44 protein-coding genes are annotated in these 40,574 nt (G+C 68.4%); 18 read left to right on the forward strand and 26 right to left on the reverse strand.

The window, feature by feature from the left end; all coding sequences use genetic code 11:
• The first annotated feature begins 176 nt into the window (after positions 1 to 176).
• The 3 genes from FHR04_RS17900 to FHR04_RS17910 are packed head-to-tail and all read left to right on the forward strand — an operon-like array spanning position 177 to position 1,353.
• Entirely contained in the window at positions 177 to 566 is a 390-nt protein-coding gene (locus FHR04_RS17900; RefSeq protein WP_139404586.1) for a DUF3208 domain-containing protein, read from the forward strand.
• On the forward strand, positions 563 to 769 hold the full coding sequence (locus FHR04_RS17905) for a hypothetical protein (RefSeq protein ID WP_039683580.1): 207 nt from the start codon (positions 563 to 565) through the stop codon (positions 767 to 769). The genes FHR04_RS17900 and FHR04_RS17905 overlap by 4 nt, the downstream gene beginning before the upstream one ends.
• The gene (locus FHR04_RS17910) at positions 766 to 1,353 is read left to right on the forward strand and encodes a DJ-1/PfpI family protein (RefSeq protein WP_249039202.1); all 588 of its coding nucleotides are present in this window, start codon (positions 766 to 768) and stop codon (positions 1,351 to 1,353) included. Before FHR04_RS17905 ends, FHR04_RS17910 begins: the two co-directional genes overlap by 4 nt.
• A 39-nt stretch (positions 1,354 to 1,392) precedes the next feature.
• Here the strand turns inward: FHR04_RS17910 and FHR04_RS17915 are convergent, their stop codons facing one another.
• Both FHR04_RS17915 and FHR04_RS17920 read right to left on the reverse strand, forming a co-directional pair.
• Positions 1,393 to 2,238, reverse strand: coding sequence for a PIG-L deacetylase family protein (locus FHR04_RS17915; protein WP_139404587.1), 846 nt, complete (start codon positions 2,236 to 2,238; stop codon positions 1,393 to 1,395).
• Positions 2,239 to 2,700: 462 nt separating this feature from the next.
• On the reverse strand, positions 2,701 to 2,934 hold the full coding sequence (locus FHR04_RS17920; RefSeq protein WP_380089225.1) for a hypothetical protein: 234 nt from the start codon (positions 2,932 to 2,934) through the stop codon (positions 2,701 to 2,703).
• A gap of 51 nt (positions 2,935 to 2,985) precedes the next feature.
• On the opposite strand from FHR04_RS17920, the gene FHR04_RS17925 reads away from it, so the two are divergent.
• The 3 genes from FHR04_RS17925 to FHR04_RS17935 are packed head-to-tail and all read left to right on the forward strand — an operon-like array spanning position 2,986 to position 4,373.
• Positions 2,986 to 3,609, forward strand: coding sequence for a ParA family protein (locus tag FHR04_RS17925; protein ID WP_139404588.1), 624 nt, complete (start codon positions 2,986 to 2,988; stop codon positions 3,607 to 3,609).
• Positions 3,610 to 3,619: 10 nt separating this feature from the next.
• Complete coding sequence (locus FHR04_RS17930) at positions 3,620 to 3,859, forward strand: hypothetical protein (RefSeq protein WP_039683589.1); 240 nt, start codon at positions 3,620 to 3,622, stop codon at positions 3,857 to 3,859.
• A complete protein-coding gene (locus FHR04_RS17935) occupies positions 3,846 to 4,373 on the forward strand; it encodes a hypothetical protein (protein WP_052195320.1) in 528 nt (175 codons plus the stop codon). Before FHR04_RS17930 ends, FHR04_RS17935 begins: the two co-directional genes overlap by 14 nt.
• Positions 4,374 to 4,439: 66 nt before the next feature.
• On the opposite strand, the gene FHR04_RS17940 is transcribed toward FHR04_RS17935, so the two are convergent.
• Together FHR04_RS17940 and FHR04_RS17945 are read right to left on the reverse strand one after the other, a co-directional pair.
• Positions 4,440 to 5,387: an aldo/keto reductase family protein gene (locus FHR04_RS17940; RefSeq protein ID WP_039683591.1), complete on the reverse strand. Its 948-nt coding sequence runs from the start codon at positions 5,385 to 5,387 to the stop codon at positions 4,440 to 4,442.
• A gap of 87 nt (positions 5,388 to 5,474) precedes the next feature.
• Positions 5,475 to 6,461, reverse strand: a complete 987-nt coding sequence (locus FHR04_RS17945) for a threonine ammonia-lyase (protein ID WP_139404589.1) — start codon at positions 6,459 to 6,461, stop codon at positions 5,475 to 5,477.
• Between the two features lie 36 nt (positions 6,462 to 6,497).
• Between FHR04_RS17945 and FHR04_RS17950 the strand changes: the two genes are divergently transcribed.
• The 3 genes from FHR04_RS17950 (at position 6,498) to FHR04_RS17960 (ending at position 8,648) form a co-directional block, all read left to right on the forward strand.
• A complete protein-coding gene (locus FHR04_RS17950) occupies positions 6,498 to 7,397 on the forward strand; it encodes an MBL fold metallo-hydrolase (RefSeq protein WP_139404590.1) in 900 nt (299 codons plus the stop codon).
• A 46-nt stretch (positions 7,398 to 7,443) separates the two neighbouring features.
• Positions 7,444 to 8,085 carry a Dps family protein gene (locus tag FHR04_RS17955; RefSeq protein ID WP_039683597.1) on the forward strand — a complete coding sequence of 214 codons (642 nt, stop codon included), beginning with the start codon at positions 7,444 to 7,446 and terminating at the stop codon, positions 8,083 to 8,085.
• Positions 8,086 to 8,156: 71 nt separating this feature from the next.
• Positions 8,157 to 8,648, forward strand: coding sequence for a DUF4385 domain-containing protein (locus FHR04_RS17960; protein ID WP_170214014.1), 492 nt, complete (start codon positions 8,157 to 8,159; stop codon positions 8,646 to 8,648).
• A 24-nt stretch (positions 8,649 to 8,672) separates the two neighbouring features.
• Here the strand turns inward: FHR04_RS17960 and mnmE are convergent, their stop codons facing one another.
• Both mnmE and FHR04_RS17970 read right to left on the reverse strand, forming a co-directional pair.
• Positions 8,673 to 9,995 carry a tRNA uridine-5-carboxymethylaminomethyl(34) synthesis GTPase MnmE gene (mnmE, locus tag FHR04_RS17965; protein WP_139404591.1) on the reverse strand — a complete coding sequence of 441 codons (1,323 nt, stop codon included), beginning with the start codon at positions 9,993 to 9,995 and terminating at the stop codon, positions 8,673 to 8,675.
• 57 nt (positions 9,996 to 10,052) lie between these two features.
• Entirely contained in the window at positions 10,053 to 10,622 is a 570-nt protein-coding gene (locus FHR04_RS17970) for a DUF4258 domain-containing protein (protein WP_139404618.1), read from the reverse strand.
• A gap of 398 nt (positions 10,623 to 11,020) precedes the next feature.
• On the opposite strand from FHR04_RS17970, the gene FHR04_RS17975 reads away from it, so the two are divergent.
• A complete protein-coding gene (locus FHR04_RS17975; RefSeq protein ID WP_139404592.1) occupies positions 11,021 to 11,881 on the forward strand; it encodes a GNAT family N-acetyltransferase in 861 nt (286 codons plus the stop codon).
• Positions 11,882 to 12,311: 430 nt separating this feature from the next.
• Here FHR04_RS17975 and FHR04_RS17980 read toward each other — a convergent pair whose 3' ends face one another.
• The 10 genes from FHR04_RS17980 to gmk form a co-directional block, all read right to left on the reverse strand.
• Positions 12,312 to 13,898, reverse strand: coding sequence for a GMC family oxidoreductase (locus FHR04_RS17980; RefSeq protein WP_139404593.1), 1,587 nt, complete (start codon positions 13,896 to 13,898; stop codon positions 12,312 to 12,314).
• 35 nt (positions 13,899 to 13,933) lie between these two features.
• The gene (locus tag FHR04_RS17985; RefSeq protein ID WP_249039203.1) at positions 13,934 to 14,548 is read right to left on the reverse strand and encodes an HD domain-containing protein; all 615 of its coding nucleotides are present in this window, start codon (positions 14,546 to 14,548) and stop codon (positions 13,934 to 13,936) included.
• Complete coding sequence (locus FHR04_RS17990; protein WP_139404594.1) at positions 14,533 to 15,666, reverse strand: cysteine desulfurase family protein; 1,134 nt, start codon at positions 15,664 to 15,666, stop codon at positions 14,533 to 14,535. The genes FHR04_RS17985 and FHR04_RS17990 overlap by 16 nt, the downstream gene beginning before the upstream one ends.
• Positions 15,667 to 15,672: 6 nt before the next feature.
• Positions 15,673 to 17,388 (reverse strand): PASTA domain-containing protein, encoded by a 1,716-nt coding sequence (locus FHR04_RS17995; protein WP_249039204.1) that lies wholly within the window; start codon positions 17,386 to 17,388, stop codon positions 15,673 to 15,675.
• A 121-nt stretch (positions 17,389 to 17,509) separates the two neighbouring features.
• Entirely contained in the window at positions 17,510 to 18,148 is a 639-nt protein-coding gene (locus FHR04_RS18000; protein ID WP_139404595.1) for a CoA transferase subunit B, read from the reverse strand.
• A gap of 2 nt (positions 18,149 to 18,150) precedes the next feature.
• Positions 18,151 to 18,885 carry a CoA transferase subunit A gene (locus FHR04_RS18005; RefSeq protein ID WP_139404596.1) on the reverse strand — a complete coding sequence of 245 codons (735 nt, stop codon included), beginning with the start codon at positions 18,883 to 18,885 and terminating at the stop codon, positions 18,151 to 18,153.
• Between the two features lie 108 nt (positions 18,886 to 18,993).
• Positions 18,994 to 19,677: a PspA/IM30 family protein gene (locus FHR04_RS18010; RefSeq protein ID WP_039683615.1), complete on the reverse strand. Its 684-nt coding sequence runs from the start codon at positions 19,675 to 19,677 to the stop codon at positions 18,994 to 18,996.
• A 199-nt stretch (positions 19,678 to 19,876) separates the two neighbouring features.
• A complete protein-coding gene (locus FHR04_RS18015) occupies positions 19,877 to 20,695 on the reverse strand; it encodes a hypothetical protein (RefSeq protein ID WP_081995006.1) in 819 nt (272 codons plus the stop codon).
• A gap of 84 nt (positions 20,696 to 20,779) precedes the next feature.
• Complete coding sequence (locus FHR04_RS18020) at positions 20,780 to 21,298, reverse strand: macro domain-containing protein (RefSeq protein ID WP_139404597.1); 519 nt, start codon at positions 21,296 to 21,298, stop codon at positions 20,780 to 20,782.
• A 9-nt stretch (positions 21,299 to 21,307) separates the two neighbouring features.
• Entirely contained in the window at positions 21,308 to 22,021 is a 714-nt protein-coding gene (gene gmk, locus FHR04_RS18025) for a guanylate kinase (protein ID WP_139404598.1), read from the reverse strand.
• Between the two features lie 147 nt (positions 22,022 to 22,168).
• Between gmk and FHR04_RS18030 the strand changes: the two genes are divergently transcribed.
• Positions 22,169 to 23,089, forward strand: a complete 921-nt coding sequence (locus FHR04_RS18030; RefSeq protein WP_139404599.1) for an alpha/beta fold hydrolase — start codon at positions 22,169 to 22,171, stop codon at positions 23,087 to 23,089.
• On the opposite strand, the gene FHR04_RS18035 is transcribed toward FHR04_RS18030, so the two are convergent.
• From FHR04_RS18035 to FHR04_RS18060, 6 genes are read right to left on the reverse strand one after another with little or no spacing between them, the layout of a single operon-like run.
• On the reverse strand, positions 23,073 to 24,935 hold the full coding sequence (locus FHR04_RS18035; RefSeq protein ID WP_139404600.1) for an ABC transporter ATP-binding protein: 1,863 nt from the start codon (positions 24,933 to 24,935) through the stop codon (positions 23,073 to 23,075). The genes FHR04_RS18030 and FHR04_RS18035 overlap by 17 nt on opposite strands.
• A 40-nt stretch (positions 24,936 to 24,975) precedes the next feature.
• On the reverse strand, positions 24,976 to 25,425 hold the full coding sequence (locus FHR04_RS18040; protein WP_249039205.1) for a hypothetical protein: 450 nt from the start codon (positions 25,423 to 25,425) through the stop codon (positions 24,976 to 24,978).
• A complete protein-coding gene (locus tag FHR04_RS18045) occupies positions 25,412 to 25,789 on the reverse strand; it encodes an ArsR/SmtB family transcription factor (protein ID WP_139404601.1) in 378 nt (125 codons plus the stop codon). Before FHR04_RS18045 ends, FHR04_RS18040 begins: the two co-directional genes overlap by 14 nt.
• A 35-nt stretch (positions 25,790 to 25,824) precedes the next feature.
• Positions 25,825 to 26,571: a ZIP family metal transporter gene (locus FHR04_RS18050; protein ID WP_139404602.1), complete on the reverse strand. Its 747-nt coding sequence runs from the start codon at positions 26,569 to 26,571 to the stop codon at positions 25,825 to 25,827.
• Complete coding sequence (locus tag FHR04_RS18055) at positions 26,568 to 26,819, reverse strand: glutaredoxin family protein (protein WP_139404603.1); 252 nt, start codon at positions 26,817 to 26,819, stop codon at positions 26,568 to 26,570. Before FHR04_RS18055 ends, FHR04_RS18050 begins: the two co-directional genes overlap by 4 nt.
• Position 26,820: 1 nt before the next feature.
• Positions 26,821 to 29,076, reverse strand: coding sequence for a heavy metal translocating P-type ATPase (locus FHR04_RS18060; protein ID WP_139404604.1), 2,256 nt, complete (start codon positions 29,074 to 29,076; stop codon positions 26,821 to 26,823).
• 88 nt (positions 29,077 to 29,164) lie between these two features.
• Between FHR04_RS18060 and FHR04_RS18065 the strand changes: the two genes are divergently transcribed.
• The 6 genes from FHR04_RS18065 (at position 29,165) to pepF (ending at position 33,956) form a co-directional block, all read left to right on the forward strand.
• Positions 29,165 to 29,872, forward strand: coding sequence for a hypothetical protein (locus FHR04_RS18065; protein ID WP_139404605.1), 708 nt, complete (start codon positions 29,165 to 29,167; stop codon positions 29,870 to 29,872).
• Positions 29,873 to 29,965: 93 nt separating this feature from the next.
• Positions 29,966 to 30,493, forward strand: a complete 528-nt coding sequence (locus tag FHR04_RS18070; RefSeq protein WP_139404606.1) for a LeuD/DmdB family oxidoreductase small subunit — start codon at positions 29,966 to 29,968, stop codon at positions 30,491 to 30,493.
• A gap of 22 nt (positions 30,494 to 30,515) precedes the next feature.
• Positions 30,516 to 30,872, forward strand: coding sequence for a hypothetical protein (locus tag FHR04_RS18075; protein ID WP_139404607.1), 357 nt, complete (start codon positions 30,516 to 30,518; stop codon positions 30,870 to 30,872).
• 49 nt (positions 30,873 to 30,921) lie between these two features.
• A complete protein-coding gene (gene lysW / locus FHR04_RS18080) occupies positions 30,922 to 31,095 on the forward strand; it encodes a lysine biosynthesis protein LysW (RefSeq protein WP_139404608.1) in 174 nt (57 codons plus the stop codon).
• A 78-nt stretch (positions 31,096 to 31,173) separates the two neighbouring features.
• Positions 31,174 to 32,064 carry a lysine biosynthesis protein LysX gene (lysX, locus tag FHR04_RS18085; RefSeq protein WP_139404609.1) on the forward strand — a complete coding sequence of 297 codons (891 nt, stop codon included), beginning with the start codon at positions 31,174 to 31,176 and terminating at the stop codon, positions 32,062 to 32,064.
• Positions 32,065 to 32,129: 65 nt separating this feature from the next.
• On the forward strand, positions 32,130 to 33,956 hold the full coding sequence (gene pepF, locus FHR04_RS18090; RefSeq protein WP_139404610.1) for an oligoendopeptidase F: 1,827 nt from the start codon (positions 32,130 to 32,132) through the stop codon (positions 33,954 to 33,956).
• Here pepF and FHR04_RS18095 read toward each other — a convergent pair.
• The 4 genes from FHR04_RS18095 to gap all read right to left on the reverse strand — a co-directional run bounded on the left by FHR04_RS18095 (position 33,946) and on the right by gap (position 38,358).
• A complete protein-coding gene (locus FHR04_RS18095) occupies positions 33,946 to 35,145 on the reverse strand; it encodes an extracellular solute-binding protein (protein ID WP_139404611.1) in 1,200 nt (399 codons plus the stop codon). The two genes, pepF and FHR04_RS18095, sit on opposite strands and share 11 nt — an antisense overlap.
• Positions 35,146 to 35,289: 144 nt before the next feature.
• The gene (gene tpiA / locus FHR04_RS18100) at positions 35,290 to 36,024 is read right to left on the reverse strand and encodes a triose-phosphate isomerase (RefSeq protein WP_139404612.1); all 735 of its coding nucleotides are present in this window, start codon (positions 36,022 to 36,024) and stop codon (positions 35,290 to 35,292) included.
• Positions 36,025 to 36,128: 104 nt separating this feature from the next.
• Positions 36,129 to 37,298: a phosphoglycerate kinase gene (locus tag FHR04_RS18105; RefSeq protein WP_139404613.1), complete on the reverse strand. Its 1,170-nt coding sequence runs from the start codon at positions 37,296 to 37,298 to the stop codon at positions 36,129 to 36,131.
• Positions 37,299 to 37,362: 64 nt separating this feature from the next.
• A complete protein-coding gene (gap, locus tag FHR04_RS18110) occupies positions 37,363 to 38,358 on the reverse strand; it encodes a type I glyceraldehyde-3-phosphate dehydrogenase (RefSeq protein ID WP_139404622.1) in 996 nt (331 codons plus the stop codon).
• Positions 38,359 to 38,843: 485 nt separating this feature from the next.
• Between gap and FHR04_RS18115 the strand changes: the two genes are divergently transcribed.
• A complete protein-coding gene (locus FHR04_RS18115; protein WP_039683644.1) occupies positions 38,844 to 40,256 on the forward strand; it encodes an aspartate kinase in 1,413 nt (470 codons plus the stop codon).
• Positions 40,257 to 40,574: the final 318 nt, after the last annotated feature.

Below are 40,574 nucleotides of genomic sequence, written 5' to 3' on the forward strand. Positions count from 1 at the left end.
ATGGCGCGGAACAGCTGTGCCATGCGCTGCGGTGGAACCTGCCCGAGTTACCTGAGTTGGTCAGGCTACTGAGCACGCCGTTTCACGCATCAGGAGCGGCTTGAAGCTAAGATGTCCGGTACAGAGGCCTGCGCCATAAGCCCCCGCTCGCGCGCCGAGCAGGTATGCTGTGGGGCGTGAGTCCCACCGAACCGCAGGCCGGAGGCCGCGCCGCTATCCGTCTGCTGCAAGGCTACATCTGGCACGCCCAGGACGCCGACATCGATCTGGAGCATTTCCTGCCGCGTGAGCTGGACCTGCCCACGCCCCCCGGCCTGGCCGAGCAGGAAAGCGCCCATGTGCTGTGGGACACGGTCAATCCGCCGTTTGCCTTTTTCGAGAACGGCGAACCCACCGCCTCCCAGGTCTTCTACCAGTTCACGGTGCTGAGGGTGTACGACGAGCGCCCCGACAACACCGAGCTTCACGAGGACGCCAGCGCCGCCTCGCAGGCCCTGGGACCGTTGCTGGACGGCACCCCGGAGGGCGTGGGCTGGCAACTCTGGGAGGATCTGAGAGAGCTGTGATCGGCTGGCTCGATCTGCTGACCGAGGGGGACACCCACCCCCGCCGTTTCGATGGCCCGGCCAGTCTGCGCGCCTACCTGCTGCGCATCGAGCGCCTGTCGGAAGACGCGGCCGACGCGCTGATGGAGGACGGTCAGGTTGCCCCGCCCCTGGCCCGCCGCGAGTACCGGCTGCGGTCCCTGGCCCCCGCCACTTCGCCGTGAGTGACTCCGAGGCGCAGTCCGCAGAGCAGGAGACGGGCGGCCCCATCGTCGCCATTCCCGTTTACGCGGGCGTCAGCGAGCTGGAACTGGGCCTCATGGTCACGGTCTGCCGGTTGTGTGGCGGCGAGGGCGCGTCGGTCACGGTCAACCGCTCGCGCGCCAGCATCGTGACCGCCGGGGGCCTGGTCAGCACGCCGCACGTGCTGTACGCCGCCCTGCCGGAACCGGCGGCCCTGCTGCTGCCCGGCGGCCCCGGCGCCCTGAAGGCGGCCCGCGATCCACTGCTGAAAACCTTTCTCTCGGCCCATGCCACCCTGCCCACCGGCGCAAGCGGCAGCGGTCTGCTGCTGCTGGGCGAGGCGGGCCTGCTGTCCGGGCGCGAGGTAGGTGGGTCGGCAGACCTGGCCGACACCCTGTGGGGCCACGGCGCGGGCGACGTGCATGCAGGCGAGGTCTGGACCGACGCGAACCTCTGCACCACGCCGGGCGGCTTTCCGGCCCTGCACGCTGCCCTGCACGTCGCCGCCGCCGTCTGGGGTGCGGAAGCGGCGGCCGATGCGGCGCGGCGGCTGGGCACGTTGTAGGCGCCGATCCGCGCAACGGAGCCACCGCGTCTGACGGGGTCAGTCGTCTAAACCTTCTCCCCCTGCCACGCCGTCGAACAGCCCCCTGAGCGGCCAGTTCTTAATCGGTGTGCGCGTGCCGCCGATGCTGAAATTCTCGGACCCCAGCATGCGGGTTTCCATCTCGTCGCGCTCCTCCTGCGACATCTGGCCCAGGCGACTGTTCGGCCCCATCTGGGTGCCGTGGGCGGCCAGCGCGGCCTTCTTGTTCTCACGGTAGGGACTGACGTCCATGCGGACCGCCACGGTGTTTTCCGAGACCCCGTAAATCTCCGGGTCCAGATCCTGGCCCATGCGCGACAGCCCTCTGGCGGCCTCCACGTTCAGCGCCGTGAAGTACAGCCGCTGCGGCCCGCCGTAGGGCAGCACGCCCGTGCTGAAAAAGGCGGCGGTGGCGGCCCGGTTGATCTGCAGGTGATCGATGTGGCCGTACCCACCGTGCGGATCGAAGGTCACCAGCACCTGCGGCTGGTATTCGGCAATGACGGCGCGCAACTTGACCTCGATGTCCAGCGGCGTGACGTTCATCATCGCCAGCGGATCGTCGTGGCGGGTGCGCTCGTAGCGGCCCGAGTCATGATAATCCAGAAAGATGGGTTCGGGTATTTCCAGCGCCCGGCACGCCTCGCGCAGTTCCTGCTCGCGCTGCTGGCCCAGGTCGGCCACGGTCATGCCCGGCACGGTGATCTTGCCGGCCTCGCCCCGGTTGGCGCAGACCAGTTGCACGCGCACGCCCCGGCGCGCGTAATGCGTCAGCGTGCCGCCCACGGAGAACGCCTCGTCGTCGGGGTGGGCAAAGACGGCCATAAGAGTGGGTTTGGAGGAAGAATCGTATGGGTCGCTCATGCTCCGGAGTCTAGTGCGGGAACGCGCAAGGCCCCCAGCGCGTAAGACAGAAGATGAAGCCCTTCGCAGAATCAGGCGTGCGCCGCCCAGGCGGGCCGCCCCGGCTGCTGTGGACCTCCGCTTGGAGAGCGATGTTCAGGAACGGCCTTGATCCGGGCATGGACGCCAGAACATTCCTCGCCTGTGCTGGTGGGCGGCAGGCCAGAGGACAGCTCCAGCGTCGGCCCAACGGGCAGGGCCGAGGCTGAGGGTGCGAAACGTCCTCAGTTCGCTGTACGCCGTGTTCCGTGCCCTGTTTCTGGGCGTGGTCGGTCAGCCGGACGGCGGCACCGAGCGGGAGGCGCAGGCCAGAAAAGCCGGGCAGCGGCGGCGCGTGCAGGAGAATCGTCCCAGCGGCCCCCTCCGGACCCCGGGCACGCTGATTCGCACGGCGTTTTCCGCCGCCCTCTATCAGCCGGACCCTCAGCCCCAGGACGGTGAGGATTCCCCGGCTTCCAGGCGCAGACCGCGCAGGTAGAAGTCCCATACGGCGTCCGGCCAGGTCTGATAGATCAGGCGGCGGTTGGGCACGTCGGCGGCCTCCAATGCCTCGCCGATGGCGCGGTAAAAGCGGCTGCCCTGCTGTTTCATCGCCAGCGCCGTCCAGTACACCTCGGCGGCCATCAGCGTGTCCAGACGTTCAGTGTCCATGTCCATGCCCCCATCATGCCTGACGCAATTCCCCGGCCCGTCTGCTACGCTCCGGCCATGCCCCGCGTCCTTGCCATCACGTCCGAGAAGGGAGGCGTGGGCAAGAGTACGCTGGCGGTCCATCTGGCGGGGGCGTTTGCCGAGCGCGGCCTGGCCACCGTGCTGATCGACGAGGACGGGCGCGTGGGCAGCAGCCTGCGCTGGGCAGCGCGTGCGGAGGATGGACTGGGTTTGCCCGTGCTGGCCCCGGACGACGTGAAACCGAAGCGACTGGCGGCGGCTGACGTCGCCGTGATCGACACCGAGGGGCGCCCGAAGCGCAAGGAACTGCGCCGCCTCTCGGAGCGGGCAGACCTGATCCTGGTGCCGTCCGGCGTGAGTGCGCTGGAACTGGACTCCACCCGCGAGTTGCTGGACTTTCTGACCGGCGAGGGCGTCGGTTCGGCTGGGGGCCGCAAAGCCCGCATCGTGCTGACCCGCGTGCCGCCGGTGGGCCGCGCCGGGGAGGACGCCCGCGAGAACCTGCGCGACGAGGGCCTGACCGTCTGCAACACGCTGGTGCGCCAGTACGCCGCCTACCAGAAGGCCGCCGAATCGGGCACGCTGGCCCGCGACGTGCGGGATGCCCGCGCCCGAGTGGCCTGGGCCGACATCCTGGCCCTCTCGCGGGAACTGCTGTGAGGACCGCCTGATGGGCCGCTTCGACTACCTGGACCGCCAACCGAAGAAGGGGAGCAGGAGCAAACGCCGCGAGGCCGCCCCCGAGGGCCGCCCCAAGGGTGAATCCGGCGAACGCGTGGAAATCGTCTACATCCGCAAGGAAACACTGCGGGCCGTGTGGCGCGAAGTCAGGAACGACGGCGATCCTGCCGAGAGCGTCAGCGAACTGGTAGAAGACCTGCTGCTGGCGTGGCTGCGTGACCGGGCCTGAAGTGCAGGGGGCCAGGCACCTGACGCCGCTTCAGCGCCGGGCGGCGCGCATTGCGGGGCTGGCCCTGGCCCTGGTCTTCATTGTCCCTGGCGTCCTGCATCCCCTCCAGAACCACCCGCTTGATCTGGTCAACCTGATCTTCCACGAGGCGGGTCACGTCCTGCTGATGGGGGCGGGGGAGACCGTCACCTTGCTGGGCGGCAGCGTGTTTCAGTTGTTGATTCCTGCCGCCTGTATCGCCGCTTTCCTGCGGCGTGGGGACCGCTACGCGGCGGGCATCGTGACGCTGTGGCTGGGGCAGTCCTTTGCGGGGGTCTCGGCCTACATCCGCGACGCGCCCACCCGCACCCTGGACCTGATCACGGGGGATCCCGACACCCATGACTGGTGGCAACTGCTGGTCAGCTGGGACGCGCTGACTCTGGCCGGGCCGCTGGGCCGGGTGGTCTTTTTCCTGGCGCTGGCCTCGGTGATCGTGGGCACGACGCTGGCGTTGTGGGACGACGTGCGCTGAACCTCCGCCTGACCGCACCAGAAAGCCCCCTCCGCGCAGGAGAGGGCCGGCAGGGATTTTTTTCGCTTACGCCGGGTTCAGAATGTCCTCGATCTTCTGCTGCACGTCGTCGCTCAGGCGCACGCCGCCCGCTTTCACGGTGTCCTGAATCTGGCTGACCTTGGTGGCCCCGGTGATCACGCTGCTGACCCCCGGCTGGCGCAGCAGCCACGCCAGCGCCAGCTGTGCCCGCGTGATGCCCAGATCGTCGGCAATCGGCTTCAGGTCCCGCACCTTCTGGATGTTCTCCTCGGTCAGGAAGTTCTTGCCCCAGTTTTCCTTCTCGGTCAGGCGGGCGCCCTCGGGCTTGCCGTCGTCGTACTTGCCGGTCAGCAGGCCCATCGCCAGCGGACTCCAGACCACCAGGCCGATGCCCGCGCCCGCCGTGTAGGGCAGGATTTCCTTTTCCACGCGCTCGCGGCGCAGCATCGAGTATTCCGGCTGTTCGGTCACGGGGCCGTGCAGCCCGTTGGCCCGCGCGAATTCCACCGCCTGTGCGATGCGGGCGGCAGGCCACATCGAGGTGCCCCAGTACAGCGCCTTGCCGTCGCGCACGACCTGATCGAAGGCCATCACGATCTCTTCCATCGGCACGTCGGGGTCGTAACGGTGCGCGAAGTAGATGTCCAGATAGTCGGTCTCCAGCCGCTTCAGGGTCTTGTCGATGCTTTCCAGCACGTGCTTGCGGCTCAGGCCGCGGTCGTTCACGTCGTCGCTCATGGGCCAGAACACCTTGCTGGACATCACCAGCGTGTGCCGGGGCAGTTCCTTCAGGACCGCGCCCATCAGTTCCTCGCTGCGGCCCCGCGCATAGATGTCGGCCTGATCGAAGAAGTTCACGCCACCGTCGTAAGCGGCGGTCACGATGTCGCGGACCATCTTCTGGTCGTCGACGCCCATGCCGTAGGTTTCCCAGCCGCCCAGCGCGACTTCACTGACTTTCAGTCCACTCCTGCCCAGATTGCGGTATTCCATAGGGGGTTACTTTAACTCTTAAAGCATGATGGTTGGTCAAGTTCAAAGTTCGGTGAAGGGTCGGCGAGGCCAGTCTGCGTGCCGGCGTCAGCGGTCTGCGGCCAGCAATTCCACCAGCGTCGCCGCGTCCAGATTGCCGCCGCTGACCACCGCCACCACCGGGCCGGGGGGGAGTCGGTGCCCGCCGTATAAGGCTGCGGCCACCGTCACCGCGCCGCTGGGTTCGGCCACCAGCCGGGCGTGCAGGGCCGTGTCGCGTACCGCCCGCCGCATCTGCGCCTCGCTCACGGTCACGATGTCGTCCACGTGGGCGCGGATGTGCGCCCAGGTCAGCTCGCCCAGCGTCGTGACGCGCAGGCCGTCGGCCAGGGTGCGGGCCACCTCGTCGGCGGGCCACGCCACCCGCTGCCCGGCCCGCAGGCTGGCCTGGGCGTCCGCGGCCAGTTCGGGTTCCACGCCGATCACGCGCACGTCCGGACGCAGCGCCTTGATGGCTGTCGCCACCCCCGAGATCAGGCCGCCGCCGCTGACCGGCACCAGCACCGTGCCCACGTCAGGGCAGTCCTCCAGCAGTTCCAGGCCCACCGTCCCGGCCCCGGCGATGATGTGCGGGTCGTCGTAGGGCGGCACCGGGGTCAGCCCGCGTGCCTGGGCCAGCTCGGCGGCCTTCGCCGCCCGTTCCTCGCTGGCGTTGCCCACCAGCACGATTTCCGCGCCGCACGCGCGGGTGGCCGCCAGCTTGGTCTGCGGCGCGCCGGCCGGCATGACCACCACCGCCCGGAGGCCCAGCGCCCGCGCCGCGTAGGCCACCGCCCCGGCGTGGTTGCCGCTGGAATGCGCCACGACGCCCCGTTCGCGCTGCTCCGGGGTCAACGACAGCAGCTTGTTGAACGCCCCGCGCAGCTTGAACGCGCCGGTGGGCTGCAGGTTCTCGGCCTTGAGCCACAGGTTCGTGTCCGGAAAGGGGACCAGCGGCGTGCGGCCCAGCCAGTCCCTCAGGCGGGTCCGGGCGGCCTGAATGTCGGCCAGGGTCACGAGGACTGCGGATTCAGGGGGGGCGGGTTCAGGGGTCATGGGTGTGCCTCCGGCCTCCACGCTACCCTGTCTGCCATGTCCCTGATTGCCCTGGCCCCCGGCATCTTCTATTTCCCCGGCGCGGTCAACAGCTTCGTGGTGGTGGGCCGGGAAACGGACGCGCTGCTGGTCGACACCGGCCTGGATGACTCGCACGCGCGCAAGCTGCTGCGGGCGGTGGCGGAGGCGGGCCTGGTGCCCAGCGGCATTCTGAACACCCACAGTCACGCCGATCATCACGGCGGCAATGCGTTTATCCTCAAGCGCTTTCCGGAGCTGAAGATCTTTGCCCCACCGCTGGAAGACGCGGTCATCACCCATCCGATTCTGGAGCCGCTCACGCTGTTCGGCGCCCGCCCGCCGCGCGAGTTGCAGGGCAAGTTTCTGCTGGCGCCGCCCAGTCCGGCCCGTCTGGCGCCCGAACCGGGGCTGTGCCGCATGGGCGGGGCCGACCTCGAGCTGATCGAGGTGGCCGGGCACGCCTCCCTGATGTACGCCGTGCGCGTGGGCGAGGTTCTCTACGCCGCCGACGCCCTGTTTGGCCCCGACGCCCTGAGCAAGCACCCGCTGACCTTCTGCGCCGACTCGGGGTTGCAGAAGGCCAGCGCGGCGAAGCTGGCCGAGCTGGAGGGGGTGCGCACCGTGCTACCGGGTCACGGCGATCCCACGGATGACCTGGCGGGGCTGGTGGCCGTCAATCTGGCCGCCTACGAGCGCACGACCGCAGCGGTGCTGGCGGCGGTGGACGCGGGCGCGGCCAGCATCGACGAACTGCTGGCCCGCGTCTGCGACTCTCTGGACGTTACCATGACCAACGCCGGGGCCGTGGTCCTGAATCGCGCCGTCGTCAGTGCCCACCTGACCGAACTGCTGGAAACAGACCGGGTCCACATGAAGGTGACGGGCAACAAACTCATCTTCGGAACACAAGCGTAAAGGAATCCACATGGCCCGGCGGTTGGACGCGGGGGTAGCGTGGGGCATGACCAAGAAGAGCAAGGCCGATCCCTCCACGCCCAGCAAGGCCAGCAAAAGCGCCGCAGACCAGGCGAGTAAGGCGAAGGCTGCCAAGCCCGGTGCCACGCCCGGCGGCGAGGCCAAGGCCGACGCGGCCCACCTGGACACCCCGTTCAACGCGCTGGTGGACCATAACTACCTGACGGAGAGCGAGTTCGACACGGTGTCCGAGACGCTGCAGCGCAACCTGGCCACCACCATCTCGCTGTACCTGAAATTCAAGAAGTACCACTGGGACATCCGGGGCCGCTTCTTCCGCGACCTGCACCTGGCCTACGACGAGTTCATCGAGAAGATCTTTCCCAGCATCGACGAGCAGGCCGAGCGTCTGGTGGCCCTGGGCGGCAGCCCCATCGCGGCGCCCAGCGATCTGGAGCGGTTCAGCGTGGTCAAGGTGCCCACCGAGACGGTCCGTGACGCCCGCGCCCAGGTGGCCGATCTGGTCAGCGACCTGACCCGCGTGTCCAAGGCCTACCGCGACGACAGCCAAGCAGTCGACGAGGCCAACGATCCGGCCACCTCGGACATGTACAACGGTTATGCCGCAACTACCGACATGATCCGCTGGATGCTCCAGGCCATCATGGACGATGACCGCCTGAACTGAGGTGTTGAGCAAGCAGATGGGCCGCCAGAGCGTTTGGGCGGCCCATTTTGTCATTCTCTGGAGGCGAACGAGTGCCCAAATTCGACTATGACCTGAACTACGCGGACCTTGACCTGCGGGCCCACCCGGAGCTGTACCGCGTGGGCCGGGGCGAGCAGGGCGTGCTGCTGGTGCAGCCGTACAAGGGCGAGATCCTGCCCCACTGGCGCTTCGCCACGCCGGACGCGGCCCGCGAGAGCAGCGAGGCCATCTTTTCCATGTTCGAGGACTACCTGAAAGACGGCGATTTTGTGGGCGCGGACATGGCCCGCAAGTTCTTGCAGATGGGCTTTACCCGCGCCCGCCGCTACGCCAACCACAAGGGCGGCAAGAAGTACGCTGGCCCCGTTCCTGAGGACAAGAAGGGCCAGAGCGGCGCGCACGGACGCGCCGAATTGCCCCGCCAGCCCGAGAACCCTGTAAAGGCCGAGTCCGCCCGCATCTTCAAGGCGAAATGGGACGAGGCGGAAGCCAACGAGGACTACGCGCGCATGAAAAAAGAACACCGCGCGAAATACGGCTGACTCCGCCCGTCACTCGCCCGCGCCCTACTTGCCGACGCAAAAATTGCGAAACACTGCGTCCACCACGTCTTCCTGCACGTCCTGCCCGGTGATCTCGGCCAGGGCGCGCAGGGCCTCTTCCAACTCGTAGCCGGCCAAATCGTCGGGGAGGGTCTGGGCAGCCCCCACATGCCCAAGTGCCCGCCGCGCCGCGTCCGCCTGCCGCTCGGTGGTCAGCCACGCCTCGCCGCGCGCCGCGTCGCCCAGCAAGGCCGCGCGCACGGCCTCGCGCAGCCGGGGCAGGCCCTCGCCAGTCACGGCGCTCACGTCCAGCACCGCCGGGTCCGTCCAGGCGGCGGGCAGATCGGCCTTGGTCCTGAGCCGGATCAGGCGCGCGGGCGTCCCGGTCACGTCCAGCGGCAATTCTTCGCGCGCGGCGCTGCCGTCTTCCAGGACCAGCACCAGATCGGCGGCCTCGGCCAGCGCGCGGGCCTGCCTGACGCCCGCCGCCTCGATCTCGTCCACGGTCTCGCGCAGCCCGGCCGTGTCCACCAGCGTGACCGGCACCCCGGCCAGTTCCAGGCCCGCTTCCAGGTAATCGCGGGTGGTGCCGGCGGTGGGCGTCACGATGCTGCGCTCGAAGCCCACCAGGGCGTTCAGCAGACTGCTCTTGCCCGCGTTGGGCCGCCCGATCAGTGCCAGCCGCGCGCCGCGTGTGCTGACCTGCCCGGCGCGGGCGCTGGCCAGCAGCGCCTCCAGTTCGGCCTGCGCCTGCCCGAGCGGTTCGGCGCGGTCCTCATCCGGTACGCCTTCTTCCGGGTAGTCCAGCATGGCCTGAATGGCGGCCAGCGCACGGATCAGTCCCCCCGCCACCCGCGCCACCCGCGCGCCCAGCGCCCCCGACAGGCCCAGGCTGGCCTGACGCCGCGCCGCGTCGGTTTGCGCCTCCACCAGTCCCAACACGGCCTCGGCCTGGGCCAGGTCCAGTCGGCCCGCCAGGTACGCCCGCAGCGTGAATTCGCCGGGGCGGGCGGGGCGTGCCCCCAGCTCCAGCGTCCGGGCCAGCACGCGGGCCAGCACCGCCGGGCTGCCGTGCGACTGCAGTTCCACCACGTCCTCGCCGGTATAGCTGCGCGGGCCACGGAACACCAGACACAGCCCCTCGTCCAGCACCTCGCCGCCCTCCGCGACCAGCGTCCCGAAGAGAAAGCGCCCACCTCCCGTCGCCGAAGGTGTGCGCTGACCACGGAAAATGCCATCGGCCACCCCCAGCGCCTGCGGTCCGCTGACCCGCACGATGCCCACGCCCGCGCTGCCGGGGGCCGTGGCGATGGCGGCGATGGTGTCGGACAGGCCAGAACGGGTCACGGGGCCAAGGGTAGCAGGCGGGCGGGGTGGGTCAGGGCGCCGAAGCTCACCAACCGCTCAGCGTTTCCAGCGCCCCCGCCCGCGCGTGCCGGCCTTGGCGCCCGGCGTGCTGGTGTGCGCCCGGATCTGCTGGTCGTCGTAGCGCAGCATCACGGCCAGCCGGGCGCGGCTGATGATGTGGTGCGGGTGCTTGGGCACAAAGGCGGTCACGATGTCCAGATGGCCGTCGCGGTAGTACTGCACCACCACGTGCAGCGGCAGCGCCACGCCACAGGCCTCGAAGGTGCCGCAGACCAGCCAGCGCCGGTCTTCCGGGTACACGGCGCGCACCCGCCCGCTCAGCAGGACATTGATGATGTCGTGTTCCAAAAAGCCCTCGGCGCGGGCGTGCCCGATGGCGTGCGGGCACACGTGATAACGCGTGTCGTAGACGGCGTCGCGCAGGCGGGCGTGGGCCCGGGCCAGGCTGAACTCGTCGGTGGCGACACCGGCCAGTTCAGCCTCGCGCTGCGGCTTGACCGGCGCGGGGCGCACGGCGCGGACGGGCGGCGTGGGGGCGCGGCGGGCGGCCTTCTCAGCCCGCGACAGCTGGGCACGCAGGGCCAGCAGGTCGGTCCCGGTCTGCACCTCGGCCAGCGGCGCGGCCGGCGGACGGGGGGGCGCCGCTGCGGGTGCGTTGCGGCGCCCCCCCTGGCGGGTGTGGTTGATCCCAAGCGGTTTGCTGGACTGTTTGGTCACGGCGAACACCTCCGAAAAAACGGTCCCCGCCTCCCCGCACCTGTTCTTCTGTTCCGGGCCACCACCTGACCTGCCCCTTAAAAAGAAAAGGCCCCTCAGACACGGCTTCGTGTCGGTGGGGAGGCAGGCGTCGTACCCTGTTCAGGGCATGGCGGCAATATAGCACAGTGCGGCAAAAAACGGCGTGACGCGCTGGGCAGACAGCGCCGACCGGTTGCTCATAGGCTGGGAGATAGAACTGACCCCGCCGCACGTCGCACCGTAATTTCCCGCTGGAGGACACCACCATGATCCGTTCCATGCAGGCCACCGACATCCCCGACGTCCTCTCGCTGCTGCACTGGATGGACGCGGCCCCGGAGCGTGAGGTCTTCGCCCCCGACTCCCGCGATCCGCGCGAACTGCATCTGGAATGCGAGGACGGGCTGTGCCTGGTCGAGGAGGACGGCGACGGCGTGCGTGCGTACTGCGCGCTGTCGCCCTTCCGCGACGGGCTGGTGCTGGAAGGCCCCATCAGCGAGGGGGGTCCGGTGGGCGCACTGCTGGCGCGCGCGGCCCAGCACACCGACGGCCAGCCGGTCTACGCCTTCAGCGCCCGCGACAACCTGCCGGTGCGTGCCGCGCTGGAGGAGGTGGGCTTCGCGCCGCTGCACAGCACGGCGTTCTACTCGGCCCCGCTGGACCGGGTGGCCCGCCATGCCCGCGTGCCCGACGGGTACCGGACCACGGACCGCCTGCCGGTCGCCGAGTACCGCGCCCTGTACCGCGCCGCCGAGGACGCCTGGGCCGGGCGCCTGGACTGGACCCCCGAGCAGTACGCCGCGCACTTTGCCGACGACACGGTGGCGCTGGTCGCGCTGTGGCATGGGGACCACCCGGTGGGGTTCACCGAGCTGGAATTCAGCCCCGACGACGCCCGCGCCGACGTGACGTATCTGGCGGTGCATCCCGCCGAGCGCGGTCAGGGTCTGGGGCGTGTGCTGCTGGCCCTGGCCGCCGCCGAGGCCCAGACCCGCCCAGAGCTGCGCACCCTGCGCGTGCGGGCGCACGACCACCTGCATTCCGCCCGCGCCCTGTACGCCCGCATGGGCTTCACCCACTGCCGCAGCATCGTGACCTACCTGCTGGAGGGTGAGGAAGAGGCGTAGAGAGCTGTGGCTGGGTCAGATGCTTCCGAGCTGACCGCCGTATCCGGGCGCGTCGAGAGGTTGAAACTTCGGATTCAGTGCGCGCCGCAGGGGACACCTCATACGGATTCCGTTTGTTTCGTGTAGACATCGGGACAGCTCCGATCTCTACACTCCACGTCCGGAACCCGTTTTCCTCATTCTCGCTTCGCTCGGATTTCCAGGTGTTTTCAACACCTTTCAATCGGAATCCGTATCAGATCCATGAAGCGGCTGACCCCATGGCCCGCCCGCTGCCACAGCTCAAGAGCAGGCTGAGCGCGCGTCAGGTCCTGGCTGAGCCGACGCACATTGAGATGGACCCTCATGAACTTTTTCGAGATCAACTGAATCCGTTGAGTGTAAGGCCCAGCCACTCCTCTGATTGACGCTCCCATTCCACGGCTGAGCTTTACAGCCCTTGCGCCACGAACTCCGCCGCCCGCGCGCCGATCATCATCGCCGTGGCGTTGGTGTTGGCGTGAATGATGCGCGGCATGACGCTGGCGTCGGCCACCCACAGGCCCTGCGTGCCGTGCACGGCCAGCCGCCGGTCCACCACCGAGTCCGGCCCTTCCCCCAGGGCCGCCGTCCCGACGGGGTGATACAGCGTCGCCGATTCGGCCCGGATGTGGGCGGCGATGGCCGCGTCGCTGCGGATGCCGCCGCCGGGCAGCGCCTCTCCCTGGCGGTGGGCCAGCAGCGGCGGCGTATCGGCGATCTCGCGGGCCAGCCGCACCCCGGTGATCAGGCTCTGCAGGTCGCGCTCGTCGCTCAGGTACTGCGGATCGATCAGCGGCGCGTCCGCCACGTCCGCTGACGCCAGGGTGATGCGCCCCCGGCTGTGCGGGTCCACCAGCACCGGACCGACACTGAAGTGATGCCCCGCCGCCTTGCTGAAGCCGTGATCCCGGAAATACGCGGGGCCGAAGTGGTACTGCAGATCAGGCTCGTCGGTCTGCGGGTCCAGGCCGGGGCGCGCGTGGGCGAAGGCGGCGGCCTCGGCGATGTTGCTGGACAGCGGGCCGCTGCGGTCCCGCAGGTAGCGGGCCAGGGCCAGGGCTTCCGGCAGGGCCTCCAGCGACGGCGTATGGGAGCGGAAAATCACCGGAACGGCCAGGTGGTCCTGCAGGCCCGCGCCCACGCCCGGCAGGTGTTGGCGAACCTGTAAGCCGTGTTTTTCCAGCTCGGCGCGCGGCCCCACGCCCGAGAGCATCAGCAGTTGCGGCGTCTGCACCGCGCCCGCCGCCAGGATCACGCCGCCTGCCGGGGCGTCCAGCGTGCGGCCCTGCCAGCGAAAGCGCACGCCCGCCGTCCTGGGACCGTCCCACAGCAGTTCCAGCATCTGCGCCCCGGTCAGGACCGTCAGGTTGGGATGACCGAGCACCGGTTTCAGGAAAGCCCGGAAGGCGCTGTAGCGTTCGCCGCGCAGGTGGTTGCTTTCCAGCAGGCCCGCGCCCTCCAGGGTGCCGTCGTTGAAGGTGGTTGCCTCGGGAACGTGCAGGGCCACCGCCGCCGCCGTCACGAAGGCCTCGCTCAGCGGGTGGGAGGCCGCCCGCGCCCCGACGGGCAATTCACCGTGGGTTCCACGCGTCTCGGAGGTCCCGCCGCGAAAGTTCTCCAGGCCCTTGAAGGCGGGCAGCACGTCCTCCCAGGTCCAGCCCTCGCCCCAGCCGTCGTAATCGCGTTTTGAGCCACGGATGTAGATGGTGGCGTTGATGGCGCTGCTGCCGCCCAGCACCTTGCCGCGCGGCCAGTAGAACCGTCGGCCATCGGCGCAGGCCTGGGGCACCGTCTGGAAGTTCCAGTCCACCGCCGAGCGAAACAGGCGCGGAAAGCCCGCCGGAGCGCGGATGAAGGGATGGGTGTCGCGCCCCCCGGCCTCCAGCAGCAGCACCTGCAGTCCCGCGTCCAGCAGCCGCCGCGCCGCCACGCAGCCGCCCGATCCGGCCCCGACGATCACCACATCTGCCCGCCTTTCCCGTGTCTGAGCTGTCATTGCGCCGAGTATAGAGAGCCGCGCTTCCATTGACCTCAGGCCAGCAGGCGTTCGGTCAGGCCAGGCAGCAGCCGGTAGATGTTGACGCCGCATTCGCGGTCGAAGTCGGCCTTCAGGGTCAACTTGGCCCGCCATTTGTCGGGCGTGCGGGCGTTGAAGGTGTAGCGCAGGGCGATGTCCACCAGCCGCTCCTCGACGGTGCAAAAGCCCGCCGCCAGCCCCAGCATGTCGCACAGCTGAATCAATCGGTCCTCGTCGGTCTGCCGGGCGCTGGCGATCAGGTGGTCTAGTCGCCGCCACTCCTCCAGCGTGCCGTCCCACTCGCCCTGCAGGGTGTCCAGCTCAGGAATCACGAAGGCGTGCGTCAGGGCGATGCGGGCCGCGTCGGCATAGCCAAGTTCCATCAGGAAGTCGTGACCGTCCAGAATGTGGCGGTCCCGGTTCGGCCCGGTGCGCCGCCCGAGGTCATGCAGCAGGCCCAGCGTGTAGGCCCGCGCGGGATCAAGGCGGGGATGCGCCTGCGCGATGGAACGTGCCGCCAGGGCCACATGCCGGGAATGCTCCACCCACGCGCCGGGATTCAGTGCGGCGGCGTCCTGCAGCAGCCGCTCGGCCGTCTGGTGGTCCGGCAGGCTCAGGTGCGGCTCCACTCGGCGGCCTGCCTGAGGGCGGCGGCGGCCCGGTCTATTTCGTCGGTGGTGGTGGCCCGCCCGAAGCTGAAGCGCAGGCTGGCGCGGGCGTCGGCGTCGCTCAGGCCGACCGCGCTCAGCACGTGGCTGGGCTGCATGGTTCCGGCGCTGCACGCGCTGCCGGCGCTGGCTGCCACCCCCAGCAGATCGAGGTTCATCAGCAGCGCCTCGCCGTCCGCTCCCGGCAGCGTTACCGACGCGACCTTGGGGCTGCCGTCGGGCGGGTGGTTGACGCGCAGGCCGGGAATCTTGGAGACGGCCTGCACGAAGCGTTCGCGCAGCTGCCCCAGGTGGGCGAACGTTGTCTCACGCTCCGCTTCCGCCGCGCTCAGGGCCACGCCCGCCGCGTACACGCCCGCCGTGTCCTGGGTGCCGGGGCGGGTTCCGCCCTCTTGCCCGCCGCCGAAGGTGACCGGAGGCAGCTCGGCACCGCGCCGCACGTACACGAAGCCCACACCGCGCGGGCCGCCCCACTTGTGGGCGCTGAAGGTGGCGTAGGTCACGCCCCAGCCGGGCAGATTCACCGGCAGCACGCCGGGGGCCTGCACCGCGTCGCTGTGGTAGGGCACCCCCTGTGCGGCGGCCAGGGCGGCCAGCGCTGGGGTGTCCTGCACGGTGCCCAGCTCGTTGTTGGCGTGATGGATGGACACCAGCGCGGTGTCGGGCCGCAAAACCTGTTCCAGCTCCTGCGGCGAGTAGCGCCCGTGGGCATCGGGGGTCAGCCACGACACCGTCCAGCCGCGCGCTTCCAGCCAGCGGGCCGGGGCCAGCACGGCGGAGTGTTCGGTGGGCGTGGTGATCAGGTGGCCGGGTGCGCCATGCCCCTCCTGCCATGCCCGCGCCACGCCCAGCAGCACGGCGTTGTCGCCCTCGGTGCCGCCGCTGTTGGCCACGACGGTGCGCGGGTCCACGCCGAACGCGGCGGCGACACGGGCGCGGCCCTCCTCCAGCGTCTCGCGGGCCGCCTGCCCCGCCGCGTGGATGCTGGCCGGATTGCCCGGCAGGGCCGCCGCCTGCGCGTAGGCGGCCAGAGCCTCGCCGGTCATGGGATGGGTCGCCGCGTAGTCCAGATAGATCATGGCGCGCTAGTTCGGGTCGACGGTCGCATAGTCCGCGCCGTCGCGCCGCACGATAAACACCGCGTCGCCCGTCACCTGCAGAGGCTCCGAACTGTTGGCGTTGCGTCCGGCCAGTTGCGAGGCGTCGGTGGGCTGCAGGATCTGGCGTTCGCCGTTGGCGTCGCTGACCACCACGCTGTAGGTTCCGGCAGGCAGGTCGGTGGGGAAGGTGTACTGGAAACTGACACTGCGGGTGGCCGGGGCGCTGGTGTCGGGCGTGTCCGACTCGGGTGGGGTGGCCGGAATCTCCTGCGGCGTGGGTACGGTGGTGTCCGGCGGTTCCTGCGGGGCCGGAATCTGTTCCTGCGGCAACGGCTCGGGGTCTGGCTCCTGTGGCAGCGGCTGCGGCCCGCTGGGCACCTCGGGCGTGGCCGTTTCGGGAGTCGGCGGGGGCGGCAGCGGCAGACTGCCCGTCGCGCGGCTGGGGGCGCTGTAGCGGGCCACCGCCACGGTCAGGGTCACGGGGCCGCCCACCTCCACCCGCACGAACGGCGCGGGCGTCTGCTCCAGCACGCTGCCGGGCGGCTTATCGCTGGGCTGCTCGCTGACCTTGGTGACCACCAGACCCGCCGTGCGGGCGTACTCGCGCGCCTGTTCCACGGTCAGTCCGGTCAGGGTGGGCAGCCACGTCTCCTTGCCGCTGATGCCCGCGCTGACCATCACCTGCACCGGCTGGCCGCGCTGGGCCGGCGACCCGGCCTCGGGCAGCTGCGAGACGATGCGGCCCTCGGGCGTGTTGGTCAGGGTGCCGTCCACCTTCAGCACCTTGCCCAGCACCATCGAGCGGTCTTTCAGGGTGTTCCTGGCCTGCTCCAGATTCTGCTCTTCCAGCTTGGGCACCTCGATGGACGGGGGGTTGTTCACCGTCAGCGTGATCAGGCGGCCAATCGGCAGGTTGGTGCCGGCCGGCGGGTCCTGCCGGATGATGGTGCCGACGCCCTGCCGGCCCGACTGGCCCTCGCTGTAGGCCACCCGGAAGCCGTCGGCGGTCAGTTTCCTGGCGGCGGCCCGCGCCTCCTGCCCGCCCACCGAGGCCACCTCGCGCACCGGGGGGTTCAGGTAGATCTGCGCGGCCTGCGCGCCCAGGTAGACCGCGCCGCCCAGGAACAGCAGCCCCGGAATGAAGGTCAGCCACGCGCCGGGCTGCCGGGGCCGCCGGATGCGCCCGCCGTTCAGGGCCGCCAGGGTGGGGGCGTTGCGCGCCGCGATGTCCTCGGGGGTGCGGGGCAACTGCAGGGCGCGCAGGTAGGCGAGCCGCGGCTCGTCCCCGTCCACCACGATGTCGGCGTCCGTGAGGGCGTAACCGTGTTCGGCCAGCCGGGCGGCCAGCGTCCGGATGTTGTCCACCGTTTCCTGGCGCTTCTTGGGCTGGGCCAGCACCCCTTCGAGCGGAATGCCCCCCACCGTCTGCCACACCGCGTAGTACGCGCCGGGCCGCGCCACGATGTCGGTCAATCCCGCCGGGTTCAGAGCGCGCAGCACCGAGCGGTAGGCATGAAACGCCTGACGGTCCGCCGGGGTGGAGATGTCGAACCACGCCACCTGACGGGTCACGCCCTCGGCGGCCCGGACCTCGGAGAGCGTCACGTTGCCGTACCGCGACAGTTCCCTCAACACGCCGTACTTGCCGTCGATGGTGGTCATCTTGGTGGTTGCTCCCGTCCCGTTCGCCTGCCCCGTCATTCGCACACAGCATAGCGCGGGCCGTGCGCGGGGGGTGGACGGGTGAACAATGTCACGGCCCCACCGGGCAGGCGGGGCCGAAAGCCGGATGGCCGAGAGGTTTGTGGGCCGGGTCAGACTTTCAGGCGCGCCGGTCCTGAACCTCCGCCCCCGTCTTTTCCCTGAGGTCCTCCAGCGTCACGCCGGGAGCCAGTTCCACCAGATGCAGGCCGCCCTCGGCCACGTCCAGCACGCCCAGATCGGTGATGATGCGGTTGACCACGCCCACGCCGGTCAGCGGCAGGGTGCAGTCCTGCAGAATCTTGTGGGCGTTGCCCTTCGCCACGTGTTCCATCAGCACCACCACCCGCTGCACCCCGGCCACCAGATCCATCGCGCCGCCCATGCCCTTGACCATCTTGCCGGGAATCATCCAGTTGGCCAGATCGCCGCGTTCACTGACCTGCATGGCCCCCAGAATGGCGAGGTTGATGTGGCCGCCCCGGATCATGGCGAAGCTGTCGGCGCTGGAGAAGAAGCTCGCGCCGGGCAGCGCGGTGACCGTCTGCTTGCCCGCGTTGATCAGGTCCGGGTCCACCTCGTCGTCGGTGGGAAAGGGGCCGATGCCCAGCAGGCCGTTTTCCGACTGCAACATCACCGACACGCCCGGCGGGATGTGGTTGGCCACCATGGTGGGCAGGCCGATGCCCAGGTTCACGTAGTAGCCGTCCTGCAATTCCTGGGCGGCGCGGGCCGCCATCTCGTCACGGTTCCAGGGCATCTCTAGACCTCCTCTCCGGCGGCGGACGAGGCCGTGGCTTCGGCCTTGCGGGTGGTCCGCTGCTCGATGCGTTTTTCAGGCGTGGCGTTCAGCACCACCCGCTGCACGTAGATGCCCGGCGTGTCGATGCTGTCGGGATCGAGCGTGCCGGTCTCCACGATCTCCTCGACTTCCGCCACCGTCACGCGGCCACACGTCGCCACCACCGGGTTGAAGTTCTGCGCGGTCTTGCGGTACACCAGATTGCCGCTCGTGTCGGCCTTCCACGCCTTGACCAGACTCAGGTCCGCCACGATGCCGCGTTCCAGGATGTATTTCTCGCCGTCGAATTCCTTCTCTTCCTTGCCCTCGGCCACCACCGTGCCCACGCCGGTCTTCGTGTAAAAGCCGGGAATCCCTGCGCCGCCGGCACGCATCCGCTCGGCCAGGGTGCCCTGCGGCGTGAATTCCAGCTCCAGCTCGCCGGCCAGATACTGGCGCTCGAACTCCTTGTTCTCGCCCACGTAGCTGCTGATCATCTTGCGGATCTGGCGGGTCTGGAGCAGCAGGCCCAGGCCCCAGCCGTCCACGCCCGCGTTGTTGCTCACGGCCGTCAGGTCTTTGGCGCCGCTGTCGCGCAGCGCCCCGATCAGCGCCTCGGGAATGCCGCACAGCCCGAAGCCCCCCACAGCGACGGTCTGCCCGTCGGCCACCACATCCGAAAGCGCCTCGGCGGCGTTTGAGTACACTTTATTCATGTCCCGAACAGTGTAGCCGCCGGGCGTCACGGCGGGGTCACGTGCCCACTAAAAACTCCCCCGCGCCGGGCCGCAGGGGAGAGATCCGTTTGGGGAAAGGAGACGAAACTAGCCCTTGCTGGCTCCCGAGTCGCCGTGGACCTTGGCCTTCAGGGCGGCCATGGCGTCTTCCAGGTCGCGGTCGCGGCCCAGGTCTTTCAGCTGGGCGTCGATGTCGTTCTCGCTGCGCAGTTCGGTCATGGCCTTGTTGCGGTCTTCCATGCCTGCCACGCGCTGCTCCATTTCCTCGAAGGCGTCCATCGCGCCGCCTGCCTTGTTGAAACCGCTGGCGCGGTCCAAGGTCTCGCTGGCCTGCGCGGTCTTCTGGCGGGCCGCCAGCAGCGACTTCTTGGACTCCATCTCGTCGATCTTGGCTTCCAGCGCGCGCAGCTGGGTCTTGAGCTGATCGACGGTGCTGCTCTGGGTGGTGCGCTGCTCGTCGAAGCCCTGGGCCAGGTCCTTGGAATTCTGGGCGCGGCGCAGCGCTTCGCGGGCCAGTTCCTCGTTGCCGCCGCGCAGCGCTTCCTCGGCCTTCTTGCCGTACTCGTCGGCCAGACGGCGGTTGGTGTTCGCCTCGCGCTCCAGCTTGGCGTTCTGGCTCATGGCCTCGGCCACCTCGCTGCGGGCCTCACCGTAGGCGGCGCGCATGTCGCGCAGGGCCTGATCGATAATCTTGGCAGGGTCTTCCGCCTTGCTGATCATGTCGTTCACGTTGGCGCGCAGCAGCCGGGACAGTCGGTCAAGTATGCTCATGGGTGGATCCTCCTTGAGAAGTCAACAACGCCCTGGGATGGTGCGGGCGATTGCAGCTATGATTACGCACTTGACGTCCGGGGGGTTGCCGCCGCGTCCGCTTATGAGGCGAGGGTCAACCCTTGCTCAAGCCTTGGGCCGGACAGCACAAGAGGTGGACGGGCCATGCCGTCCACCTCGTTTCCAGACCTGCCTGCCTTCAGAACACGATGGGCCGCAGCCCGATGCTGTCGGCCCCGCAGGCCACGGTCAGGCTCTTGCCGGCCGGGGTGACGGTGCAGCCCAGCGCCCGCAGACCGTCGAGCGGGAAGATCAGGTTGCTGCCGTCGGTGGCGGGGGCCAGCGGCAGTTCCACGGTGCCGTTACTGGTCTGTGCGGATTTGCGCCCCACCGTGGCGGTCAGCACCGAGCCGTCCTCGGTGGTCAGGCGGTAGCTGCCGCCGCCCTGGCTGGTCACGCTGACCACGCCGGCCAGGTCACGGCCCAGCACATAGGGCTGCCCCTTGACCACGCCGGCCGGGGTGGCGGGCTTGCCGGCGGCGGGGGCTGCCGCTGCCTGCGCGGCGTCCACCACCACCAGGCTTTCCTTGTCGTTCAGCGCGCTGAGCAGCAAAAAGGCCCCCAGCGGCCCACCTGCGCGCTCGCGGACCAGCAGGGTGCTGGCCTTGCCGGTGGTTTTCCAGGTGCCCACCGCGCGCCCGCTGAGTTTGCCCGCAATCAGCGGGCGCAGCGAGGCCGCGCCGCTCTTGACGTACAGGCACACGGCGCGCGGGCTGAGCTTCAGGCTGGACGGGCAACTGACGATCTGGCCCTTGATGGCGGCGCTGACCTCGATGGCGAGGGCGCTGGTGGCCTGCGAGGTGGCCGCAGAGGTGGCGGCGGCTTTGGGTGCGGCAGTCTGGGCCGAGGCCGGGGCGGACAGCGTCAGTGCGCCGAGGCCCGCAGCCCCCAGCAGCAGCAGCTTGCGCGCGGCGCGGCGCGCAGGGGTCAGGGAAGCTGGAGTGGGTTCAGGGAACATATGGGCGCATCCTAAGCGCCGCGCATGAGCGTGGACTTTGAGGCGGCTGACGGCCAGCGGCGGGAAACGGGTCGCTGCGCCGGGTTACCCGACCAGCCGCGCCAGCGCCCGCTGATAGACCTGCAGGCTGCCCGCGTCGTACAGCACCATGCGGACCTCCAGTTCAGGGTGAACACTCAGAAAATCCTGAATGGTGGTCAGGGCCACAGGGGCGGCCTGCTCGGTGGGATACCCGTAGACCCCGGTGCTGATGGACGGAAAGGCGACGCAGGGGCAGTCATGTTCTACGGCCAGTTCCAGGCTGCGGCGGTACGCCCCGGCCAGCAGATCGGCCTCGCCGCTGTGGCCGCCGCGCCAGATCGGCCCCACGGCGTGAATCACGGCCTGCACGCCGCGATGCTCCAGCTCGAACGCGGGGGTAATCACCGCGGTCCCGGTGGGCGTGCCGCCGATCCTGCGAATGGCCCTAAGCAATTCCGGCCCCGCTGCGCGGTGGATCGCGCCGTCTACTCCACCACCCCCCATCAGTTGCTGGTTGGCGGCGGTCACGACGGCGGCGCAGTCCTGCGCGGCGATGTCGCCCTGAACGATCCTGAGTGGCATCCTTTCCCCCTACGAATCCACGACGCGCTGCAGGTCCTGCGCGTCCAGCGTCTCGCTGCGGACCGCCTGCGCCGCCGTGACCGCCGCACGGTCCTCCGCGGTCCACTCGCTGCTGGGCACCTGCGCGGCCCGCTCGGCCTGCTGCACGGCCAGCAGTTCCTCGACGGCGCGGTCGAGATCGTCGTTGACGATCACGTAGCGGAAGGCGTGGGCTTCCTGAATCTCCTCGCGGGCGCGGCGCAGGCGCTTCTCGATGCGCTCGGGTGTTTCGGTGGCGCGGCCCTCCAGCCGGCGGCGCAACTCGGTCAGGCTGGGCGGCATGATAAAGACCAGCACGGCCTCCTCGCCCATGCGCGCCTTGACCTGCATGGCCCCCTCCACCTCGATTTCCAGCACCACGTCCTGCCCACGCGCCAGGGCGGCCTCGATGGGCTCGATGGGCGTGCCGTAGCGGTTGCCCACGAAGGCCGCGTGTTCCAGGAAGCCGCCGGCCCTGGCCTTGCTGTCGAACACCTCCGGCGGCACGAACACGTAATCCACGCCGTGCCGTTCCCCGGCGCGGGCCTCGCGGGTGGTCCAGGACGTGCTGTAGAACACGTTCTGCCCGGCCAGCCAGCGTTCGCGCAGCGTGCCCTTGCCCACGCCGGAGGCCCCGGTAATCACGATCAGAAGGCCCCGGCGGGCGGTGGGCGGTGTGGAGGGTGCGGCCTGGTCGAGCGTCATTGCCGTCCAGAATACCCGCAAGGTGTGCCGCGTTCAAAGGGGTGCGGGCGAAGCGGGCGGCGGGGCCGGGCCACCCCCGGCGGAGTGTGAGGCCAGACCAAAGCTCCGGTCCATTTCCTGCGTGGGCGGCGGCCCCTACACTGAAGCGTGTGGTCCCGCCTGACCGTTCCGTTGCTGACCCTGCTGCTGGGGCTGGTGGCCTGCACGCCGCTGTACGTGGTGCATCCGGCGCGCACCCCCGCGCTGAACCTGCAGGGGCCGCCGCCGGACGTGGTGATCTTCAGCATGTCCGGCCGCTGTGGGCCGCCGTGTCTGGCCCCGCGCGACAACTGGGACTACCTGGGATCACGCGGCACGCTGGACCGACTGGCGGATGTCTTCACGGCGGCGGGCTACCGCGTGCAGGTCTCGGGGTACGCCAGCAACGCCGCCGCCACGTTTTCCTCCGAGTACATCGGTGGCCCCCAGCGCGGCTATGAGGCGCTGCGTTCGGACTTCGCCCGCGTGGCGCAAACCTGGATGAAGGCCGCCCGTCCGCCCCGGCTGGTGCTGCTGGGTCATTCGCAGGGCTCGGTGTGGCTGCACCATCTGGCCCGCGTCAATCCGTACGTGCCGGTGGCCCTGCAGGTGGATCTGGACGGCATCTGCGTGGCCTGGAAATCCGACTTCGGGGAAGGCATCCGCGAGTTGGGCGATGTCTACGGCGACGAACCGTCCCCCCTGCAGGCTTGCGACGCCTTTACGGTGGCCGGGCGCACGGTGGGGGCCAAGGACATCGTGTGGCCCAACGTGGCCCTCGATCTGGAGGTCCAGAGCAAGCGCCTGCCGGCCCGTCCCGGCGCGAGCGGCGGCTGGCCGGTCAACTACCTGTTCGAGGTCACGCCCAACGTCCGGCTGGACGGCACCCGCACCGGCATTGAGCGCTTCATCTCCTCGCGCGAGGACCACAGCGCCATCTCGTTTCCCAACAGCGACGCGCTGGCCTGGGTGGCGGTCAAGGCGGCGGCCATCGCGCAGCAGTGGCAGGCTGAGGACGCCCGCCTAGACCGGATCAAGCCGGGCCGCTGACCGCCCCCGCGCCGCCCTCCAAGGCCGCCCCGTACCCCCGCGCCTGCAAGTTGTAGAGAGAGGCGTACTGCCCACCCCGCGCGATCAATTCCGCGTGGCTACCCGCTTCCACGATCACGCCGCCCTCCAGCACCACGATCTGATCGGCCAGCCGCACGGTGGAAAAGCGGTGCGAGATCAGCAGTGTAATCCGGTCTGTGGTCTGCGCCTGCAGCGCCTCGATGGTCTCCGCCTCCGCGCGGGCGTCCAGCGCCGCCGTCGGTTCGTCGAAGACCAGCACCGAGGCGTCCCGGAAGTACAGCCGCGCCAGCGCCAGTCGCTGCCACTGCCCGCCCGACAGTTGCCGCCCGCCCTGAAACAGTCGGCCCAGCGGAGTATTCAGGCCCTCGGGCAACTCGTCCACGAACTCGGCCCCGGCCCGCCCCACCGCACTCTCCACACCCCCTTCCTCGCTCAGCCGCGCCACCTCCGCCAGCGCGACGTTCTCGCGGGCGCTCATCTGGTACTGGCCGAAGTCCTGGAAAATGATGCTCATCTGCTTTTGCACGCTGCGCGGGCTGAAGCGCGCGGCGTCCATGCCGTTCAGCAGGATGGTGCCGCTGCTCGGCTCAAAGAGGCGCGTCAGCAGCTTGACCAGGGTGGTCTTGCCCGCGCCGTTCTCGCCCACCAGCGCCAGCGCCTGCCCGCGCCGCACGCTGAAGTTCACGCCGCGCAGCACGTCACGCTCGGTCAGCGGGTAGCGGAAGCCCACGTCCCGGAACTCGATGGTGTCGATTGGCCCGCTCCACACTTCCCCGGCGTCCAGATCGCGCCCCGGCAGTTCCAGAAAGTCGAAGAGGTTGCGCATGTACAGCAGGTTCTGGTAGATGCCGCTGACGCCGTTGAGTAATCCGCTCACCGTGGCCTGCACCTGCGCGATGCCCAGCACGAAGATGGAAAAGTCGCCCACGCTGATCTGCCCATCGGCGGCTCGCCGCAGAATCAGCGCGCTCGCCAGCCCGACGAGCAGGGCTGAGGCCAATGCCGCCGAAAAGCCCCACGCCGAGCGGCGGCGCACCAGATCCTCCAGCGTTTTGCGGAAGCCCAGGTAGTACTCGCGCCAGCGCCCCAGCAGGTGGCCCTCGAAGCCGAACAGGCGCACCTCCTTGACCAGTGTGTCGGAGGTCAGCAGCCCCCCCAGGTAGTTCTGCACCCGCGCGTCGTGCGTCTGGCGGCGCAGCATGCGGTAACCCTCGACGCCGAAGCGGTTGCTGACGATCACCCCCGGCACGCTCGCCAGCAGCACCAGGGGCAGCACCCACACGCCCAGCCGTGCCATCAGCGCCCCCACCGACACCAGCGTCACGGCGGCCCCCGCCAGCCCCACCAGTTGCGTCGCCACGCCCAGGGGCCGCGAACCCACCTCGCGGTACGCCTGTTGCAGCCGGTCATACGTCTCGGCGTTCTCGAAAGCCTCCACGCTCAGGCCCGACGCCTTGTCCAGAATGCGGCGGCTGACGCTGTGCTGCAGGCTGTCGCCCAAGAGTTGCTGCGAGGCGGTGCCCACCGTACTCAGCAGGCTGCCGAACACGCCCAATGCCACCTGAACGGCCAGCAGGGTCAGCAGCGCCGCGTAGGTCACGCCGCCGCCCGCCGCCTGCGCCACCTCGTCCAGCAGCAGCTTGCCGACGTACAGGTTGGCGGCGGGCAGGGCGCTGCTGATCAATGTCGTGGCCGCGTAGGTGACGCTGTGCCGGGGGCTGGCCCGCCACACCAGACCCAGCGTGCTGAGCAAGTCACGCAGCCGGTGCGACAGCGCGACGTTCTCGTTCTGGACAGGAGTTTGCTTGCGGGCCGCGCCGGTCATCGGCCCCGAGTCTGGCGCATCCGGGCGTGCGGCACCGTGATCAGGGCCGTCCGCTCAGCGTGATCAATGTGGTGTCGCCCTCCCGGTTCGCCAGATACTGCACTTCCGGCACGCCCGCGCGGCCCAGGAACGCCGCGTAATTGCCCGGCCCGATCGGCTCGTCGGTGAGCTGGAGGTAACCGCCCGCTGTCATGGCGGCAATCAGGGCGCGCGGTTGCCAGCCCTCAACCCGGTACTGTTCCACGCGCGTGTCGCCGGCACGAACCTCGGCGCGGTAGCTGCTGCTCTGCGGGCATTCCGGCTGGAAGCCGGGCGGCAAGGGGGCCACGCCGTTCCACAGCTCGCCTGCCTGTCCGATGCAGTACAGCGGCCCGCGCGCCCCCACCTCGCGCGCCAGCCACACGCCCGCGAAGCTGCCCAGAACGGCCAGAATCGCCAGCACCGCGCCCAGCCTGAGCCAGCGCTGCGTCCCCGAACTACTCCCTGGCATGGTCAAGGGCGCTCTCGATCAGCAGGATGACGTGGTGATCCAGCAGGCGGTAGTACGCCACCCGCCCCGCCTTGCGAAAGGTCACCACCCGCCCGGCCCGCAGCAGCCGCAGCTGGTGGCTCACGGCGCTCTCCGAGAGGCCCACCACTGCCGCCAGATCGCAGACGCACAGCTCACGGGCCTTGAGGGCGCTCAGGATTTTCAGGCGGGTGGGATCGCCCACCAGTTTCAGGAAGGCGCTGGCCGTCTCGACCTCCTGTCCGTCCGGTAGCGCCGCTCGCGCCTCAGCTACCGCTTCGGGATGAACGCAATTCACCTCGCAGACGCCCTCTGAAACTGTGCCTTCTTGAGAGGCGATTATCATTTGCCCAGTGTAGCGCGGCGTGGCGTTTGGCCCGGTCACGATCCCAGCTCGATCAGGTACAGGGCGATGAAGCCCAGGAAAAAGGCGCTGGTGATCAGGGGCGTTTCCTTGACCTCGTGGGCCTCCACCAGCAGCTCCTCGGTGACCAGATACAGCAGCGCCGCCGCGCTGAAGGACAGCACGATTTCCAGCGGCAACCCGGTCAGACCGCGCAAGAGCGTGCCGCCCAGCGCCGCCCCCACGATCACCAGCAGGCTCAGCCCCGACACGGTCAGGATGCTGCGGCCCCTGGACACGCCGCGCTCCCCCAGGCTGGCCGCCACCGACAGGCCCAGAAACAGCAGCTCCAGCGTCAGCGCCACCACCAGCAGCGTGCCCACCCGCTCGCCCGCCGCGAAGCCCACGCCGATCAGCAGGCCGTCGATCAGGATGTCGATGCCCACGGCGGCCAGCAGGCCGGTGGCGGAACGCGGGGCGTCCGCGTCCTCTGCCCCGTCCCCCTCTTCCTCCGGTTCCAGCCGTCCCACCAGCGCCCGCACCGCCAGCATCAGGCCCACGCCCAGCACGAAGCCGATCACCACGCCCAGCGGCTGCCCCCCCGCCGTGATCTCGGGCAGCAGTTCCCCGGCCACGGCGGCGAACACCACCCCCGCCGCGAAGTGCTGCACGAAGCTGCGAAGGCGCGGCCCCGGCGGGCGGAAACTCGCCACCACGCCCCCCAGCACCGTGGCCGCCACCGGAATCAGTGTCAGCAGCAGAATCTGGGCCAGCGAGACGTTCACTGCGCGGCTTCCAGCGCCGCCAGGAGGCCGGGCCGCTGGTCATCGAAATAGCCGGAAAAGACCTGCTCGCCGATGACCGTCACCGGCGCGATTCGCACGCCCGCCCGCGCCTGCATCTCGGCCAGCGCCGCCGGGTCTTCGCGCACGTTTTTCTCGGTGAAGGCGGCTCCCTTGCCCTTCAACAGCCGCTTGACCGCCTCGCAATCGGCGCAGCCCGGCACCGTGTAAACCGTGATGTCCGGAGCCATGTTAAACCCCTCCCGAGGCGGGCAGCCCGGACGGCGCTGGGGCTTTTCTGACCGCGCCGCCCTTCCACCCCAGCAGCCGCAGCGCGTTGGCGGTCACGATGGCCGTGGCCCCGGTATCCGCCAGAATCGCCATCCACAGGTTCGTGTAGCCCAGCAGCGTGGTGACCAGAAAGATCGCCTTAAGGCCCAGCGCGAAGGCAATGTTCCACTTGATGTTGGTCATGGTGTCGCGCGACAGCTGCACCAGATCGGCCACGTCGCCCACCCGCTCGCGCAGCAGCGCCGCGTCCGCCGTTTCCAGCGCCACGTCGGTGCCGCCACCCATCGCGATGCCCACGTCCGCCTGCGCCAGCGCCGGGGCGTCGTTGATGCCGTCGCCCACCATCGCCACGCCGCCATTCTTCTTGAGTTCGGAAATCAGCCGCAGCTTGTCTTCCGGCAGCAGTTCGGCCTGCACATCCAGCCCCAGGCCGGAAGCAATCGCGCGGCCCGTGCGGGCGTTGTCGCCGGTGAGCATCACGGCGTTCACGCCCATTTCTTTCAGGCGGGCAATCGCAGCTTTGGCATCCTCGCGCGGCTCGTCGCGGATGGCGAGGACGCCCAGCACCGCGTCCGCGCTGTGCAGCACCACCGCCGTCTTGCCCGCCTCCTCCAGCGCGGTCAACTTGCCCTGAAGGTCAGGCGTCAATTTCAGGGTGCTGGCGGCGTGTTGAGGGGAGCTGATAAAGAGGCTGCGGCCCTCCACGCTGGCGCTGGCACCCTTCCCGGCAATCGCTTTGGCGTCCTGCGCGGCGGGAGCGGTAACGTTCAGCCGCGCCGCTTCTTTCGTAATCGCCTGCGCCAGCGGGTGCGAGCTGCCCGACTCGACGGCGGCGGCCAGTCGCAAAACCTCACCCTCAGACACGCCCGCGCCGATCACGTCCGTCACGCGCGGTTTGCCCGCCGTCAGCGTGCCCGTCTTGTCGAAGGCCACCGTCTTGACCGTGCCAATCGTCTCCAGCGCCGCGCCGCCCTTGATCAGCAGCCCGCGCCGCGTGCCCGCGCTGATGCCGCTGGTAATGGCGGCGGGCACGCTCAGCACCAGCGCGCACGGGCAGCCGATCAGCAGCAGCGTGATGCCCTTGTACAGCCACGGGTACCACTCTGCGCCCAGCAGTAGCGGCGGCACCAGGGCGACGAGTGCCGACACCAGCACCACTCCGGGCGTGTAGTACCGGCTGAAACGGTCAATAAAGCGTGCCGTGGCCGCCTTGCTGCCCTCGGCCTCCTCCACCAGCTCGATAATCCGGGCGATGGTGTTGTCGCTGGCTTCCTTCTCCACCGTGACGCTCAGCACGCCGTCGGTGTTGATGCTGCCCGCGAACACCGTGTCGCCCACGGTCTTGGTCACCGGCATGCTCTCGCCGGTCACCGGGCTGTCGTCCAGATTGGAGGTGCCGCTCAGAATCGTGCCGTCCGCCGGCACCCGCCCGCCGGGGCGCACCTGCACGGTCTGCCCGATCTGCAGCGAATCGGCGGGAACCTCGCGCGTCCCGCTGCCCTCCACCAGCAGCGCCGTCTTGGGGGCCAGCGCCGCCAGTGCCTGAATCCCCGCCCGCGCCCGGCCCGCCGCCACGCCTTCCAGCAGTTCCCCAATGGCGAAGAAGAACACGACGACGGCGCCCTCAGCCGCCTGCCCGATGGCAACGGCGCCGATGGCGGCCAGCGAGACCAGCATATTGATCGAGAAGGGATCGCCCAGCCGCGCGCTGGCCCACGCCTGCTTCGCCAGCGGCCACACCCCCAGCACGGTGGCCGCGACGTAGCCGTACACCGACAGCCCCGGCTCGATGAAGCCGAAGCCCCAGGCCAGCGCCAGCAGCACGCCCGAGAAAATCACCAGTTTGCCCTGCTTGCCCCGGTACCACGGCGTCCCGGCGGGCAGCACCTCGTGAACGTGCCCGGCGTGATCCTCCGCCGCGTGATCGTGCCCGCTGTGGTCTTCGTGCGGTGGCTGGGCCGCCTTGCTCTGCGCCGTTTCTTGCAACGATGGCGTGTAGCCCAGCGCCAGCAGATTCTTCTCCAGCGTGGCGCGCGGCGTCTGCGCCTCGTCCAGTTCGAGCTTGAGGGTCTGCCTGGCAAAACTGGTCCTGACCTCCGCCGTGCCGGGCAGGCGGTTCACCATCGCCTCCACCTTCTGCACGCAACTCGCGCAGTCCATTCCGTCCACGAAATACACCAGGGGGGCGGCACCGGAGGCGGGGCAGGGGGAAGCCATGCCAGAAGTATATCTGAATGGTTGCTCAGATGTCGTGGGTGGGCCGATCACCGGGGAAGGAGCGGGCGGATGAAGTAGCCTCTGGTTGATGCCCGCCGCCAATTACCTGCGCTCGATCTGCGTGATTCCCGTTGCGCCCGGCGCGGATCTGCATGACCACTCGCTGTGGGAGCGGGTGTTCAGCGGCTGGCGCTTTCTGCCTCTGCGACACGCCGACGACTCCCTGACCGAGCACGCCCAGAACGTGATTGATCTGGTGATCGCCCATGACCGCGCCGAGGTGCGGGCCGGGGCGCTGCTGCTGCTGTCGTGGCCGCAGGCGGGCCAGAGCCTGCCGGGTCTGGTCAATACCCTGGACGATGGCCGCTTTGTGGTGGTGCGCGTGTTCGGCATCCACCTGACCGAGGTGCAGGAGCGTACCGAACGTCTGACCGAGCGCCTGCTCCGGGAGAAGGCCTTCGCCTTTTCAGCCGGCACCCGCGTGACCCTGGCCCTGAGCGTGGACGGCGTGCGTACGAACCTGACCAGCGGCCGCATTCACACGTCCCGCAGCGGGGCGTGGCAGGCGTTTTACACCACGAACAAGTACGCCCTGATTGTGATGCTGGTGCTGCTGGTGCTGGCCGTCTCGGTGGTGCTGCTGCTCACCCCCGAGCGCCCGTACACGCCGCTGGCGAAGGTCTATGACCTGTCGGGCCGTGTGCTGTCGGCGGTGCTGTTCAACATCGTCCTGCTCGGCTCCCAGTTTCTGTTCTACCTGCGCCACCGCGCCGTGATCGAGTGGGAAAAGCCGTAAAGGGTCAAGGGTTTAAGAAAGCACGGACTGCTTGCTCCTCAGACTTTTAGACCTTTAGACCCTTAGACGCGCGGCCACGCGCCATACTTTTCCATGCCCCGCGTCTGGAAATTTGGCGACAGCGTGAACACCGACGACATCCTGCCCGGCAAGTTCGCGCCGTTCATGGCCGGCGAGGACGTGTTCCAGACCTTCGCCTTCCACTACACCCGCCCGGAATTCGCCGCGCAGGTTGAGCCCGGCGACGTGCTGATCGGCGGGCGCAACTGGGGCCTGGGCAGCAGCCGCGAGTACGCCCCGCAGGCCCTCAAGAAGCTGCGGGTGGGGGCCATCGTCGCCCCCAGCTTCGCGCGCATCCATTACCGCAACCTCTTAAATCTGGGCATTCCCGCCTTCGAGGCCGACCTGACCGGGGTGCTGGAGGACGGCGAAGAGGTCACGCTGGACATCGACACGGGCGTGCTGACCCACCCGCGCGGCACCGTGCAACTGCCGCCCCCGCCCGAATTTCTGCGCGAGGCGCTGGCCGAAGGCAGCATCCTGGCCTTTTTCAAGAAGCACGGGCGTTTTCCGGGTGAACACAGTCCCGGAGAAAAGCCCTCGGAAGGCCAAACCCCGTAGCAGACCCCGTAGACTGGAGGTTATGGCTACGCTGGAAATTGAATGCCCCGTCTGCGCCGAGGTGCTGGAACTGAGTGACGCCGACCGCGCCGAGCTGAAGGTGGGCGACGTGATCGTGTGCGACTCGTGCAACGCCGAGATGGAAATCACCCGCAACGGCGGCGGCGAGGACTTCGAGCTGGAACTGCTGGGCATCCTGACCCTGTGCCCCAACTGCAACGAGGAATTCGAGGTCACCGAGGACGTCCTGGCGGCCGCTCCCACCGTGCAGGCCACCGACGGCAGCGAGGTCAGCCTGGTGAGCTGTCCCCACTGTCAGGCCAGCATCGAGCTGGAATTCGAGGACGAAGAGGATCGCCCCGCTCTGTCTAGCCAATAGCGTTTGAAAACCTTATGATCCCTTAGCCTATCAAACGCAAGGAGAAATGATGACGACTATCCAATTTGAGAATCCGGATACCGGTGCGCCTATCGAACTGACCAATCCTGAACTGGGCGAACTGGTGATCGACGACGAAACGGGCGTGGAATATGAAGTCGTGTCCGTAGACCCGCCCCGACTGGAAGCCGCCCCGCAGGAAGCGGAGGACTGGGGAGAGTAAGCCCTCTGTCGGCATCTGGCGGTCAGCGCAGCCCCTGCCCTGGCCGCCGTTTGCTGGAGGCTTTTTCCCTGAACTGCTATGGCCGAACTTGCCGTGCTGTATGACCGCATCCGCCCCGACGAGAAGATGCTGTTCGAGGCGCTGGACGCCCTGGGCACGCCCTACGACAAGGTGTACGTCCCGCACCTGAAACTGACCTTCGACGACGCGGGCGCCGCCGCCGTGCCGTGGAGAGTCGCCATCGAGCGCTGCGTCAGCCAGACGCGCGGCCACGCGGTCACCCGCGCGCTGGAGGGCTTCGGCGTGCAGGTGATCAACCCCGGCCACGTCATCGAGTTGTGCGGCGACAAGCTGGCGACGAACGCCCGCCTGCACGCCGCCGGGCTGCCCACCCCGCGCACCGGGGTCAGCTTCGACGGCGACGCCGCGCTGGAACAGATCGAATCTCTGGGCTACCCGCTGGTGCTCAAGCCCACAGTGGGTTCCTGGGGGCGCATGGTCAGCCGGCTCAATGACCGCGACGCCGCCGAGGCCGTCATCGAACACAAGGAAGTGCTGGGCGGCCCGCAGCACGGCGTCTTCTACGTGCAGGAACTGGTGAACAAGCCGGGGCGCGACATCCGCGCCTTCGTCATCGGCGGCGAGTGCATCGGCGCGATCTACCGCACGTCTGAACACTGGATCACCAACACGGCGCGCGGCGCCAAGGCCAGCAACTGCGAGGTCACGCCTGAGCTGGCCGATCTGGCCGTGCGGTCTGCTGCCGCCGTGGACGGGCGCATCGTCGCCATCGATCTGGTGGAAGACCCGCAGCGCCGGGGCGAGTGGGGCGGCCTGCTGGTCATCGAGATCAACCACACCATGGAGTTCAAGAACAGCGTCTCCACGACGGGCGTGGACATTCCCCGCCGGATGGGCGAGTACGCGATTGGACTGCTGGAAAAGGCGCCTGCCGGTCAAGCTGTCTAGCGGCTCGGGACTGACGTCCCGCCTCGTGCTGACTTGCACAGGCGGAATGCTCTAGCCTCGGGCACATGACAACAGCGCCGTCGTCCGGACAGCCCCGCAGCCTTCCCGCCCGTGCCGACGTGCCGCGTGAACAGACCTGGGACATCGAGGCGCTGTTCGCCACGCCGCAGGCCTGGGAGGCAGAGGCCGAAGCGCTGCCCGCCGCCATCGACGCCCTGGCCGCCTACGCCGGTCAACTGACCACGCCCGAGGCCCTGCTGACCTACCTGAAGGTGGCCGACGACGTGGAGTTGCGCCTGAGCCGCTTCTTCTCCTACGCGAGCATGACCGCCAGCGTGGACGGCCACGACGCGGAAGCCGCCGCCCGCCGCGACCGGGCCAGCAGCATTGCCGCCCGCTACGGCAGCGTGTCCGCCTTTTTCCGCCCCGAGCTGCTGGCGCTGGACGAGGCCACGGTGAACGATTGGCTGGGGCGCCCCGACTTCGCCGATCAGCGCGTGCGCCTGGAGCGCATCCTGCGCAGCCGCCCGCACGTCCGCAGCGGCGAGGTGGAGGAACTGCTGGGCGCGGTGGGCGCCCCCTTCGCCTCCGAGCGCGGCATTCACCCGGCGCTGGCGAACATGGACTTGCGCTTCGGCACGGCGGGCGGCGTGAAGGTCACGCAGGGCAACGTGGACAGCCTGGTCAGTGGCCCCGACCGCGAGGTCAGGCGTGAAGCCTGGGAAAACTACGCCGACGCCCACCTGGCCGCCCGCCACTCGCAGGCCGCCATGTACGCCACCAACGTGCGCCAGAGTGTTTTCCTGGCCCGCGCCCGGCACTACCCGGACGCCATCACCGCGTCCCTGGCGCCCGACCGCATTCCCACCGAAGTGGTGACCACGTTGCTGGACACCTACCGCGCCAACACCCCGATCTGGCACCGCTACTGGAGGGTGCGCCGCGACTGGCTGGGCCTGGAGGAACTGCGCGAGTACGACGTGAAGGCCTCGCTGGTGCCCCCCCGCAAGGTGGAGTACGCGCAGGCGGTGGACTGGATCGCCGCCGGCATGGCCCCGCTGGGCGAGGCGTACGTGAAAGACCTGCGCTTCGGCCTGACCGAAGACCGCTGGGTGGACTACGCCGAGAACGACGGCAAACGCCAGGGCGCGTACAGCAACGGCGGCGGGCGGGTCAAGCCGTTCATCTTCATGACCTGGAACGGCACGCTGGGCAGCTACAGCACCCTGGCCCACGAAATCGGCCACTCCATGCACTCGCTGCTGTCCATGCGCGAACACCCGTACTCGGTGCCGCGCTACACGCTGTTCCACGCCGAAGTCGCCAGCAACTTCAACCAGGCGATGGTGCGCCAGCACCTGCTGAAAGAGGCCCGCGCCGCCGGGGACACCGCGCTGGAAGTCGCCATCATCGAGGAGGCGCTGGGCAACTTCCACCGCTACTTCTTCATCATGCCCACGCTGGCCGCCTTCGAGCTGGAATGCTACCGCCGCATCGAGGCGGGCGGCACCCTGAGCGCCCCGGATCTGATCGAGCTGACCGCCGATCTGCTGGCTCAGGGCTACGGCGACGGCGTCAAGATGGATCGTGAGCGCAGCGGCATCCTCTGGGCGCAGTTTTCCACCCACCTGTACGCCAATTTCTACGCCTACCAGTACTCCACCGGCATCAGCGCGGCGCACCAGTTGCTCGAACAGTTCGGCGAGGATGAGCACGCCGCCCGCGAGACTTACCTGCGCTTCCTGAAGTCCGGCGGCAGCCTCGATCCCATCGACGCATTGAAAGAGGCAGGGGTGGACATGCTCAGCCCCGAACCCGTGGAGGCGACGTTCCGCACCCTGGCCGGGTACGTGGACCGGCTGGAAGAGCTGGTAGGGACGGTCAAGGCTTGAAAGCAGACTTCATCTGATCGACTGCACGACTCAGAATTTTTGAGTAATCGGGCCTGGGCACGGCCACCGTTGCGGCCATCGCCTCGCCCCATGACTGCCACAAGGCGTCTGGATTCACGATATGCGGCAGGGGTGTTCCCTGACCGATCACCTGACCAAAGCCGCTCACGATTGGATTGTTCCGCAGTTCGGCGCGGGCGCGGCGGCTGGCCGGAATGCGCCCGCCCGCCTTCGCCAGCGCCACCTGTGCTTCCTGACCCGTGAGTTGCCGGGCAAACTGCGCGGCCACGGTTTTCTGCGTGCTGTCGGCGCTCACGTAGACCCCAGAGACGCTGACGAACGGACTCCATTCGCGGGCCGCGCCGGGCGGTCTGGGCAGCGGCGCGAGCCCGAAGTCCATTCCTGCCTGTACAAGATCACCCATGTCCCAGGGGCCGGCCAGAAACATGGCCGCCTTGCCCGTGAGGAACAGGCGCTTGGCCTCGCCCTCATCCACGGCGGCGTGCATCACCCCGTCCTGGTAAATCAGATCGTTGATCAGCACCGCCGCTTTCACGGCCCCGGCACTGGCAAGTCCAACATCTTGTACATCAGGGCCGCTCTTGCCCTTTCCGAACACGTACCCGCCATACGCGCTGATCAGGCCGTAGTTCATGTAGGGGTTGCGCGTGTCCCAAGCCAAACCAGACCGGCCCCCCCAGGAATTGACGCGGGCGGCGTCCATCAGGGCGGGCCAGGTTCTGGGCGCATCCCGAACCAACTGTCTGTTGTAGGCCAACGCCACGGCTTCTGCTGTCAGGGGCAGACCGTACAGCTTGCCGCCTATTTTCATCGTCTCCAGAGTCGGGGCGTCGTCATCGGTCGCCGTGAGTTTGAAGGGGCCGGGGGCGGCAACCACCCCACGCCACACGGACAGGGCCAGGTAGTCGTGCGGGACACCGACGAAGACGTCGGGCGCTGGGACGCCTGACGGGCGCTCGTCGCCCATGAAGCTGGTCACCGCAGCAGTGAACGAGACGTTGTGGACGCTGACCTGCTGGCCGGTGCGGGCGCTGAAGGTCTGGGCCTGTGCCCTGAGCCACCCGGCGTCCGCACCAATAAAGTGGCTCCAGACCGAGAGGCTGTCCGCCCTGGCGCTGCCCAGGCAGGCGAGAATGAATCCGATGCACCACGCGGGCCTGATTTTCATTGTTCCTAAGGGTACATCAACCTTCCCTGACCATCGCAACGGGTCCGCAACAGGACAACAGACCGCACCCGAGGCGGGGCCTGTTCCTGCTGAGGAGTTGAGTTTTATATCCTAAAGATTCAGGTTTCGCTGGAACTCAAGCTCTCACTTCAAAGCGTCATTCATCCCCACCACGTCCGGCACCTTGAGGCTCGCGCCGCCCACCAGCGCGCCGTTCACATTGGGCTGGCCGCAGATGCTGGCGATGTTGTCGGCCTTGACGCTGCCGCCGTACAGGATGCGGATGCCGTCGGCATCGCTGCCATAACGCTCCGTCAGCGCGTCCCGGATGGCGGCGGCCAGTTCCTCGGCGTCGTCGGCGGTGGCGGTCTTGCCGGTGCCGATGGCCCAGACCGGTTCGTAGGCCACCACGACGTCCGGCCCCACACCGCTCAGGCTGCCCTCCAGCTGTTTCAGCGTGTAGGCCACCTGTTCGCCCTTCTCGCGTACGTCCAGACCCTCGCCCACACAGACAATCGGAATCAGGCCGTTGGCCTGCGCCTGCTTGGCCTTGGCGGCCACGTCCGCGTCCGTCTCGCCGTGGTACTCGCGGCGTTCGCTGTGGCCCACCACAACGTATTTCGCGCCCACGTCCACCAGCATGGCGGCGCTGATCTCGCCGGTGTACGCGCCCGATTCATGCTTGGAGACGTCCTGCGCCCCCAGCGCCACGCCGGGGGGCAGATGCGCCGCCAGCGACGGCAGCGTGATGGACGGGGCCATCACCGCCAGTTCGGCCTCGCCGGGTTCCAACTTCTCGCGCAGTTCCTCGGCCCAGGCGCGGGCCTCGGCGGGGGTCTTGTTCATCTTCCAGTTCAGGGCCAGCAGGTTCTGGGGCATGGGGGGACTCCTTGGATGAGAGGGGGGAAGCGAGTGGGTCTAAGGGTCTGGGCGCAAAGATTCTTGTCTTTCAGCCCCTAGACCGTTGGACCCTTAGACAACCGTCAGACCATCGCCTCCACGCCGGGCAGCGCCTGCCCTTCCAGCAGTTCCAGGCTGGCGCCGCCGCCGGTAGAGATGTGCGAGACCTTATCGGCCTGCCCGCTCTTGTTGATGGCGCTGACGCTGTCGCCGCCGCCGATCACCGTGTAGGCGTCGCTCAGGTTGCCTACGGCTTTCGCAATCGCGTTGGTGCCGCCCGCGAACGCCTCGAACTCGAAGACACCCAGCGGCCCGTTCCAGAACACGGTTTTCGCGCCATGAAGCGCTTCGGTGTAGGCCTTGACCGTGTCCGGCCCGGCGTCCAGTCCCTGCCAACCGTCGGGAATCTGGTCACTGGGCACGATTTTGGTGTTCGCATCCGCGCTGAAGGCGTCGGCGGCGATCACGTCCGTGGGCAGCATCAGCTTGTCGCCGTACGTGGCCAACAGGCGCTTGGCGAGATCGAGCTGGTCATCCTCGTGGATGCTGGCCCCGATCTGGCCGCCCTGCGACTTGATAAAGGTGTAGGCCATGCCGCCGCCGATCAGCATGCGGTCCACCTTGGGCAGCAGGTTCTCGATCACCTTGATCTTGTCGCTGACCTTCGCGCCGCCGATGATCACCACGTAGGGCCGCGCCGGATCGTGCAGCAGCCGGCCCAGGGCGTCCACCTCACGCTGAAGCAGCAGGCCTGCCGCGTGCGGCAACTCGCCCGCCACACCGCTGACCGACGAGTGCGCCCGGTGCGCGCTGCCGAAGGCGTCCAGCACGAAGGCGTCGCCCAGCCGCGCCAGCCGGGCGTTCAGGCCCGCGTCGTTCTTTTCCTCGCCCGCCTCGAAACGCACGTTTTCCAGCAGGGCCACCGCGCCCGCCTTCAGGTTCCGCACCGCCACCAGCGTCTCGTCGCCCGACGGCAGGCTGTCGATAAACGTCACGTCCTGACCCAGCGCTTTGGACAGCACCTCCGCCACGGGCTTCAGGCTGTATTTCGCCTCCGGCCCGTTCTTGGGGCGTCCGAAGTGGCTCATCAGCACCACCGAGGCCGCGCCCATCTCCAGCAGTTTCTTGATGGTGGGCAGGCTGGCCGTGACGCGGGTGTCGTCCTGCACCACGCCGTCCTTGATCGGCACGTTGTAATCCACGCGCACGAGGACGCGCTTGCCCTTCACGTCGAGTTGATCGAGATTTTTCATCCTTCCTCCCTCATATAAAAAAGATGGCAGAAGGCCTCAGCCCTCCACCATCTTCCGTCAATGCTTAAGCGCCTTTTTCCTGAACCAGTTCCACCAGATCGGCAATCCGGTTGCTGTAGCCCCACTCGTTGTCGTACCAGGAGAAGAACTTGACCAGGTTGCCCATCGCCATGGTCAGGCCGCCGTCGATGATCGCGCTGTGCGGGTCACCCACGATGTCCTGCAGCACAATCGGGTCTTCGGTGTACTTGATGATGTTCTTGTAACTGCCCTCGGCGGCCTTGCGGAACACGTCGTTGACCTCTTCCACGGTCACGTCACGGCCCAGGATGACCACCACGTCGCTGATGCTGCCGACGGGGGTGGGCACACGCAGCGAGGTGCCGTCGAACTTGCCCTTCAGCTTGGGGTACACCTGCGACACGGCCTTGGCCGCGCCCGTGCTGGTGGGGATGATGTTGATGGCGGCGGCCCGCGCGCGGCGCAGATCGCTGTGCGGCAGGTCCAGGATGCGCTGATCGTTGGTGTAGCTGTGGACGGTGGTCATGATGGCCTTCTCGATGCCAAACGCCTCGTCCAGCAGCTTCATCGGCGCGCCCAGGCTGTTGGTGGTGCAGCTCGCGTTGCTGATGATGTGGTGGTTCTTGGGATCGTAATCCTGCTCATTGACGCCCAGCACAATGGAGAAGTCCTCGTTCTTGGCGGGCGCGGTGATCAGCACCTTCTTGGCACCGCCGGCCAGGTGCTTGCTCGCGCCCTCACGGCTGGTGAAGATGCCGGTGGACTCGATGACGATGTCCGCGCCCATCTCGCCCCACTTGATGTTGGCGGGATCGCGTTCGGCCAGCGTGTGGATCTTCTGTCCGTTGACGGTCATGCTGTCCTCGTCGTAGTCCACGGTGCCGTTAAAGCGGCCGGCGGTGGAGTCGTACTTGAGCAGCGTCGCCAGCGTCTTGTTGTCGGTCAGGTCATTGATCGCCACCACGTCCACGCCCCGGTCCATCAGGATGCGGAACACCAGACGCCCGATGCGGCCGAACCCGTTGATGCCCACTTTCATCTTGCCCGAATTGTTTCCCGTCATGCTTCCTCCAGTCGTGAGGGCCGCCGTCCACGGTGGGCGGCGACTGACCTCTCATGGCTCAGTCTAACGGCTGACCGCTGTTTCGGCTTCGCGTCTCATCTACACCAAAGCGTCACATTGGTCGTCGCGGCGTTGCTCAGCGCAGTGCGCGGTCTGGATGGGCTGCGGAAAAGACCGGTTGCCGGACGCCGGTCAATAGACGAGTCATCCCAGCACGGCGACATCAGCATCACCCCTGATCCGTCGCGTCCGCCCGCGGCTGGCGGCCGAGGTGCTGACCCTGTTGGACGTGACCGCTGCCGCCAAACGGTGTGGGTACTCGACACTCAGGTGTTGGAGAGTGGACAGAGCAGAGAACGTGGGGCGCGAGCATGATCCACAGTTCTTCTCGTTCTCGCCCCAGACGCCGCTGCCCAGACTTTATGTTCTGCGTCCCCCAGCCGCGCCCCATACTGAGCCGCATGAGCGACACCCTTCTCGTGATGAAATTCGGCGGCACCAACATGCAGGACTCGGGAGCCATCCGCCACAGCGCCTCGCTGGCCGGCCGCAGCCTCGTGACCGGCGTGCGGGTCGTGGTGGTCGTCTCCGCGATGGCCGGGGTGACCAATGGCCTGCTGGCCCTGGCCGACGCGGCGGAATCCGGCGACATTGCTGCCGCCAACGACGAGATCGCCGCGCTGCGAACGCGCCACTTCACGGCGGCCCAGGAACTCGGCGCGGCGCCCGACAGTGCCACCGTGCGTGACATCCGCGAGATGCACGAGACGCTGCGTCAGGCGGTGTACGGCGTGTACCTGCTGCGCGAGCTGACCCCCCGCAGCCGTGACCTGATCGTGGCCTTCGGCGAGCGGCTCTCGGCCCCGCTGATGGCGCTGGCCCTGGAAGCCCAGCAGCACCGCGCCCACGCGCTGACAGGGGGTGAGGCGGGCATCCTGACCGATCACCATTTCGGCAATGCCAAGCCGCTGGCCACCACCTACGAACGCGTCCGGGACCGCCTGAGCGGCCTGCTGGCGGCCGGGGTCACCCCTGTGGTCTCGGGATTTATGGGGGAAACCGAGCGCGGCGCGATCACCACGCTGGGACGCGGCGGCACCGACTTCTCGGCCACGATCATCGGGAAGGCGCTGGGTGCGGACGAGGTCTGGGCGTGGAAGGACGTGGACGGGGTGATGAGCGCGGACCCCCGCGTCGTGAAAGACGCCCGCAACATCACCACCCTCAGTTACGGGGAGGTGATGGAACTGGCCTACTTCGGCGCGAAGGTGCTGCACCCGCTGGCAGTGACGCCACTGCAGGAGAGCGGCATTCCGCTGCGGGTCAAGAGCGCCGCCGATCCGGACTTTCCTGGCACGCTGGTGCAGGCCCAGGCGCACGACGAGGCCGGGCATCCGGTCAAGGCCGTCACCGCCATTCGCAACGTCTCGATCATTAACATCAGCGGCGCGGGGGTACTGGGGATTCCAGAGGTGATCGCCAGCGTGTTCGACGCCATTGCCCGTGAAAACATCACCCTGCTGATGGTGTCTCAGAGCAGCTCCATGAGTAACGTGTCGCTGGCCGTCCAGAGCGGCGACGCCGAGCGCACGCTGTCGGCCCTGCGCGCCGGGGTCAGCCGCGAACTGAAGGTGGACCGTCAGTCCGACGTGGCGGTTCTGGCTATTGTGGGCAGCGGCATGCGCGGTCAGCGCGGCGTGTCGGCCCGGCTGTTCACGGCCCTTGCCAGTCAGGACATCAACATCCTGATGATCTCCCAGGGCAGCAGCGAGCTGAACATCTCTGTCGCCATTGAAGGTCTGCAGGTCGATGAGGCCACGCGGGCGGTCCACGCCGCCTTCGGCCTGGGACAGCCGGTGGAGGAGATCAAGTGAGTCCAAAGGACAAATTTTTCACGAATTAGATCTATCGTGAATTAAATCACTTGAACCTTATATTCTCGAGTCATCTAAACTGCCGTCCTCACAAGGTGTTTGCCTCCAAAAGTTTTTGCCCTGACAGTTCATGCAAGCCCAATCATGGCGGGACAGGGGAGAGCAACGCGCGGAGATGGACCGAACATCTCATACGGAATCCGATTAATTCCTTAACAAAGGCCACCAATGGAAGAGGGTGTGCTGGGAAAGGAGATCGGGTTGGGTCTCCAACCAGGCGCACTGCTGAGCGAGGGTCTCAGTAAAGTCCTGCAGGGT

Origin of the sequence: Deinococcus radiopugnans ATCC 19172 (assembly GCF_006335125.1) — a bacterium.
In the GTDB taxonomy this organism is placed as follows: Bacteria; Deinococcota; Deinococci; order Deinococcales; family Deinococcaceae; genus Deinococcus; species Deinococcus radiopugnans.

Bases quoted from the DNA above. Each gene is read 5' to 3' on its own strand.
- FHR04_RS17915 (WP_139404587.1), bottom strand. From the start codon at position 2,238: ATGAGCGACCCATACGATTCTTCCTCCAAACCCACTCTTATGGCCGTC.
- FHR04_RS17920 (WP_380089225.1), bottom strand. From the start codon at position 2,934: ATGGACATGGACACTGAACGTCTGGACACGCTGATGGCCGCCGAGGTG.
- FHR04_RS17925 (WP_139404588.1), top strand. From the start codon at position 2,986: ATGCCCCGCGTCCTTGCCATCACGTCCGAGAAGGGAGGCGTGGGCAAG.
- FHR04_RS17930 (WP_039683589.1), top strand. From the start codon at position 3,620: ATGGGCCGCTTCGACTACCTGGACCGCCAACCGAAGAAGGGGAGCAGG.
- FHR04_RS17940 (WP_039683591.1), bottom strand. From the start codon at position 5,387: ATGGAATACCGCAATCTGGGCAGGAGTGGACTGAAAGTCAGTGAAGTC.
- FHR04_RS17945 (WP_139404589.1), bottom strand. From the start codon at position 6,461: ATGACCCCTGAACCCGCCCCCCCTGAATCCGCAGTCCTCGTGACCCTG.
- FHR04_RS17950 (WP_139404590.1), top strand. From the start codon at position 6,498: ATGTCCCTGATTGCCCTGGCCCCCGGCATCTTCTATTTCCCCGGCGCG.
- FHR04_RS17955 (WP_039683597.1), top strand. From the start codon at position 7,444: ATGACCAAGAAGAGCAAGGCCGATCCCTCCACGCCCAGCAAGGCCAGC.
- FHR04_RS17975 (WP_139404592.1), top strand. From the start codon at position 11,021: ATGATCCGTTCCATGCAGGCCACCGACATCCCCGACGTCCTCTCGCTG.
- FHR04_RS17980 (WP_139404593.1), bottom strand. From the start codon at position 13,898: ATGACAGCTCAGACACGGGAAAGGCGGGCAGATGTGGTGATCGTCGGG.
- FHR04_RS17990 (WP_139404594.1), bottom strand. From the start codon at position 15,666: ATGATCTATCTGGACTACGCGGCGACCCATCCCATGACCGGCGAGGCT.
- FHR04_RS17995 (WP_249039204.1), bottom strand. From the start codon at position 17,388: ATGACGGGGCAGGCGAACGGGACGGGAGCAACCACCAAGATGACCACC.
- FHR04_RS18000 (WP_139404595.1), bottom strand. From the start codon at position 18,148: ATGCCCTGGAACCGTGACGAGATGGCGGCCCGCGCCGCCCAGGAATTG.
- FHR04_RS18005 (WP_139404596.1), bottom strand. From the start codon at position 18,885: ATGAATAAAGTGTACTCAAACGCCGCCGAGGCGCTTTCGGATGTGGTG.
- FHR04_RS18010 (WP_039683615.1), bottom strand. From the start codon at position 19,677: ATGAGCATACTTGACCGACTGTCCCGGCTGCTGCGCGCCAACGTGAAC.
- FHR04_RS18015 (WP_081995006.1), bottom strand. From the start codon at position 20,695: ATGTTCCCTGAACCCACTCCAGCTTCCCTGACCCCTGCGCGCCGCGCC.
- FHR04_RS18020 (WP_139404597.1), bottom strand. From the start codon at position 21,298: ATGCCACTCAGGATCGTTCAGGGCGACATCGCCGCGCAGGACTGCGCC.
- gmk (WP_139404598.1), bottom strand. From the start codon at position 22,021: ATGACGCTCGACCAGGCCGCACCCTCCACACCGCCCACCGCCCGCCGG.
- FHR04_RS18035 (WP_139404600.1), bottom strand. From the start codon at position 24,935: ATGACCGGCGCGGCCCGCAAGCAAACTCCTGTCCAGAACGAGAACGTC.
- FHR04_RS18040 (WP_249039205.1), bottom strand. From the start codon at position 25,425: ATGCCAGGGAGTAGTTCGGGGACGCAGCGCTGGCTCAGGCTGGGCGCG.
- FHR04_RS18045 (WP_139404601.1), bottom strand. From the start codon at position 25,789: ATGATAATCGCCTCTCAAGAAGGCACAGTTTCAGAGGGCGTCTGCGAG.
- FHR04_RS18055 (WP_139404603.1), bottom strand. From the start codon at position 26,819: ATGGCTCCGGACATCACGGTTTACACGGTGCCGGGCTGCGCCGATTGC.
- FHR04_RS18060 (WP_139404604.1), bottom strand. From the start codon at position 29,076: ATGGCTTCCCCCTGCCCCGCCTCCGGTGCCGCCCCCCTGGTGTATTTC.
- FHR04_RS18065 (WP_139404605.1), top strand. From the start codon at position 29,165: ATGCCCGCCGCCAATTACCTGCGCTCGATCTGCGTGATTCCCGTTGCG.
- FHR04_RS18070 (WP_139404606.1), top strand. From the start codon at position 29,966: ATGCCCCGCGTCTGGAAATTTGGCGACAGCGTGAACACCGACGACATC.
- FHR04_RS18075 (WP_139404607.1), top strand. From the start codon at position 30,516: ATGGCTACGCTGGAAATTGAATGCCCCGTCTGCGCCGAGGTGCTGGAA.
- lysW (WP_139404608.1), top strand. From the start codon at position 30,922: ATGACGACTATCCAATTTGAGAATCCGGATACCGGTGCGCCTATCGAA.
- lysX (WP_139404609.1), top strand. From the start codon at position 31,174: ATGGCCGAACTTGCCGTGCTGTATGACCGCATCCGCCCCGACGAGAAG.
- pepF (WP_139404610.1), top strand. From the start codon at position 32,130: ATGACAACAGCGCCGTCGTCCGGACAGCCCCGCAGCCTTCCCGCCCGT.
- FHR04_RS18095 (WP_139404611.1), bottom strand. From the start codon at position 35,145: ATGAAAATCAGGCCCGCGTGGTGCATCGGATTCATTCTCGCCTGCCTG.
- tpiA (WP_139404612.1), bottom strand. From the start codon at position 36,024: ATGCCCCAGAACCTGCTGGCCCTGAACTGGAAGATGAACAAGACCCCC.
- FHR04_RS18105 (WP_139404613.1), bottom strand. From the start codon at position 37,298: ATGAAAAATCTCGATCAACTCGACGTGAAGGGCAAGCGCGTCCTCGTG.
- gap (WP_139404622.1), bottom strand. From the start codon at position 38,358: ATGAAAGTGGGCATCAACGGGTTCGGCCGCATCGGGCGTCTGGTGTTC.
- FHR04_RS18115 (WP_039683644.1), top strand. From the start codon at position 38,844: ATGAGCGACACCCTTCTCGTGATGAAATTCGGCGGCACCAACATGCAG.